The organism is Pseudomonas sp. MHK4, assembly GCF_054600775.1.
The window spans coordinates 1-54834 of the sequence record NZ_BAAIAK010000003.1 but is presented as its reverse complement, the minus strand read 5'-3'; the positions used below and the strand labels follow the sequence as shown (position 1 = coordinate 54834).

Annotated in this window: 59 protein-coding genes (1 of these 59 only partly in view); 23 read left to right on the top strand and 36 right to left on the bottom strand. The window is 59.9% G+C overall.

Annotation, left to right across the window (positions count from 1 at the left end; genetic code table 11):
• From ACYP2Q_RS08890 to ACYP2Q_RS08880, 3 genes are all read right to left on the bottom strand, one after another.
• Positions 1–495, bottom strand: the 5' portion of a protein-coding gene (locus ACYP2Q_RS08890; protein WP_459730143.1) for a thiol:disulfide interchange protein DsbA/DsbL. The gene continues 147 nt to the left of window position 1, outside the view; 495 of the gene's 642 nt are visible here — the first part of the coding sequence; it begins with the start codon at positions 493–495; its stop codon lies beyond the left edge, outside the window.
• A gap of 200 nt (positions 496–695) precedes the next feature.
• Positions 696–1325, bottom strand: coding sequence for a c-type cytochrome (locus tag ACYP2Q_RS08885; RefSeq protein ID WP_459730142.1), 630 nt, complete (start codon positions 1323–1325; stop codon positions 696–698).
• 43 nt (positions 1326–1368) lie between these two features.
• Positions 1369–1659: a c-type cytochrome gene (locus ACYP2Q_RS08880; protein ID WP_274073825.1), complete on the bottom strand. Its 291-nt coding sequence runs from the start codon at positions 1657–1659 to the stop codon at positions 1369–1371.
• 191 nt (positions 1660–1850) lie between these two features.
• Between ACYP2Q_RS08880 and yihA the strand changes: the two genes are divergently transcribed.
• Entirely contained in the window at positions 1851–2495 is a 645-nt protein-coding gene (gene yihA, locus ACYP2Q_RS08875; protein ID WP_459730141.1) for a ribosome biogenesis GTP-binding protein YihA/YsxC, read from the top strand.
• A gap of 346 nt (positions 2496–2841) precedes the next feature.
• Here the strand turns inward: yihA and polA are convergent, their stop codons facing one another.
• On the bottom strand, positions 2842–5649 hold the full coding sequence (gene polA / locus ACYP2Q_RS08870; protein ID WP_459730140.1) for a DNA polymerase I: 2808 nt from the start codon (positions 5647–5649) through the stop codon (positions 2842–2844).
• 74 nt (positions 5650–5723) lie between these two features.
• Between polA and ACYP2Q_RS08865 the strand changes: the two genes are divergently transcribed.
• Entirely contained in the window at positions 5724–6014 is a 291-nt protein-coding gene (locus ACYP2Q_RS08865; protein ID WP_046818667.1) for a DUF2782 domain-containing protein, read from the top strand.
• A 59-nt stretch (positions 6015–6073) separates the two neighbouring features.
• Entirely contained in the window at positions 6074–7024 is a 951-nt protein-coding gene (locus ACYP2Q_RS08860; RefSeq protein WP_459730139.1) for a homoserine kinase, read from the top strand.
• A gap of 103 nt (positions 7025–7127) precedes the next feature.
• On the opposite strand, the gene ACYP2Q_RS08855 is transcribed toward ACYP2Q_RS08860, so the two are convergent.
• Positions 7128–8048 (bottom strand): zinc ABC transporter substrate-binding protein, encoded by a 921-nt coding sequence (locus ACYP2Q_RS08855; RefSeq protein ID WP_459730138.1) that lies wholly within the window; start codon positions 8046–8048, stop codon positions 7128–7130.
• Positions 8049–8114: 66 nt separating this feature from the next.
• Here ACYP2Q_RS08855 and zur point away from each other — a divergent pair, with 66 nt between their 5' ends.
• Genes zur through ACYP2Q_RS08835 form a run of 4 tightly spaced genes read left to right on the top strand, consistent with a single transcriptional unit; the run spans position 8115 to position 10914 of the window.
• On the top strand, positions 8115–8597 hold the full coding sequence (gene zur, locus ACYP2Q_RS08850; RefSeq protein WP_046818670.1) for a zinc uptake transcriptional repressor Zur: 483 nt from the start codon (positions 8115–8117) through the stop codon (positions 8595–8597).
• Complete coding sequence (gene znuC, locus ACYP2Q_RS08845) at positions 8597–9382, top strand: zinc ABC transporter ATP-binding protein ZnuC (protein ID WP_459730137.1); 786 nt, start codon at positions 8597–8599, stop codon at positions 9380–9382. Before zur ends, znuC begins: the two co-directional genes overlap by 1 nt.
• Positions 9375–10163 carry a zinc ABC transporter permease subunit ZnuB gene (gene znuB, locus ACYP2Q_RS08840; protein WP_459730136.1) on the top strand — a complete coding sequence of 263 codons (789 nt, stop codon included), beginning with the start codon at positions 9375–9377 and terminating at the stop codon, positions 10161–10163. Before znuC ends, znuB begins: the two co-directional genes overlap by 8 nt.
• 37 nt (positions 10164–10200) lie before the next feature.
• Positions 10201–10914, top strand: a complete 714-nt coding sequence (locus ACYP2Q_RS08835) for a PA5502 family lipoprotein (RefSeq protein ID WP_459730135.1) — start codon at positions 10201–10203, stop codon at positions 10912–10914.
• 53 nt (positions 10915–10967) lie between these two features.
• Here the strand turns inward: ACYP2Q_RS08835 and katE are convergent, their stop codons facing one another.
• Positions 10968–13130: a catalase HPII gene (gene katE / locus ACYP2Q_RS08830; protein WP_459730617.1), complete on the bottom strand. Its 2163-nt coding sequence runs from the start codon at positions 13128–13130 to the stop codon at positions 10968–10970.
• A 188-nt stretch (positions 13131–13318) separates the two neighbouring features.
• On the opposite strand from katE, the gene ACYP2Q_RS08825 reads away from it, so the two are divergent.
• The 3 genes from ACYP2Q_RS08825 to ACYP2Q_RS08815 all read left to right on the top strand — a co-directional run bounded on the left by ACYP2Q_RS08825 (position 13319) and on the right by ACYP2Q_RS08815 (position 15847).
• Positions 13319–14326, top strand: coding sequence for a methionine ABC transporter ATP-binding protein (locus ACYP2Q_RS08825; protein ID WP_459730134.1), 1008 nt, complete (start codon positions 13319–13321; stop codon positions 14324–14326).
• Positions 14326–15000, top strand: a complete 675-nt coding sequence (locus ACYP2Q_RS08820) for a methionine ABC transporter permease (protein ID WP_459730133.1) — start codon at positions 14326–14328, stop codon at positions 14998–15000. Before ACYP2Q_RS08825 ends, ACYP2Q_RS08820 begins: the two co-directional genes overlap by 1 nt.
• A gap of 73 nt (positions 15001–15073) precedes the next feature.
• Positions 15074–15847 (top strand): MetQ/NlpA family ABC transporter substrate-binding protein, encoded by a 774-nt coding sequence (locus tag ACYP2Q_RS08815; protein WP_459730132.1) that lies wholly within the window; start codon positions 15074–15076, stop codon positions 15845–15847.
• 151 nt (positions 15848–15998) lie between these two features.
• On the opposite strand, the gene ACYP2Q_RS08810 is transcribed toward ACYP2Q_RS08815, so the two are convergent.
• The 5 genes from ACYP2Q_RS08810 to ACYP2Q_RS08790 are packed head-to-tail and all read right to left on the bottom strand — an operon-like array spanning position 15999 to position 19901.
• A complete protein-coding gene (locus tag ACYP2Q_RS08810; protein WP_459730131.1) occupies positions 15999–16634 on the bottom strand; it encodes an SCO family protein in 636 nt (211 codons plus the stop codon).
• Positions 16631–17530, bottom strand: a complete 900-nt coding sequence (cyoE, locus tag ACYP2Q_RS08805) for a heme o synthase (protein WP_459730130.1) — start codon at positions 17528–17530, stop codon at positions 16631–16633. The genes ACYP2Q_RS08810 and cyoE overlap by 4 nt, the downstream gene beginning before the upstream one ends.
• Positions 17518–18591 carry a COX15/CtaA family protein gene (locus tag ACYP2Q_RS08800; protein WP_459730129.1) on the bottom strand — a complete coding sequence of 358 codons (1074 nt, stop codon included), beginning with the start codon at positions 18589–18591 and terminating at the stop codon, positions 17518–17520. Before ACYP2Q_RS08800 ends, cyoE begins: the two co-directional genes overlap by 13 nt.
• A 10-nt stretch (positions 18592–18601) precedes the next feature.
• The gene (locus tag ACYP2Q_RS08795; RefSeq protein WP_459730128.1) at positions 18602–19195 is read right to left on the bottom strand and encodes a hypothetical protein; all 594 of its coding nucleotides are present in this window, start codon (positions 19193–19195) and stop codon (positions 18602–18604) included.
• Positions 19161–19901, bottom strand: coding sequence for an SURF1 family protein (locus tag ACYP2Q_RS08790; protein ID WP_459730127.1), 741 nt, complete (start codon positions 19899–19901; stop codon positions 19161–19163). Before ACYP2Q_RS08790 ends, ACYP2Q_RS08795 begins: the two co-directional genes overlap by 35 nt.
• A gap of 70 nt (positions 19902–19971) precedes the next feature.
• On the opposite strand from ACYP2Q_RS08790, the gene ACYP2Q_RS08785 reads away from it, so the two are divergent.
• Entirely contained in the window at positions 19972–20175 is a 204-nt protein-coding gene (locus tag ACYP2Q_RS08785) for a twin transmembrane helix small protein (protein ID WP_008064738.1), read from the top strand.
• Positions 20176–20178: 3 nt separating this feature from the next.
• On the opposite strand, the gene ACYP2Q_RS08780 is transcribed toward ACYP2Q_RS08785, so the two are convergent.
• The 4 genes from ACYP2Q_RS08780 to coxB all read right to left on the bottom strand — a co-directional run bounded on the left by ACYP2Q_RS08780 (position 20179) and on the right by coxB (position 24575).
• Entirely contained in the window at positions 20179–21066 is an 888-nt protein-coding gene (locus ACYP2Q_RS08780) for a cytochrome c oxidase subunit 3 (protein WP_459730126.1), read from the bottom strand.
• A 25-nt stretch (positions 21067–21091) separates the two neighbouring features.
• Positions 21092–21643 (bottom strand): cytochrome c oxidase assembly protein, encoded by a 552-nt coding sequence (locus ACYP2Q_RS08775; protein ID WP_034149469.1) that lies wholly within the window; start codon positions 21641–21643, stop codon positions 21092–21094.
• 123 nt (positions 21644–21766) lie between these two features.
• Positions 21767–23365, bottom strand: coding sequence for a cytochrome c oxidase subunit I (gene ctaD, locus ACYP2Q_RS08770; protein ID WP_459730125.1), 1599 nt, complete (start codon positions 23363–23365; stop codon positions 21767–21769).
• A gap of 82 nt (positions 23366–23447) precedes the next feature.
• Positions 23448–24575 (bottom strand): cytochrome c oxidase subunit II, encoded by a 1128-nt coding sequence (gene coxB / locus ACYP2Q_RS08765; RefSeq protein WP_459730124.1) that lies wholly within the window; start codon positions 24573–24575, stop codon positions 23448–23450.
• Positions 24576–24945: 370 nt separating this feature from the next.
• Between coxB and ACYP2Q_RS08760 the strand changes: the two genes are divergently transcribed.
• Positions 24946–25596 (top strand): hypothetical protein, encoded by a 651-nt coding sequence (locus ACYP2Q_RS08760; RefSeq protein WP_459730123.1) that lies wholly within the window; start codon positions 24946–24948, stop codon positions 25594–25596.
• 101 nt (positions 25597–25697) lie between these two features.
• Here ACYP2Q_RS08760 and ACYP2Q_RS08755 read toward each other — a convergent pair whose 3' ends face one another.
• From ACYP2Q_RS08755 to prlC, 5 genes are all read right to left on the bottom strand, one after another.
• On the bottom strand, positions 25698–27224 hold the full coding sequence (locus ACYP2Q_RS08755; protein WP_459730122.1) for a SulP family inorganic anion transporter: 1527 nt from the start codon (positions 27222–27224) through the stop codon (positions 25698–25700).
• Between the two features lie 90 nt (positions 27225–27314).
• Entirely contained in the window at positions 27315–28046 is a 732-nt protein-coding gene (locus ACYP2Q_RS08750; RefSeq protein WP_046818688.1) for a carbonic anhydrase, read from the bottom strand.
• A 241-nt stretch (positions 28047–28287) separates the two neighbouring features.
• A complete protein-coding gene (locus ACYP2Q_RS08745) occupies positions 28288–29346 on the bottom strand; it encodes a PA0069 family radical SAM protein (protein WP_459730616.1) in 1059 nt (352 codons plus the stop codon).
• Between the two features lie 112 nt (positions 29347–29458).
• The gene (locus ACYP2Q_RS08740) at positions 29459–29746 is read right to left on the bottom strand and encodes a YheV family putative zinc ribbon protein (protein ID WP_046818691.1); all 288 of its coding nucleotides are present in this window, start codon (positions 29744–29746) and stop codon (positions 29459–29461) included.
• Positions 29743–31821: an oligopeptidase A gene (gene prlC / locus ACYP2Q_RS08735; RefSeq protein ID WP_459730121.1), complete on the bottom strand. Its 2079-nt coding sequence runs from the start codon at positions 31819–31821 to the stop codon at positions 29743–29745. Before prlC ends, ACYP2Q_RS08740 begins: the two co-directional genes overlap by 4 nt.
• A gap of 62 nt (positions 31822–31883) precedes the next feature.
• Here prlC and ACYP2Q_RS08730 point away from each other — a divergent pair, with 62 nt between their 5' ends.
• A complete protein-coding gene (locus tag ACYP2Q_RS08730) occupies positions 31884–32429 on the top strand; it encodes a gamma carbonic anhydrase family protein (RefSeq protein ID WP_459730120.1) in 546 nt (181 codons plus the stop codon).
• A gap of 28 nt (positions 32430–32457) precedes the next feature.
• Complete coding sequence (locus ACYP2Q_RS08725) at positions 32458–33108, top strand: HAD family hydrolase (RefSeq protein WP_459730119.1); 651 nt, start codon at positions 32458–32460, stop codon at positions 33106–33108.
• A 54-nt stretch (positions 33109–33162) separates the two neighbouring features.
• Here the strand turns inward: ACYP2Q_RS08725 and ACYP2Q_RS08720 are convergent, their stop codons facing one another.
• Positions 33163–34239 carry an aminopeptidase gene (locus ACYP2Q_RS08720; RefSeq protein WP_459730118.1) on the bottom strand — a complete coding sequence of 359 codons (1077 nt, stop codon included), beginning with the start codon at positions 34237–34239 and terminating at the stop codon, positions 33163–33165.
• A 59-nt stretch (positions 34240–34298) separates the two neighbouring features.
• Here ACYP2Q_RS08720 and ACYP2Q_RS08715 point away from each other — a divergent pair, with 59 nt between their 5' ends.
• Both ACYP2Q_RS08715 and ACYP2Q_RS08710 read left to right on the top strand, forming a co-directional pair.
• A complete protein-coding gene (locus ACYP2Q_RS08715) occupies positions 34299–34721 on the top strand; it encodes a PA0061/PA0062 family lipoprotein (RefSeq protein ID WP_459730117.1) in 423 nt (140 codons plus the stop codon).
• Positions 34722–34761: 40 nt separating this feature from the next.
• Positions 34762–35181: a PA0061/PA0062 family lipoprotein gene (locus ACYP2Q_RS08710; protein ID WP_459730116.1), complete on the top strand. Its 420-nt coding sequence runs from the start codon at positions 34762–34764 to the stop codon at positions 35179–35181.
• 6 nt (positions 35182–35187) lie between these two features.
• On the opposite strand, the gene ACYP2Q_RS08705 is transcribed toward ACYP2Q_RS08710, so the two are convergent.
• Entirely contained in the window at positions 35188–35421 is a 234-nt protein-coding gene (locus ACYP2Q_RS08705) for a DUF1161 domain-containing protein (protein WP_459730115.1), read from the bottom strand.
• Between the two features lie 146 nt (positions 35422–35567).
• The gene (locus ACYP2Q_RS08700; RefSeq protein ID WP_459730114.1) at positions 35568–35999 is read right to left on the bottom strand and encodes an OsmC family protein; all 432 of its coding nucleotides are present in this window, start codon (positions 35997–35999) and stop codon (positions 35568–35570) included.
• A 240-nt stretch (positions 36000–36239) separates the two neighbouring features.
• On the opposite strand from ACYP2Q_RS08700, the gene ACYP2Q_RS08695 reads away from it, so the two are divergent.
• Positions 36240–37241 carry an LLM class flavin-dependent oxidoreductase gene (locus ACYP2Q_RS08695; RefSeq protein ID WP_274073854.1) on the top strand — a complete coding sequence of 334 codons (1002 nt, stop codon included), beginning with the start codon at positions 36240–36242 and terminating at the stop codon, positions 37239–37241.
• A gap of 77 nt (positions 37242–37318) precedes the next feature.
• Here ACYP2Q_RS08695 and ACYP2Q_RS08690 read toward each other — a convergent pair whose 3' ends face one another.
• The gene (locus tag ACYP2Q_RS08690; RefSeq protein ID WP_459730113.1) at positions 37319–37543 is read right to left on the bottom strand and encodes a DUF1161 domain-containing protein; all 225 of its coding nucleotides are present in this window, start codon (positions 37541–37543) and stop codon (positions 37319–37321) included.
• Between the two features lie 123 nt (positions 37544–37666).
• Entirely contained in the window at positions 37667–37882 is a 216-nt protein-coding gene (locus tag ACYP2Q_RS08685; protein WP_010465710.1) for a dodecin, read from the bottom strand.
• 157 nt (positions 37883–38039) lie between these two features.
• Between ACYP2Q_RS08685 and ACYP2Q_RS08680 the strand changes: the two genes are divergently transcribed.
• Positions 38040–38366: an ElaB/YgaM/YqjD family protein gene (locus ACYP2Q_RS08680; RefSeq protein ID WP_020798079.1), complete on the top strand. Its 327-nt coding sequence runs from the start codon at positions 38040–38042 to the stop codon at positions 38364–38366.
• Here ACYP2Q_RS08680 and ACYP2Q_RS08675 read toward each other — a convergent pair.
• Positions 38339–39256, bottom strand: coding sequence for a LysR family transcriptional regulator (locus ACYP2Q_RS08675; protein WP_459730112.1), 918 nt, complete (start codon positions 39254–39256; stop codon positions 38339–38341). The genes ACYP2Q_RS08680 and ACYP2Q_RS08675 overlap by 28 nt on opposite strands.
• A gap of 113 nt (positions 39257–39369) precedes the next feature.
• On the opposite strand from ACYP2Q_RS08675, the gene trpB reads away from it, so the two are divergent.
• From trpB to ACYP2Q_RS08660, 3 genes are all read left to right on the top strand, one after another.
• On the top strand, positions 39370–40605 hold the full coding sequence (trpB, locus tag ACYP2Q_RS08670; RefSeq protein WP_459730111.1) for a tryptophan synthase subunit beta: 1236 nt from the start codon (positions 39370–39372) through the stop codon (positions 40603–40605).
• Positions 40605–41417 carry a tryptophan synthase subunit alpha gene (gene trpA / locus ACYP2Q_RS08665; protein WP_459730110.1) on the top strand — a complete coding sequence of 271 codons (813 nt, stop codon included), beginning with the start codon at positions 40605–40607 and terminating at the stop codon, positions 41415–41417. Before trpB ends, trpA begins: the two co-directional genes overlap by 1 nt.
• Before the next feature lie 121 nt (positions 41418–41538).
• Positions 41539–41985, top strand: coding sequence for an anti-virulence regulator CigR family protein (locus ACYP2Q_RS08660; protein WP_459730109.1), 447 nt, complete (start codon positions 41539–41541; stop codon positions 41983–41985).
• 61 nt (positions 41986–42046) lie between these two features.
• On the opposite strand, the gene ACYP2Q_RS08655 is transcribed toward ACYP2Q_RS08660, so the two are convergent.
• From ACYP2Q_RS08655 to ACYP2Q_RS08610, 10 genes are all read right to left on the bottom strand, one after another.
• The gene (locus tag ACYP2Q_RS08655) at positions 42047–43972 is read right to left on the bottom strand and encodes a DUF7844 domain-containing protein (protein WP_459730108.1); all 1926 of its coding nucleotides are present in this window, start codon (positions 43970–43972) and stop codon (positions 42047–42049) included.
• A 32-nt stretch (positions 43973–44004) separates the two neighbouring features.
• Entirely contained in the window at positions 44005–44325 is a 321-nt protein-coding gene (locus ACYP2Q_RS08650; protein ID WP_046818707.1) for a DUF2388 domain-containing protein, read from the bottom strand.
• A 28-nt stretch (positions 44326–44353) separates the two neighbouring features.
• The gene (locus tag ACYP2Q_RS08645) at positions 44354–44671 is read right to left on the bottom strand and encodes a DUF2388 domain-containing protein (RefSeq protein WP_274073861.1); all 318 of its coding nucleotides are present in this window, start codon (positions 44669–44671) and stop codon (positions 44354–44356) included.
• A gap of 109 nt (positions 44672–44780) precedes the next feature.
• Complete coding sequence (locus ACYP2Q_RS08640; protein WP_459730107.1) at positions 44781–45098, bottom strand: DUF2388 domain-containing protein; 318 nt, start codon at positions 45096–45098, stop codon at positions 44781–44783.
• A 337-nt stretch (positions 45099–45435) separates the two neighbouring features.
• Positions 45436–45651, bottom strand: coding sequence for a DUF1127 domain-containing protein (locus ACYP2Q_RS08635; RefSeq protein ID WP_007902752.1), 216 nt, complete (start codon positions 45649–45651; stop codon positions 45436–45438).
• Between the two features lie 319 nt (positions 45652–45970).
• Positions 45971–47464 (bottom strand): acetyl-CoA hydrolase/transferase family protein, encoded by a 1494-nt coding sequence (locus ACYP2Q_RS08630; RefSeq protein ID WP_459730106.1) that lies wholly within the window; start codon positions 47462–47464, stop codon positions 45971–45973.
• Positions 47465–47680: 216 nt separating this feature from the next.
• Positions 47681–49114, bottom strand: a complete 1434-nt coding sequence (locus ACYP2Q_RS08625; RefSeq protein WP_459730105.1) for an NAD(P)(+) transhydrogenase (Re/Si-specific) subunit beta — start codon at positions 49112–49114, stop codon at positions 47681–47683.
• Positions 49111–49467 (bottom strand): NAD(P) transhydrogenase subunit alpha part 2, encoded by a 357-nt coding sequence (locus tag ACYP2Q_RS08620; RefSeq protein WP_459730104.1) that lies wholly within the window; start codon positions 49465–49467, stop codon positions 49111–49113. The genes ACYP2Q_RS08625 and ACYP2Q_RS08620 overlap by 4 nt, the downstream gene beginning before the upstream one ends.
• Positions 49468–49478: 11 nt before the next feature.
• Positions 49479–50600, bottom strand: coding sequence for a Re/Si-specific NAD(P)(+) transhydrogenase subunit alpha (locus tag ACYP2Q_RS08615; protein WP_459730103.1), 1122 nt, complete (start codon positions 50598–50600; stop codon positions 49479–49481).
• A gap of 435 nt (positions 50601–51035) precedes the next feature.
• Positions 51036–51935, bottom strand: coding sequence for a LysR family transcriptional regulator (locus ACYP2Q_RS08610; protein ID WP_459730102.1), 900 nt, complete (start codon positions 51933–51935; stop codon positions 51036–51038).
• Positions 51936–52092: 157 nt separating this feature from the next.
• On the opposite strand from ACYP2Q_RS08610, the gene ACYP2Q_RS08605 reads away from it, so the two are divergent.
• Entirely contained in the window at positions 52093–53274 is a 1182-nt protein-coding gene (locus ACYP2Q_RS08605) for an acyl-CoA dehydrogenase (protein WP_459730101.1), read from the top strand.
• Between the two features lie 12 nt (positions 53275–53286).
• The gene (locus tag ACYP2Q_RS08600; RefSeq protein WP_459730100.1) at positions 53287–54507 is read left to right on the top strand and encodes a CaiB/BaiF CoA transferase family protein; all 1221 of its coding nucleotides are present in this window, start codon (positions 53287–53289) and stop codon (positions 54505–54507) included.
• Positions 54508–54834 lie beyond the last annotated feature (327 nt).

Genomic DNA, 54834 nt, shown 5'->3' with positions numbered 1-54834 from the left:
TTTCTTTGCAAGCTCTTTGGCTTTGTTGATCTGGCCCTTGATGGCGAAGGAGTCGAAGGTGGCCAGGAACTTGTCCTTGTCGACACCCTGGGTGGCCAGGAAGTCCGCCATGTCGTTCTTGTCGGTCAGCTTCTTGTGTTCCTTCTGGATGGCTTCGAATACTGCAGCGTGGACCTTGTGCTCGACGCCCATGGCTTCGAGGGTCAGGAACATCTGGCCGTGTGCATCCCATGGACCGCCAAACATGGCAGGAATACGTACGAAATTCACGTCGGAAGGCAGCTTTTCAACCCATGGGTTGATCACCGGTTCAAAGGCGTAGCAGTGCGGGCAACCGTACCAGAACAGCTCCACCACTTCGATCTTGCCAGGCACGGCGACCGGCACCGGATTGCTCAGCTCGACATAAGGTGCGGCGGGGGCTTCAGCGGCTTGGGCAGTCATGCCGAACAGGCTGGCAGCGGCAAAAACGGCGCTGATGATCAGATTACGCATGCTTTACTCCTGGACAAATTTTATCGCCTCGCGGGACCTGAATTAAGACAGGTCTTGGCGGGCCTGAGTTCTGTAGTGTAACGGCAGCGGCCACAAAAAAGGGCGGCCAAAGCCACCCTTTTTATACTTGCTGTGACGGATTAATAGAGCGTTAACGTCGCAAGAGTTGTATGCCTTGCGCAACGCCCGATCAGTCGGTCTTAGTGCAGGCCCTGGATGTAGCTGGACACTGCGGCGATGTCTTCATCGCTCAGGCGCTTGGCAATGGTCTGCATGGTCTTGGTGTCGCCATCGTTGGTACGGCCGCCTTCTTCCTTGCGGAAGTCGGTCAGTTGCTTGGCGACGTATTGAGCGTGCTGGCCACCCAGGTGCGGGAAGCCGGCGGCTGCGTTGCCTGCGCCGTTTGGCGAGTGGCAGCCGGTACAGGCTGGCAGGCCCTTGGCCAGGTCGCCGCCACGGAACAGGTTTTCACCGCGCTTGACGAGTTTTTCATCGGCGGCGCCGACGCTGCCCTTCTGGCTGGCGAAGTAGGCCGCGATGTCTGCCAGATCCTGGTCGCTCAGGTTGGTCAGCAGCCCAGTCATTTCCAGAACGGTGCGCTTGCCCGACTTGATGTCGTGCAATTGCTTGGTCAGGTAGCGTTCGCCCTGGCCTGCCAGTTTTGGAAAGTTAGGCGCCATGCTGTTGCCATCCGGGCCATGACAGGCGCCACATACGGCGGCTTTTGCCTGGCCTGCGGCGGCGTCACCAGGTTTGACTGGCTCACCTGCAGCATGGGCAATGCCGGAGATCCCCACGGTCAACAGCAGACTCACGATCAATTTGTTCATCAGCTAATCCAACTACGGCTAAGGGTTAAGTTATGGACCGGGTTTACTCGCTCATCCAGTGGATGATGGCTTGGTAATCCTCGGCACTGCAGTCCATGCACAAACCACGCGGCGGCATCGCCTTGAAACCCTGGGTCACGTGTTGCACCAGCGTCTCCATACCTTTCGCCAACCTCGGCGTCCAAGCTTCCTGATCGCCCTTGCGGGGCGCCATGGGTAGTTGGCCGGAATGACAGGCACCACAAACACGGTTGTACACAGCTTCCGGATCCTGTGTAGCCTGCGCGCTGTAAAGCGGCATCAAGATTGCGGCAGCTAGCAGCCATTTCGTCATAAAACGACCTTTTCAGGGTTGAGAGCGATCTGCGTTCTAGTGCGCAATCAAGGTCTGTCGCTCTCGTGAACTTCATCCTGCGTCGGGACAAAGCGCACACAAAATCTGCGGCATTATATACTGGCGTCACTGAAACGGAAGCGACACTGCTTGCCGCACCTATTCCTGGCGCCGCCCACATCGGAAATCCCATGCAATTCAAGAATCCCATCCTCGGTCTGTGCCAACAGTCCACCTTCATGCTCAGCGCCGCCAAAGTCGACCAATGTCCGGATGACGAGGGCTTTGAAGTCGCCTTCGCCGGGCGTTCCAACGCCGGCAAGTCCAGTGCTCTGAACACCCTGACGCATGCGAGCCTGGCGCGTACCTCGAAAACGCCGGGGCGCACACAACTCTTGAACTTCTTCAAGCTAGACGATGAACGCCGTCTGGTCGACCTGCCGGGCTACGGTTATGCAAAAGTACCGATCCCGCTCAAGCAACACTGGCAGCGTCACCTCGAGGCCTACCTGGGTGGTCGCGAGAGTTTGAAAGGCCTGATCCTGATGATGGACATCCGTCACCCGATGACCGATTTCGACCTGCTGATGCTCGATTGGGCCGTCGCAGCCGGCATGCCGATGCACATCCTGCTGACCAAGGCGGACAAGCTGACCTACGGCGCGGCCAAGAACACGCTGCTCAAGGTGCAGTCGGAAATCCGCAAGGGCTGGGGCGATGCCGTGACGATCCAGTTGTTTTCGGCGCCCAAACGCATGGGCCTGGAAGACGCCTACACTGTATTGGCAGGCTGGATGGAACTGGCGGACAAGGGCGCCGAAGAAATAACCGGATGAGACCGGATGAGTGAGTAAGAAACTGTCTGAAATGCGGTCAGGCCAGTGCGGCATGATCGCAGCAGGCAGTTTTCTACAGGCAAAAAAAACCCCGGACTTCTATGGGGAGGGGGAAGTTCCGGGGTTCAAGTTCTAGACCGCTAGGGCGGGGTCCAGATATCTGCCAACACTTAACACAACATAGGAGCATCGAAGGGCTTCACCAGCCATTCAGTAAATCTGAGTGGCTGGAAGCAGAATTAGTTCAATTTTTTTTCGCAAGCTTTGGAATAACCCCAAGCGCCTTTTGGACTAAGCAGCATTTGCGCGGTCTGCCGCGGCATCATGCCGCAGCAGCATCGACGACTCAGTGAGCCTCATCCCAGTTATTGCCCACCCCGACCTCGACCAGCAACGGCACATCCAGTTTTGCCGCGCCGCTCATGTGCACGCGGATCTCTTCGCTGACCTGCTCGACCAGGTCCTCACGTACCTCGAGCACCAGTTCATCGTGCACTTGCAGGATGACCCTGGCGTCGAGGCCGGAAGAGGTCAGCCAGTTATCCACCGCCACCATGGCTTTCTTGATGATGTCGGCCGCCGTGCCTTGCATCGGTGCGTTGATGGCCGTGCGTTCTGCGGCGGCACGCTCCTGCGGCTTGTTGGAGTTGATCTCCGGCAGGTACAGCCGCCGCCCGAAGAACGTTTCCACATAGCCTTGATCCGCGGCCTGGGCGCGGGTGCGGTCCATGTACTCGCGAACGCCGGGGTAACGGGCGAAGTAGGTATCGATATAGGCCTTGGCCGTCTTGGTATCGACACCGATGTCCTTGCCGAGTTTCTGCGCACCCATGCCGTAGATCAGGCCGAAGTTGATCGCCTTGGCGCTGCGGCGCTGGTCGGAGGTCACGTCAGTGAGTCCGACCTTGAACACTTCGGCGGCAGTTGCGGTGTGCACGTCCAGGTTGTGGCGGAAGGCATTCATCAGGCCTTCGTCGCGGGACAGGTGCGCCATGATCCGCAGTTCGATCTGCGAATAGTCCGCAGCCAGCAGCTTGTAACCGGTCGGGGCGACGAAGGCCTGGCGGATGCGCCGCCCTTCAGCCGTGCGCACCGGGATGTTCTGCAGGTTTGGATCGCTGGAGGACAGGCGACCGGTGGACGCCACGGCTTGGTGGTACGAGGTGTGGATGCGCCCGGTGCGCGGATTGATCTGTTCCGGCAGACGGTCGGTGTAGGTGCTCTTGAGCTTGCTCATGGAGCGGTATTCCATGAGCACTTTCGGCAGCCGGTAGTCGTCCTCGGCCAGTTTGGCCAGCACCTCTTCGGCGGTGGACGGCTGGCCCTTGGCAGTCTTCTTCAGCACGGGCAGGCCGAGCTTTTCGTAGAGGATGACGCCGAGCTGCTTGGGCGAACCCAGGTTGAATTCCTCACCGGCGATCTCGAAGGCTTCACGCTCCAGCGCCACCATCTTGTCGCCCAGTTCGATGCTTTGCACGCCGAGCAGGGCGGCGTCCACGAACGCGCCTTGGCGTTCAATACGCGCCAGCACCGGCACCAACGGGATTTCTATGTCGGTCAGGACGCTGGCCAGGCTTGGAATGGCGTTGAGCTTCTCGAACAGCGCCTGATGCAGGCGCAGGGTGATGTCGGCATCCTCGGCGGCGTACGGCCCGGCCTGCTCCAGGGCAATCTGGTCGAACGTCAGCTGCTTGGCACCTTTGCCGGCAATGTCCTGGAAGCTCACGGTCGTGTGATCCAGGTACTTCAACGCCAGGCTGTCCATGTCATGGCGGGTGGCCGTGGAGTTGAGCACGTAGGACTCAAGCATGGTATCGAAGGCAATGCCGCGCACGGTGATGCCGTTGGCCTGATCGCCACCGATGGCGCAGTTGGCCAGGATGTTCATGTCGAACTTGGCGTGCTGGCCGACCTTGAGCTTGTTCGGGTCTTCCAGGATTGGCTTGAGGGCGCGAAGCACGGTGTCGCGATCCAGTTGCTCGGGCACGCCGATGTAGGAGTGGGTCAGCGGGATGTAGGCGGCTTCGTTGGCTTGCACGGCGAACGACAGGCCTACCAGCTGCGCCTGTTGTGCGTCGATGCCGGTGGTTTCGGTGTCGAAGGCGAACAGCTTGGCGCTGTTGAGTTTTTCCAGCCAGGTGTCGAAACGTGCCTGATCGAGGATGGTTTCGTACTGGGCTTGAGCGGTCACCGCAGGTACTTGTGCCTCGGCGGCACCGAACAAATCGGCTGCCGGCTCAGGCTCGGAGGCAGCGCTGCTCAGCTCGAGTCGTTTGGCGTCCCGATCGAGATCGTTCAGCCAGCTCTTGAATTCCAGCAGGGTATAGAGCTCGTAGAGTTTGGCCAGATCTTCCGGGCCCATCTGCAGGTCATCGAGACCGATGTCCAGCGGCACGTCGACCTTGATGGTCGCCAGTTGATAGGAGAGGAATGCCATCTCCTTGTGCTCTTCGAGCTTGGCCGGCAGGGTCTTGGCACCGCGGATCGGCAGGGTCGGCACGATGTCGAGCTGCGAGTAGAGCTCGGTCAGGCCGCCATTCACGCCTACCAACAGGCCGGAAGCGGTCTTTGGACCTATGCCGGGAACGCCCGGAATGTTGTCGGAAGAATCGCCCATGAGCGCCAGGTAGTCGATGATCTGCTCGGGAGCGACGCCGAATTTCTCCTTCACGCCCTCCACGTCCATGCTGCTACCGGTCATGGTATTGACCAAGGTAATGTGCCCGTCGACCAGTTGCGCCATGTCCTTGTCGCCGGTGGAAATGACCACCGGGCGATCGGCCGCCGCGCTACTGCGGGCCAGCGTGCCGATCACGTCATCGGCCTCGACGCCTTCGACGCACAACAGCGGGAAGCCCAGGGCGATCACGCTTTGATGCAGGGGCTCGATCTGCACGCGCATGTCGTCGGGCATGCTCGGCCGGTTGGCTTTGTATTCGGCGTACATGTCATCGCGAAACGTCCCGCCCTTGGCGTCGAACACCACGGCGAAGGGGCTGTCCGGGTACTGCTTGCGCAGACTCTTGAGCATGTTCAACACGCCCTTGACGGCGCCGGTCGGCAGGCCTTTGGACGTGGTCAAAGGTGGCAGCGCGTGAAAGGCGCGGTACAGGTAAGAAGAACCGTCCACCAGGACGAGGGGGGCTTGGCTCATGAGCAGGATCAACCTTTTCGGCGGGTCCGGCGCTAGAATAGCGGGACCGTTGACGACAAAGGGACAAGGTTATCATGCGCACACTAAATCGCCTGTTGCTGGCTGGCTTGTTTGCAATCACACCGTTGGCCGTCATGGCGGCGGACGATGCACCGACTCCAGAGCCGGAAGTTACGATCCGCACGGAAGGCGACAAGGTCATCCAGGAGTACCGCCAGAACGGTTTCCTGTATGCGATCAAGGTCACGCCCAAGGGCGCACCGCCTTATTTCCTGGTGCGCGCAGACGGGACCGATGCAAACTTCATCCGCTCGGATCAGCCGGATATGCTGATACCGTCGTGGAAGATCTTCGAGTGGAAGTAGTTTCTTAATTTCAACCGGCGTTGGCTCAAGAGCGGCGCCTCGTACTGGCAGTTTTAACCATGTCTGTGTTTACCCCCCTGGCTCGGCCCGAGCTGGAAGCTTTTCTCGCCCCTTATGGCCTCGGCCGCCTGCTTGATTTCCAGGGGATTGCCGCCGGTAGCGAAAACACCAATTTCTTTATCAGCCTGGAGCAGGGCGAATTCGTCCTGACCCTGGTCGAGCGTGGCCCGGTGCAGGAGATGCCGTTCTTCATCGAATTGCTCGACGTGCTGCACCAGGCCGACCTGCCGGTGCCTTACGCCCTGCGTACCACCGACGGCGTGGCCCTGCGCGAGCTGGCCGGCAAACCTGCGCTGTTGCAACCGCGACTTGCCGGCAAGCACATCAAGCAGGCCAACGCGCAGCATTGCGCCCAGGTGGGTGAGTTGCTGGCGCACCTGCACCTGGCAACCCAGGCCAACATGATCAAGCGCAAGACCGATCGTGGCCTGGACTGGATGCTGGAAGAAGGCACGCAGTTTCTCTCGCACCTCAAACCGCAGCAGAAAGATCTGTTGCAGCGGGCGCTGGAAGAAATCACCGAGCAGAAAGAGAAAATTCTCGCATTGCCACGGGCCAACATCCACGCCGATCTGTTCCGCGATAACGCGATGTTCGAAGGCACGCACCTGACCGGGCTGATCGATTTCTACAACGCCTGTTCGGGGCCGATGCTCTACGACGTGGCGATTGCCTTGAACGACTGGTGCTCCGACGATGACGGCTTGATTGACGGGCCGCGGGCGCGGGCGTTGCTGGGTGCCTACGCCGCATTGCGTCCTTTCACCGCAGCCGAAGCCGAGCTGTGGCCGACCATGCTGCGGGTGGCGTGCGTGCGTTTCTGGTTGTCACGCTTGATCGCGGCGGAGTCTTTTGCCGGGCAGGACGTGCTGATTCACGATCCGATGGAGTTCGAACTGCGGTTGGCACAGCGGCAGAAGATCAATACACCGTTGCCTTTCGCCCTGTAGGAGCGAGCTTGCTCGCGATGGTCGTTAACGATGACGCGGGGTTTCAGAAACCCCGCGGCGCGGCGGATTTCTTCGCGAGCAAGCTCGCTCCTACAGATATCTGTTACAACGACTCCAGGCATCCCGCCAAATCATTCCCCAACTTCTCCAGTACCTGCTCATAGCCCTGGGCAGTCGCCGGCGTGTACCCACCCAGCGCATCCAGTTCCGCGAGTTTTACCGGCAGGCCCGCCACCAGGGTTTCCGCCAGGCGAGGACGCAGCGGCGGTTCGCTGAAGACGCAGGTCTTGCCCACTTCCTGCAATCGCGCGCGCATCGCTGCAACGTGCTGGGCGCCAGGCTGCACTTCGGCCGCGACACTGAACACGCCAGTGTGCTTCAGCCCGTAGGCGTCTTCGAAGTAATCGAACGCTTCGTGGAATACGAAGTAGGGTTTGCCTTCAATCCCCACCAAACGTTTCTTCAAGCGCCCATCCAGCGCATCCAGACGCTCATCGAAAGCCTTGAGGTTGCTCTGGTAGCGCGCCGCGTTCGCGGTATCCGCTGCACTCAGATCCGCAGCCATTTTCGCCGCAATTACCCGAGCATTGGTCGGCGATAGCCACAAATGTGCATCCAGAGTGCCCGGGCGATGGTCGTGGTCATGTTCGTCGGCTTCTTCGGCGTGGGAGTGGTTATCTTCGGCAAAATGTCGCAATTTCAGGCCAGGAAGGTCCTGCACGGCAACGCTCGGCAAGGTACGACCATTGAGCACCCGCGGCATGAACCCTTCCATGTCCGGCCCGATCCAGTACAGCAGATCTACCGATTGCACCTTCCGTACGTCGGAAGGGCGCAGGGCATAGTTATGGGGCGAGGCGCCGGGTGGCAGCAAGACCTCCGCAATCGCCACGCCGTCCTGCACGGCAGCTGCAATCAGCTGTAGCGGCTTGATGCTTGTGAGAACCTTGACTTCGGCTTGCGCCGAACCGATCAGCAGAAAACTTGCGAAAAAAGCGACAAAGATGGAAAAAAGTCGGGACACGATGACCACTCGAAGAGGCGAGAACGGGTAATATAATAACGTCTCTCACAAAATCCGTCGCCGCTCATGCCTAAAACACCGATAGCAAGTCGTCCCCACGACCACTCTCATTGCGTTCACAGTGCTCTGTCTGAGGCCGATGCCTTGTGCGCGCGCCAAGGCTTGCGCCTGACCGCGTTGCGTCGGCGGGTTCTGGAACTGGTGTGGCAAAGCCATAAGCCGCTGGGGGCCTACGACATTCTTGCAGTCCTCAGTGAGCAGGACGGGCGCCGGGCCGCACCACCCACGGTCTACCGCGCGCTGGACTTCCTGCTGGAAAACGGCCTGGTCCACCGCATCTCCTCGCTCAATGCCTTCATCGGCTGCAATCACCCGGCGCATGCGCACCAGGGACAGTTCCTGATCTGCCGTGAATGCCACGCCGCCATCGAACTCGAACAGAAATCCATCAGCGACGCGATCATCGCCAGCGCCAAGGACGTCGGGTTTGTCGTCGAAGGCCAGACCGTTGAAGTGATCGGTCTCTGTTCGGGTTGCCAGGGGGCTTGATGAGCAACGCGCTGATCCGCCTCGAGCAGGTTGCCGTCACCTTTGCCGGTCAGTCTGTGCTGGATAACATCGAACTGAGTGTCGAGCCGGGGCAGATCGTGACCTTGATCGGCCCCAATGGCGCCGGCAAGACCACCCTGGTGCGCGCCGTGCTCGGCCTGTTGAAACCCGACAGCGGCAGCGTCTGGCGCAAGCCGAAACTGCGGGTGGGCTACATGCCGCAAAAGCTGCATGTCGATCCGACGCTGCCGCTCTCGGTGCTGCGCTTCCTGCGCCTGGTGCCGGGTGTGGACCGGGCGATGGCCTTGGCCGCGCTCAAGGAAGTCGGCGCCGAGCAGGTGATCGATAGCCCCGTGCAAAGTGTCTCCGGCGGTGAAATGCAGCGAGTCCTGCTGGCCCGGGCCTTGTTGCGCGAGCCCCAATTGCTGGTGCTCGACGAACCGGTGCAAGGCGTCGACGTGGCCGGTCAGGCCGAACTCTATAGCCTGATCACCCGCCTGCGAGACCGTCACGGCTGCGGTGTGTTGATGGTTTCCCACGATCTGCACCTGGTGATGAGCACCACCGACCAGGTGGTTTGCCTGAATCGCCATGTTTGTTGCTCCGGCCACCCCGAGCAGGTCAGCGGCGATCCGGCATTCGTCGAACTGTTTGGAAAAAACGCACAAAGCCTGGCGATTTATCACCACCACCACGACCACGCCCACGATTTGCACGGCTCGGTGGTCAAGGCGCCTGCCTCGGGCCATACCCATGTTCACGGAGATAGCTGCAAGCATGGCTGATTTTCTGCTCTACGCCCTGCTTGCAGGTCTGGCTTTGGCCGTTGTGGCGGGCCCCTTGGGCTCCTTCGTGGTCTGGCGGCGCATGGCCTATTTCGGCGACACCCTGTCTCACGCGGCATTGCTCGGCGTGGCGCTAGGCTTTTTGCTGGATGTCAGCCCGACAGTTGCCGTGACCGTTGGCTGTTTGCTGTTGGCGGTGTTGCTGGTGACCTTGCAACAACGGCAGCCGCTGGCCTCCGACACGCTTTTGGGAATTCTCGCACCCAGCACCCTCTCTTTAGGCCTGGTGGTACTAAGCTTCATGCACGAAGTGCGGATCGACCTGATGGCCTATCTGTTCGGCGACTTGCTGGCGATCAGTCCGACCGATCTGGCCTGGATCCTCGGCGGTAGCGCGGCGGTGCTGGCGTTGCTGGTGACGTTATGGCGGCCATTGCTGGCAATCACTGTGCACGAAGAGCTGGCGAGGGTCGAAGGGCTGCCGGTGGCGGGGTTGCGCCTGGCGCTGATGCTGTTGATCGCCGTAGTGATCGCCGTGGCGATGAAAATTGTCGGCGTTTTGCTGATCACCTCGTTGTTGATCATTCCGGCGGCTGCGGCCCAACGTCACGCGCGCTCACCGGAGCAGATGGCACTGGGTGCGAGCTTGCTGGGGGTACTCGCCGTATGTGGCGGACTGGCATTGTCCTGGTTCAAGGACACCCCGGCGGGCCCATCGATTGTAGTGACGGCCGCCGCGCTGTTTCTGCTGAGTTTTGTTCTGCCCCGTCGAGGGGTGTAGACTTGCTCGTTTTTTGCGCAAATAGAGAGTCGCAGGAATGAAGTCGTTCGCCTCCCGTTATCTGCTCCTTGTCGCATTTTCTTTGCTGCTGGGCGCTTGCCAAAGCACGCCACCAGCCCCCGAGGCCCCGGATGCGCGGGCCACGGCCATTGCACAGCTGGAACAAAGCCTGGCCAGCAGCGAACTGGCCACGGCCGAGGGTCAACTGGCGGCGTTGCAGGCCGAGTCACCTAACGATCAATCCCTTGAGCAATATCAGCGTCAGCTGGCCGAAGCCTATCTGCTGCGAAGCCAGATCGTGCTGCAAAAAGGCGATGTGAACGCTGCCGCCACCGCCCTGAGCCGAGCCCGTGTGCTGATGCCCAAGGCGCCGGCGCTGACCGGTGGAGTCAATGGCGCCATCGCCGAGGCGCGCAAGGCTGAACTGGAAAAGGCCGAAGCAGCCCTGAAAGCCGCCGAAGCCCAGCCAAAAGCCAAGGTCATCGACCTGACGGCGCAAAGCACCACGGTTGCGCTGAATATCAACGATATGGCCAAGCTACGTCGTCAACTGGATGCTATCGCCGCCGATGTAGTGAATTTTCAGTGTGATGTGAGCATTCAAGCACCGCGTACCGATGATTACCCATGGCTGGCCAACTTGCTGACCAAGCGGGTAAAGAAGCTCGATCCGCAGTTTGAGCTGAATCTGGAGCGGCAGATTATTCGCAGCGTGCCAGCGCAGATGGTTTTGAGCCCACGCAAGCATTAAGGAAAGAGATCGCAGCCCTGTAGGAGCTGCCCAAGGCTGCGATCTTTTGCTTTTTAGGCCGGAATCGCCTTGGCCTTAGGCTCCCTATCCCAAACCCGATGCTGCCCGATCGCCGCAAAGAACGGCTTGGCCAACTTGCTATCCGCGCCCACGATCAATCCCGCATCGACTTCCAGTTTCAACACATCCAGCAACTGCTTGGCCTCGCCGTGCAGCGCAATCGCCTTCAAGTGTTTGTAGGCTTCGAGCAGGTAGTGCAACGCCACGCCGTCGGTGCTCAGCGCCTTGATCGACGCCGCGCCTCCGGGTACGAATACTGCGTCGAACGCAATGGACGGCAAGCCCTCCATCGAAGCATCCACCGGTAGCATCTTGCCGTCAGCGGTGGTGACCGGCGCCGAGGTGGGGCCGAGCAACTTGGCGTGCGCGCCTTCGGCTTCCAGGGCTTTTTTCATCGCATCGATCGCACCGCCATCGACGCCATTGGCCGCGAGAATCGCTACTTTACGGGTCTTGATATCGCCTGGCAGCAAGTTGGCCTGGCTCAGGGCGGGTGAACGATCCAGCGAGATCTTCGGTACGTCGACCGTTCCGGCTTTAGGTGCCGGCAGGCCGAGGTTTTGCGCCACGCGCTTGGCCAGTTCCAGATCGATGTTGGCCAGGATCTCGTTCACTTCGCGCGCACGGATGTGCTCCCTTTCGACCTTGCCCAGCTCAAAGCTGTAGGCGGAAATGATGTGCTCCTGCTCGTGCTTGCTCATGCTGTGGAAAAACAGCCGGGCCTGGGAGAAGTGGTCGCCGAATGACTCGCTGCGCTGACGGATCTTGTTGGCGTCGATGCGCTCCTGATAACTTTCGAACCCGCCGTCCTGGGCTGCGGCAGGGGTCTCTTTCGGCCAGCCGCCGTCGATGGAATTCGGTTCGTAGGACGCGCGCCCCTTGTCGATGGTGGTGCGATGCAACGCATCACGCTGGCCGTTGTGGAACGGGGCTACCGGACGGTTAATCGGGATTTCGTGAAAGTTCGGCCCACCGAGTCGGCTGATCTGCGTGTCGGTGTAGGAAAACAGCCGACCTTGCAGCAACGGATCGTTGGAGAAGTCGATCCCGGGCACGATGTGCCCCGGGCAGAAAGCCACCTGCTCGGTTTCAGCGAAGAAGTTGTCCGGGTTGCGGTTGAGCGTCATTTTCCCCAACGGCGTAATGGGCACGAGTTCTTCAGGAATCAGCTTGGTGGGGTCGAGGATGTCGAAATCGAAGGCGTGTTCGTTTTCCTCCTCGATGACCTGTACGCCGAGCTCCCATTCCGGGTAGTCGCCCATCTCGATGGCTTCCCAGAGGTCGCGGCGGTGATAGTCGGTGTCCTTGCCCGCCAGTTTCTGCGCTTCATCCCACACCAGCGAGCAAGTCCCGGCCGCAGGACGCCAGTGGAATTTGACGAAGCGCGATTTTCCTTCGGCATTGATCAGGCGGAAAGTGTGGACACCGAAGCCTTGCATGCTGCGCAGGCTTTTCGGGATGGCCCGGTCGGACATCGCCCAGATCACCATGTGGGCTGATTCGGGTTGCAGTGAGACAAAGTCCCAGAACGTATCGTGGGCCGAGCCGCCTGTGGGGATTTCGTTGTGCGGCTCGGGTTTTACCGCGTGGACGAAGTCCGGAAACTTGATGGCGTCCTGGATGAAAAACACTGGCATGTTGTTGCCCACCAGATCGAAGTTGCCTTCATCGGTGAAAAACTTCACGGCGAAACCGCGTACGTCCCGTACGGTATCGCCTGAGCCACGGGGGCCCTGCACTGTGGAAAAACGCACAAATACCGGCGTTTTCTTCGCAGGATCCTGCAGGAAGCCGGCCTTGGTCAGACCCGAGTGGTTCTCGTAGGACTGGAAGAAACCATGGGCGCCCGTACCGCGGGCATGCACGATGCGCTCGGGAATGCGCTCATGGTCAAAGTGCGTGATTTTTTCACGCATGATGAAATCTTCCAGCAGCGACGGCCCACGGGCACCTGCTTTCAAGGTGTTCTGGTTGTCTGCCACCTTCACGCCTTGATTGGTACGCAGGGCCTGGCCGGTGGCGTCGGAGCGGAATTTTTCCAGGCTATCGAGTTTGGTGTTGGTGTTGTTGCGGTCCGGGGTTTCGGTTCCGGCCATTGCGCTCTTGGGGGCGGCAGGCTTCTTGGTACTCATCAGGCATGACTCCTCGTCGGGGATTTTTTCGAGTGCTTAATAAGTGACTGACGAGGTTTTGCGCCGTTCCTTTTATCTGACCTTTGATCGCGTTATTGCCAAATGACTGGTCGAATGCGAAATAAATGCTAAGAACTACTATACGGACAGGCTAAAATGCGCGCCCGGCTAACCGCTGATCCTATTCCAACGCGCCCCACAAGGTTCGCTACGTGATCGAGTTTCAAAACGTCCATAAAACCTACCGCGTCGCCGGTAAGGATATCCCCGCCCTGCATCCGACCAGTCTGACGATAGAGAATGGTCAGGTTTTTGGTCTGATCGGCCATTCCGGTGCGGGAAAAAGTACCCTGCTGCGTCTGATCAATCGCCTGGAAAACTCCAGCGGTGGGAAGATCATCGTGGACGGCGAAGAAGTCACGGCGCTCGACGCCAACGGGCTGCGCCGATTCCGTCAGCAGGTCGGCATGATTTTCCAGCACTTCAACCTGCTGGCATCCAAGACCGTTGCCGACAACGTGGCCCTGCCGCTGACGCTGGCGGGTGAAATGTCCCGCGCCGAGATCAACCTGCGTGTCGCCGAGTTGCTGGCTCGGGTCGGCTTGTCCGACCACGCCAACAAGTACCCGGCGCAATTGTCCGGCGGCCAGAAACAGCGCGTCGGTATTGCCCGCGCCCTGGCGACCAAGCCGAAAATCCTGCTGTGCGATGAAGCTACCAGCGCCCTCGACCCGCAAACCACGGCGTCGGTCCTGCAGTTGCTGGCCGAAATCAATCGCGAGCTGAAGCTGACCATCGTGCTGATCACCCATGAAATGGACGTGATCCGCCGGGTCTGCGACCAGGTTGGGGTAATGGACGCTGGCGTGATCGTCGAGCAAGGCACGGTGGCCGAGGTATTCCTGCATCCAAAACACCCGACGACCAAACGTTTCGTGCAAGAAGACGAGCAGATCGACGAAGGCGAACAGCGTGACGACTTCGCTCATGTGCCAGGCCGCATTGTGCGTCTGACCTTCCAGGGCGAAGCGACCTACGCGCCCCTGCTGGGTACCGTCGCTCGGGAAACCGGTGTGGACTACAGCATCCTGGCCGGTCGTATCGACCGCATCAAAGACATCCCTTACGGGCAACTGACCCTGGCCGTGACCGGCGGTGACATGGAAGCGGCCTTTGCCCGCTTCACCGCGGCCGACGTCCACATGGAGGTGCTGCGCTAATGGAAGCCATGACAAGTTTCTTCGCCAATATCGACTGGTTCGAAATCTGGCTGGCCACCGGCGACACCCTGCTGATGCTCGGTGGTTCGCTGTTGTTCACCGTGCTGCTGGGCCTGCCCCTGGGCGTGCTGCTGTTCCTCTGCAGCCCGCGTCAATTGCTGGAAGCCAAAGGTGTGTATGCGATGTTGTCGCTGGTGGTGAACATTCTGCGTTCGCTGCCGTTCATCATTCTGCTGATCGTGATGATTCCGTTCACCGTATTGATTACTGGCACTTCCCTCGGCGTCGCCGGTGCAATCCCGCCGCTGGTGGTAGGTGCCACGCCATTCTTCGCGCGACTGGTGGAAACCGCATTGCGTGAAGTGGATCGCGGCATCATCGAAGCGACCCAGGCCATGGGCGCGACGACTCGGCAGATCATCACCAATGCCTTGCTGCCCGAAGCCCGTCCGGGCATCTTCGCGGCAATAACGGTGACCGCCATTACACTGGTTTCCTACACGGCAATGGCCGGTGTGGTCGGTGCCGGTGGGCTGGGTGACCTGGCGATCCGGTTCGGTTACCAGCGTTTCCAGACTGACGTGATGGTGGTCACGGTGGTGCTGCTGCTGGTGCTGGTGCAGGTCCTGCAAACCGTTGGCGACAAGCTGGTTGTGCACTTCTCTCGTAAATGAAAAATGAGCCGGCCATTCGCTGGCAGGCGCCAAAACGGGCGCCGCAAGCGGGTACCCACATGGAGTTAGCTGAATGAAAAAACTACTCGTCGCGTTCGCTGCCGTTGCAGCCTTTTCCGCCCACGCCGCCGACACCCTGACTGTTGCGGCTACCCCGGTTCCGCACGCGGAAATCCTCGAGTTCGTCAAACCGGCACTGGCCCAGCAAGGCGTCGACCTCAAGGTCAAAGTCTTCACCGACTACATCCAGCCGAACGTGCAGGTCGCGGAAAAACGCCTGGACGCCAACTTCTTCCAGCACCAGCCGTACCTGGATGAGTTCAACAAGGCCAAGGGCACCAACCTGATTTCGGTGGCCGGCGTGCACCTGGAACCCCTGGGCGCCTACTCCAGCAAGTACAAGACCCTGGAGGAGCTGCCAAGCACCGCCACCGTGGTGATCCCGAACGACGCCACCAACGGCGGTCGTGCGCTGCTGCTGCTTGCCAAGGCTGGTGTGATCAAGTTGCAGGATTCGAAGAACATCCTGTCGACGGTCAAGGACATTACCGAGAACCCGAAGAACCTGAAGTTCCGTGAACTGGAAGCCGCGACCATCCCGCGCGTGCTGACCCAGGTTGACCTGGCGCTGATCAACACCAACTACGCGCTGGAAGCCAAGCTCGATCCGTCCAAGGACGCGCTGGTCATCGAAGGCAGCGACTCGCCTTACGTGAACATCCTGGTTGCCCGTCCGGACGACAAGGACAGCGAAGCGATGAAGAAGCTGGTCGCTGCCCTGCACAGCCCGGAAGTGAAGGCCTTCATTCTCGAGAAGTACAAAGGCGCGGTCGTGCCGGCGTTCTGATTTGTAGCTATGACGAAAAAAAGGGGTGCATTGAATGCGCCCCTTTTTTTCGCCTGAAACACTGCCCTTGTAGGAGCCCGGCTTGCCGGCGAAGGCGATCTCACGGGCCCCTTCGCCGGCAAGCCGGGCTCCTACAGGTTGCGTGGTGTTCTCACTGACGGTTAAGCATCACCGGCAACTGCGCCACCAGCTTCACATTGTTCAACGGCGCCCGAATAAACCCGCGTTGCGTCCCGTCCGGCCCGATCACCGCAAGATTGCCGCTATGGTCAACGGTGTAGTTCGGCTTGCTGGTATCCGCCGGAATGAACGGAATACTCACGGCGTTGGCCACTTTCTGCAGGTCTTCCACAGAGGTCGGCGTCAGGCCTACAAACTGTGGATCGAAGTAACCCAGGTACTGCTTGAGCTGTTTCGGCGTATCGCGGTTCGGATCGACGCTGACCAGCACGATCTGCAACTTGTCCACCGCCTCGGGCGGCAGTTCACTCTTGATCTGGCGCAGTTGGGCGAGTGTGGTCGGGCAGATGTCCGGGCAGAAGGTGTAGCCGAAGAACAGCAGCGACCACTTGCCTTTGAGTTCATTGACCGCCACTGGCTTGCCGTCCTGATCGGTCATCGTCACATCCGGCAGATTGCGGCTTTGGGGCAGCAGGATGATCCCCGCGTCGATCAGCGCCGTCGGGTCGCCCTGGCCTTTGCCGGACAGCACTTTATTGATGGTCAGGCCCAGGACCAGCGCGATCAGGGCGACAAGGATGAAGACGGTTTTCTGGGTTCGGGTCATAGATTCAACAATAAGTAGTGGTCAACGAGCAGGGCGATGAACAGCAGGAACAAGTAGTAGATAGAGTACTTGAAGGTGTTGATCGCCGCGTGCGGCCGAGTGCCACGGTACAGCACCACGGCCCATTGCAGGAACCTCGCGCCAAGCGCGATAGCGCAGACCAGGTAGAGCAGGCCGCTCATGTGGATTACGTAGGGCATCAGGCTGACGGCCAGCAGCGCGCAGGTATAAAGCAGGATGTGGATCTTGGTGTAGTGCTCGCCGTGGGTCACCGGCAGCATCGGGATGTCGGCCTTGGCATATTCCTCCTTGCGATGGATCGCCAGCGCCCAGAAATGCGGCGGGGTCCAGGCGAAGATGATCAGCACCAGCAGCAGCGGTTCGGCGCTGACGTGGCCGGTGGCGGCGGTCCAGCCGAGCAGCGGCGGAGCGGCACCGGCCAGGCCACCGATGACGATATTCTGTGGCGTCGCTCGTTTGAGAAAACCGGTGTAGACCACCGCATAGCCGAGCAAGGAGGCCAGGGTCAGCCACGCGGTCAGTGGATTGGTGAAGGCCAGCAACAACGCCTGGCCGAGCAAGGCCAGCGTCAGGGCAAAGGTCAGCGCGGCGGCCGGTGAGACCCGGCCTTCGGCCAGCGGCCGCTTGTGGGTGCGCGCCATGACTGCATCGATGCGCCGGTCCACCACATGGTTGACCGCTGCGGCCCCGCCAGCACAGAGCGCGATGCCCAGGTTACCGAATACCAGCACGGTCCATGGCACCCCGGCGCGGGTTGCGAGGAACATCCCCACCAGCGAAGTGATGAGCATCAGCACCACCACTTTCGGTTTGGTCAGCTCCAGGTAGTCACGCCAGATCGCCTGGCTGTGACGCGCGCCGATCAGAATCGCCATGGCATCTCTCCTTTTATGGTTATGGGCCCGGCTGAATGTTTACGCGGGCTGAAGCGCCAGCGTGTTGGCTGCTTGACCCGAACCAGGCTGGTCCGGGCGTGATAATTGACCAGCACCATCGTCAGCAGCAGCGCCGCGCCACCCGCGTTGTGGGCGACGGCCACCGGCAGCGGCAGATGAAACAGCACGTTGCTGATGCCTAGGGTGATTTGCGCGGCGAGGGCGATTAGCACCAGCCCCGCCAGGCGCGTCATACCCACGACTTTTAGTTGCCACGCCAGGCCGAGCAGCACCAGCGTGACCAGCAGCGCGCCGATACGGTGAGTCAGGTGAATGGCGGTGCGGGCATCGCTGTCCAGTTGTCCGCCGAGGTAGTTCGGGCCGATGTGTTGGGTCAGGTGAAAACCATTGGCAAAGTCGGCAGGCGGCAGCCATTGGCCGTGGCAGGTCGGGAAGTCGATGCAGGCCACGGCGGCGTAGTTGGAGCTGACCCAACCGCCGAGGGCAATTTGCCCAATTACCAGCAACAGTCCAGCCGTCGCCCAGTATTGCAAGCGTCGCGGCACGGTCAGCGCCGGCAGCACGCCGGACAGGCGCAAGGTCAGCAGGAACAGCAGACTCAAAGTCGCAAAGCCCCCCAGCAGATGCCCGGTAACCACCTGCGGCCAGAGTTTGAGTGTCACCGTCCACATGCCGAACGCCGCCTGGGCGAACACGACTCCCAGCAGGAACAACGGCAGTTTCACCGGTTGCCCCGGATGCCGACGATGGACCCAGGCCCGACCGGCCAACACCGAGATCAGCAGCCCCAGCGTGCCGGCGAAGTAGCGGTGGATCATCTCGTTCCAGCCTTTATGGACTTCGACAGGCGTGTCGGGAAAATGCAATTGGGCATGGGCCAGTTGCGCTTCGCTTTTGGGCACGCTGATAAAGCCGTAGCAGCCGGGCCAGTCCGGGCAGCCCAAGCCTGCGTGGGTCAGGCGGGTGTAGGCGCCGAGCAACACCACAATCAGTGCCAGCAAGGTGGCAAACAGCGCGAGGCGAAATCCAGGCTTGGCCATGACGATGCCCTTATCCGATGTTGGACAGTTTCAACAGGTGACGCAGGTCGTTCAGCAAGTCCTTGCCCTTCACCGACGGGTCATAGCGCAACACCAGGTTGCCGTGGGGGTCGATGATCCACAATTGCGGCGCGGTCTTGTCGCCATGGGTCTTGGTAAAGGTGGAGAGGTCCAGCGGGTAGCGTTGCAGCTGCGGGTATTCGCGGGTCAGCTTGGCGTCGTAGTCACTGCTAAGCGGCTGTGCCACGGCGATGGCATGGCTGGCCCGCCCGGCATCGCGCCCCAGGCCGATCTGCACCTGCCGCGCCAGATACACCAATTGCTGACAGTCCACCGCACACGCTTTGGGCGCGGTAACCAGCAGCTGCCAGCGTTGCTCGTCGGCCTGCACGCCAAGGTCGGCGCGGGACTGGCCGTTGCCTATCAGCTCGCCGTGGTAACTGCGACCCTCCGGCACCCAGAACTGCAATTTGTACATGCCGGTGGCGAGGATCATCGGACCGATCACCCCGAGCAGAATCAGCAGCAGTTGCAGGCGACCCTTGCGCCGGCTCGCCGGCGTTTTGGCCTCAGACATGCTGGGTGGATTCATGGCCGCTCCCATGGTGTTTCTCCTTTGCGTTGTGCCAGCCGAGGTAGAGATAAAGGCCGAACAGGGCGATCGCCAGGGCGAACCACTGCACGGCGTAAGCGAGGTGTTTTTCCGGGCCCATGGCAACGACTGGCCAATCGGCCTGGTACGTCGCGGGGCCGGTTTCTGCGCGTAGTTCGTAGGCAAAACCTTCGCGGCCCAGGGCTTTCCAGAGCGCGTTCGGGTCAATCGCCGTCAGCAGTTTTGGCCAGGTACTGGTGTTGGGGTCCGCGTGGAGCTGGAAGGTGGCGCCGGGAGGAACGTAGACCCAGGCGTCAAGACTCAAGGGCGCGTCGGGCGTCGTGAATTGCGGCGGTGTACGCCGGTCCGGCCACGGCAGCCAGCCGCGATTGACCAGCAGCCACAGTCCGGTGGCCTGATCCTGAAAGGGCTGCAACAATTCGACCCCGACCTTGCCGCCGCGCTGACGGTTATCCAGCAAAAGACTGTGGGCGGCATCGAACTGGCCGTGCAGGCGAACCGGGCGGAAGGCCGGATCTGCGGTGTGTTGCAGTTCGGTGCTGGCCATTGGTTCGGCGGTCCGGCGCTCGGTGTAGCTTTGCAGCAGCGCGCTTTTCTCCGCGCCCCGGCTCAATTGCCAGAACCCGAGCGACACCAGCAGCGGCAGCAGCAGCGCCACCACCAAGGTCGGAATGATGCCCGGCCGAAAGCGCTTCATGGCATCGCCAGAAAGTCGGTCGTCGCGATAGCTATACTCAAGTGCATCGCTTGTCCCCCGGAGTTCCACCATGCTCAAAGCAGCTATCGTCCTGATGCTGATTGCCACGGTTGTCAGCCTGTTCAGCGGCCTGTTTTTTCTGGTCAAGGACGACAGCAGCTCGAACCGCCTCGTCATTGCCTTGAGTGTTCGTGTAGCGCTGGCCGCCATCACCGTCGGCTTGATCGCCTGGGGTTTTTTCAGCGGTCAGCTGGTCTCCCATGCCCCTTGGTAAGGGTTAGAGCACATAGACGAAGACGAACAACCCGATCCACACCACATCCACGAAGTGCCAGTACCAACTCGCTGCCTCGAAGCCGAACTGGTGCTCGTTGTCGAAGTGTCCACGCATGATCCGCATCAGCATCACGAACAGGATGATGGTGCCGATCGTCACGTGGGCGCCGTGGAACCCTGTGAGCATGAAGAACGTGGCGCCGTAGATGCCCGAACCGAGGGTCAGGCCAAGTTCGTGGTAAGCGTGCATGTACTCTTCGGCCTGGAAACCGAGGAATGCGCAGCCCAGCAGCACGGTGAGCGCCAGCCAGATTTTCAGCGCGCCGCGATGACCCTTTTTCAAGGCATGGTGGGCGATGGTCACGGTCACGCTGGAGCTCACCAGCAACACGGTGTTGAGCAGCGGCAGCCCCCAGGGACTGATGACTTCCTTGGGCGGCGGAAAGAGTTTGGAATCCGGGTTGTTGAGCAGCGGCCAGGTGAACTCGAAGTTCGGCCACAACATATGGGCGATGCCTTTGGCGCCTTCACCGCCCAGTGCCGGGCCGGACACGTGGCGCACATAAAACAGCGCCCCGAAGAAGGCGATGAAGAACATCACTTCCGAAAAAATGAACCAGCTCATGCCCCAGCGGAACGAGCGATCCATCTGCGCGCTGTACAAGCCGCCGCGACTTTCCTTGATTACCGTGCCGAACCAACCGAACAGCATGTAGGCCAGCAGCAGGCCGCCAACGAAAAAGATCAGCGGGCCGTGGGATTCCGGCCGCGCCGCTTTCAGATCGTTGAACCAGGTGGCCAGGCCGAACACCGTGACGAACATCCCGACCGTGGCGATGATCGGCCATTTGCTCTGGGCCGGAACGTAATAATGTTCATGAGTTGCCATTTATTGTTCTCCTTATCGGGCACGCTCAACCGCCAGTATTGACTGCGACCGGTGGATGTCGGGCGGTGATATCGAACAGCGTGTAGGACAGCGTCAGGTGCTTCACATCCTTGGGCATGTCGCGGTCAACGATGAAACGTACCGGCATCTCGATCCGTTGACCGGGCTGCAGCACTTGTTGGGTAAAGCAGAAGCATTCGGTCTTGTGGAAGTACGCCGCCGCCGCGCTGGGCGCGATGCTCGGTACCGCCTGGGCGCTCATCGGTTTGTCGGTGGGATTGTGTGCGATGAAGATCATCTCGTTCACCGCCCCGGGGTTGGCCGTCAGCTCATCGTGCTTGGGATAGAAATCCCAGGACATGTCGGCGGAGTTGGTCGACAGGAACTGCACGCGCACCTGCCGCGAGGTATCGACCGTTTGCTCGCCCTCGTACTGCCCGGCGGTCTTGCCGTTGATGCCGAATGCCTTGCACATCACGTCGTAGATCGGCACCAGGGCAAAGCCGAAGACAAACATCGCTACCACCACGAGCAATAGGCGAGTGACGAGCTTCTTCATCGAAATCGAATCAGCCATGATTCCAAACCTCCGCCGAAACTCCTGTAGGAGCCGGCTTGCCGGCGATGCAGACACCGCGGTCTGTCAGATAAACCGCGTTATCGTTCATCGCCAGCAAGCCGGCTCCTACAAGGACCGTGTTCATTTGACTTCCGGCGGCGTGGTGAAGGTGTGATACGGCGCCGGCGACGGGATGCTCCATTCCAGGCCCTCAGCCCCATCCCACGGTTTGGCCGGTGCTGGCGGGCCACCACGAATGGTCTTGATCACGATGAACAGGAAGAACAGCTGCGTGGTGCCGAACATGAATGCGCCGATCGACGACACCATGTTGAAATCGGCGAACTGCAGGTTGTAGTCCGGAATCCGCCGCGGCATGCCTGCCAGCCCCACGAAGTGCATCGGGAAGAAGGCCATGTTCATGCCGATGAACGACAGCCAGAAATGCAGCTTGCCGAGGGTTTCGTCGTACATGTGGCCGGTCCACTTTGGCATCCAGTAGTAGGCCGAGGCGAAGATCCCGAAGATGGCGCCGGGCACCAGCACGTAGTGGAAATGCGCGACCACGAAGTAGGTGTCCTGGTACTGGAAGTCCGCCGGGGCGATGGCCAGCATCAATCCGGAAAAACCGCCGATGGAGAACAGGATCACGAACGCCACGGCAAACAGCATCGGCGTCTCGAAGGTCAGCGAGCCCTGCCACATGGTACTGGCCCAGTTGAATACCTTGACCCCGGTGGGCACCGCGATCAGCAACGTGGCGTACATGAAGAACAGCTCACCCACCAGCGGAATGCCGACCACGAACATGTGGTGCGCCCAGACGATGAACGACAGGAACGCAATACTTGCCGTGGCATAGACCATCGAGGTGTAGCCGAACAGTGGCTTGCGCGAGAAGGTCGGGATGATCGAGCTGACGGCACCGAAGGCCGGCAGGATCATGATGTACACCTCGGGGTGGCCGAAGAACCAGAACACATGCTGGAACAGCACCGGGTCACCGCCACCGGCGGCACTGAAGAAGCTGGTGCCGAAGTGGATGTCCATCAGCATCATCGTCACGCAACCGGCCAGTACCGGCATCACCGCGATCAGCAGGAATGCGGTGATCAGCCAGGTCCAGACGAACAGCGGCATTTTCATCAGCGTCATGCCGGGGGCGCGCAGATTGAGAATGGTCGCGATCACGTTGATCGCACCCATGATCGAACTGATCCCCATCAAGTGGATGGCGAAGATGAAGAACGTCACGCTTTCCGGCGCATAGGTCGTCGACAGCGGCGCATAGAACGTCCAACCGAAGTTGGGTCCACCTCCTGGGGTGAACAAGGTCGAAACCAGCAGAATGAACGCCGCTGGCAACAGCCAGAAGCTGAAGTTGTTCATCCTTGGCAGCGCCATGTCGGGTGCGCCGATCATCAGTGGGACCATCCAGTTGGCGAGGCCGACAAAGGCCGGCATCACCGCACCGAAGACCATCACCAGACCGTGCATGGTGGTCATCTGGTTGAAGAATTCCGGCTGGACGATCTGCAGCCCTGGCTGGAACAGTTCGGCGCGAATCACCATCGCGAACGAGCCGCCGAGCAGGAACATGGAGAACGCAAACCACAGGTACAGCGTACCGATGTCCTTGTGGTTGGTGGTCAGCACCCAGCGCATCAGGCCTTTGGCGGGGCCGTGGGCGTGATCGTGGGCCGCGCCGGTATGAACATGGTCATCGACTACAACAGTCATGTCCTGTCTCCTGCAAACAGATGGGCTGGGCAGGCCGGGGCGCGATGCCCCGACGAGTTCCTTGGGTGCGCAATAGACCGGGTCATTTGCTTTCCGCCTGTTTCAGCTCCAGCACTTCTTTAGGGGTGACCATGTCGCCCTTGTTGTTGCCCCAGGCGTTACGCTCGTAGGTCACGACCGCTGCGATATCGACTTCCGACAGTTGCTTGCCGAACGCCGCCATGGCGGTGCCGGGCTTGCCATGGAAGACAATACTCAGGTGGCCTTCTTTCGGTCCGGTAGCGATTTTCGAGCCCTTGAGCGCCGGGAACATCGGCGGCAGGCCCTGGCCCTCGGCCTGGTGACAGGCCACGCAGGTGGTGTGATAGATCTTGTCACCGCGCTCTTTGAGCTCGTCGAGGGTCCATTCCTTGCTGGTCAGCTCCTTCATCTGGGCGGCTTCAGCCTTGCGTTCACCCAGCCACTTTTCGTAGTCGGCCTTTTCCTTGACCTCGACCACGATCGGCATGAAGCCGTGGTCCTTGCCGCACAACTCGGCGCATTGGCCACGGTAGATGCCGGGCTTTTCGATGCGGGTCCAGGCTTCGTTGACGAACCCCGGGATCGCATCGCGCTTGACCGCGAAGGCCGGCACCCACCAGGAGTGAATCACGTCGGCGGAGGTCACCAGGAATCGCACCTTGGCGCCGATCGGTAGCACCAGGGGCTTGTCCACCTCGAGCAGGTAATGCTCGTTCTTGGCTTCCTTGTTATGGATCTGATCGGCGGGAGTGGCCAGGTTGCTGAAGAACTCGACGTCCTGGCCCAGGTACTTGTAGTGCCATTTCCATTGATAGCCGGTGACCTGAATATCGATGTCCGGCTCACTGGCGTCGTACATCTTGATCAGGGTGGCAGTCGCCGGAACCGCCATGGCCACCAGGATCAGGAACGGCACGATGGTCCAGAGGATTTCGACGGTGGTGCTTTCATGAAATTTTGCCGCCACCTGCCCGGTAGAGCGGCGATGGAGGATCATCGACCAGAACATGGCGCCAAAGACGATGATGCCGATCACTACACAGATCCAGAAAATGGTCATGTGCAGGTCAAACACAGCGTGACTGATTTCAGTCGCTCCAGGCGCCATATTCACAGTCCAGGCCGCTTGCGCCTGACTGAAAATCGACCACAACAGGAGGCCCATCCAGACATGTGGATGTCGCATCATTGCGGGTTCCCCTTATCGTTCTTGTTATCCCGCCGGCTTTCACCTGCGGCAAGGGAGCGGCTGCATCAGACTACGAACTTGAATCGCCGGGCCTTGCTGCAGTTGCAGTCGGGCGTCATCAGCTAACTCCATTCCAACCCGAGTATAGACAGCGACTCTCACCTCGCAATGTGCGGGCGTAAATCAACTGAAACAGCATTAACTTGCGTTGCAGGGCACGAATGGAGAAGGATGCAGACGAGTGGTGGCCATTCGATATAACTTTGATGTCTCAAGGATGAAATAATTATGACAAATGCGTCTTAGCATTTTTCGTAAGCCAGCTAAGTTATGTCTTCCCTATTTCATTGCCTTGTTTCCTGGAGTTTTCATGAACACCGCCGCATTGCGCGAGCAGATCCAAAAAGCCCAACAACATGAAGCCGAGACCGGCCTGCTGACGCGTCAGCTGGAAAGCCAACTACCGCACCTGCACCCGTCGATCCAGCTACCGGAGACGGATGCCAAAGGCGTGCTGACGCGTTTTGTCGCCGCCTATATCGAAGAAGTACCTGATCTGCTGGATGCAGCCAATGAAGTTGCCAGGGAAGCGGGTATCGAGTCACAGATCAAACCGGTGCTGAAAATCGCCGAACAGTACTTCCTCCAGCCGCCGACCATCATGAACGGTCACGTCGGGCTCGACAGCCTGCTGGATGAAGCCTACCTGGCGCATCGGTTCGTCGAAGAGGTCAACGACCTGTACATCAAGCATTTCGGCCAGCCACTGATCCCCTTGGACATGACTGTCGCCAATCTGATCGCCCACCAATTGATCGGTGAGGCGTTCGCCAACCAACTGGATGAGGTGGTGCATCACGCTGTGGACGAGATGCTCAACGACGAAAGCTTTGCGCTGGAGTCGGTGGAGGCCTACCGCGAGAAACTCAGCAGCCCGGACACTGGCGCTGCATGGAAGCGCTGGCCGTGCATGTCGCGCCGCCTGGGCGTGGGCCTGGAGCTGGATCAAACCATCGCCTGACTCCACCCCCTGTAGGAGCCGGCTTGCTGGCGATCCAGACGACACGGTCCGCCTGACACACCGCGTCGCCTGGATCGCCAGCAAGCCGGCTCCTACAAGGTTCAGGCCGTGGAGCCTATACCGGTGTTGGTCCGCACCCGCCCCTCCAACCTGCGTTTCAACCCCCGCGCCTCAATCAACAGCTTCGAACCCTTGGCCGCATTCGCCCGACCCCATTCCTCCAGCAACTCCAGGCACGAGTGATCGATGTAGCTCAAGTTATTGAGCGGCACATGCACCGTCGCACCCGCTGGAATGCTGCCCAGAACCTGCGTCAACGCCGGCACCTTGAGAAAGGTCGCCGCACCCACCAGACGCAGTTCCATTTCGCCGTCCTGCGCCAGGTCGATCAGGCTTATTTTCAGCCGTGAAGCTTTCAGCGCCAATTTCACCAAGGTCAGGCCGAAGCCGACCAGCACGCCGGTCAGCAGGTCAGTGAAGATGATCGCCAGCGCTGTCGCAGCGTACGTGAACATCGGCATCCGCCCGTAGCGGCCCAAACCGCGAAAGGCCTTGAGATCGACCAGTTTGAAACCCGTGTAGACCAACACACCGGCCAGGCTCGCTACCGGAATGCTTTGCAGCACGCTCGACAGCAACATCACGAACGCCAGCAGCCACAAGCCGTGGAAAATCGTCGAATAGCGCGTGGTGGCACCGGCTTGGACGTTGGCCGAGCTGCGTACGATCACCCCGGTCATCGGCAAAGCGCCGAGCAATCCGCAAAGCATGTTGCCGACGCCTTGGGCAGACAGTTCGCGGTCGAAGTCCGATCGCTGGCCATTGTGCATACGATCGACCGCGGCGGCGGACAGCAGGGTTTCGGCGCTGGCGATAAAGGCTACCGCGAACGCCGCGATGAGCAGCGTGGGGTCAGCCAGGTTGAGCAAGTCCGCCGGTTTCAGCCAGTCGATGGCTTCAGCCAGGTTGGCCGGCACTTCTACCCGTTTGACTTGCAGCGCCAGGACCAGGCTGGCGATGGTGGCAAGTCCTACTCCGAGCAGTGCGCCGGGCACGAAGCGCAGGGAATGGGGGCGCAGCTTTTCCCACAGCCACATCACCCCGATCGTTCCCAGCCCGAGCAAACCGGCCTGCCAGCCAAAGGATGGCAACGCCTGGGCCACGGCGGCCGGGAAGGCTGCCAGGTTATCCAGCCCCGAGGGCTTGGGCGTGGCGTCCAGCATCACGTGTATCTGTGACAGGACGATCAACACCCCGATCCCGGCGAGCATGCCATAGACAACGGCGGGTGCCGTTACGCGAAACCAGCAGCCCAGTTTCAACCGACCGGCGACCAGTTGCAGAAAGCCCGCCAACAGCAGGATCGGCCCGAGCATGGCCACGCCATGCTGACGTACCAGTTCGAACACCAATACCGCCAGTCCTGCCGCCGGGCCGCTGACTTGCAATGGCGAGCCAGCCAGCCAACCGACCACCAGTCCACCGATGATCCCGGTAATCAGGCCTTTGGCCGGTGGCAGTCCCGAAGCAATGGCAATGCCCATGCACAGGGGCAGGGCGACCAGAAACACAACCACCGAAGCCAACAGCTCCCGTGGCAGCACAGCTTTAAGTTGCGCAGCACGCATGATGATTCTCCCGAAGTTTTCTTCAGGCGTGGCGAAGCCAGGCTGCCTGATCGGCAGCCTCGGCTGAACCACACGGGTATTTAGGAGGATTTAGAAGCGCGCTTTGGGCGTCGCGACCGGAATAGGCAGGCTGCCATTGAGCGGCAGGAAACAACCCTTGTCGGCGTCGTAGGCTTTTATTTCGCTGGTTTCGATGTTGTACACCCACCCGTGGATGAACAACTGACCATTGGCCATGCGCGAGGCTACCGAGGGGTGCGTGCGCAAATGCTGCAACTGCGCAATCACATTTTCCTCGGTGAGGATGTGCATGCTTTCGTTTTCATCGGCGCAGTTGCAGTTTTCCTGGACCATGGTCTTGGCCACTTCCGCATGCCGCAGCCAGGCTTTGACCGTGGGCATCTTTTCCAGGCTCTGCGGGTTAAGAACTGCACGCATGGCGCCGCAATCGGAGTGCCCGCAAATGATTATGTGGTGCACACCCAGGGCCAGCACGGCGTACTCGATGGCCGTGGAAACGCCGCCGTTCATTTGCCCGTAAGGTGGCACGACGTTGCCGACGTTGCGGGTCACGAACAGGTCGCCGGGGGCGCTGTGGGTGATCAGTTCGGGAACGATGCGCGAATCGGCGCACGCAATGAACATGGCGCGCGGACGCTGGGCCGTGGCGAGTTTCTTGAAGAGTTCTTCCTGTTGCGGAAAGATCTCATGATGAAAATGCAAAAAGCCGTCAACAATATGCTGCAGCGCTGCATCGGCGGTTTCCGCCTCGGGTTGGGCAGAAGCCGACGCAGCCAACGGCTGTTTATCCTTGTCACTCATGATTCATCCTCTTTGGCGGAGTCAGGGATATTCCCGTTTTGTCCGGTGTGAAGCCAGTGGCTGTTTAAAAAACATCCAGGTCGTGAAGCTCGACCCGTCAGTCACTCGATGAACAAGGTAGCCCTCGAATCTTAACTCAAACTGAAAAAACCGCTCTAGAACCTGTGTTCCAGGTCACAAAAAACGTGACTGGCCCAAAGTTTGAGCGCGTTCCCCAGTAGTCAACATAGGCCAATTGTCCTCAAATCAGTGACATTTGGCGACCCGGCGGACAAAAGGCTTCGCAATCCAGGTTGAAACCCTCCCGATGGTTGAGCCCCAGTCGCTTGATGGCCTTGGCAAATCGTTGGGCCAACAGATCGGCAAAGGGACCTTCACCGCGCATGCGTGCGCCGAAGCGACTGTCGTATAGCTCGCCGCCCCGGCTCTGGCGAATCAGGCTCAGGACATGCGCCGCACGTTGTGGATAGTGGGCAGCCAGCCATTCCTCGAATAGCGGCGCGACTTCCAGGGGCAGGCGCAACATCATGTAAGCGGCGCTGTGTGCTCCGGCAGCATGGGCCTCTGTGAGCAGGTTTTCGATTTCGCTGTCGTTGATCATCGGTATCATCGGTGAACACAGCACGCCCACCGGAACCCCCGCTTCGCGCAACACCCTGATCGCCCGTAATCGGGCCTTGGGGGCCGCCGCGCGGGGTTCGAGGATACGCTTGAGCTCGTCGTCCAGCGTGGTCAGGCTGATCATCACCGCCACCAGCCTTTGTCGGGCCAGTTCCGCCAGCAGGTCCAGGTCGCGCAGGATCAAAGAACCTTTGGTCACGATTGTTACTGGATGACGGTAACGCAGCAGCACTTCGAGGGTTTGGCGGGTGATCTTGTAATCACGCTCGATGGGCTGGTAAGGATCGGTGTTGGAACCCAGGTTGATGGGCGCGCATTGGTAACCACGCCTTGAAAGCTGTTCCTCCAATATATCTGCGGCATTGGTCTTGGCGATCAGCTTCGTTTCGAAATCCAGGCCTGGCGACATGTCCCAATAGGCGTGGCTGGGCCGCGCATAACAGTAGATGCAACCGTGCTCGCAGCCGCGATAAGGATTGATCGATCGATCGAAGGGCAGGTCTGGTGAGTTGTTGCGGGTGATGATGGTTTTCGCGGTCTCGATGGACACCTCGGTGCCTTGGGTCATCGGCGCTTCCTGAAACCAGCCGTCGTCCTCGGCCACCGAGCGATGGGGGGCGAAGCGATTGTGCGGGTTGGTCGCAGTGCCGCGACCGCGAGGGGGCAATGGCGTGTTCATGGGGATAGCTCGCATGCTGTATGTCCATACAGTATACTGCGAGGGGGCGAGTGACCAGTGCCGTTTGGCAGCTTCTCCCACGGCATTGCGCCGTGGAAGATGTCGGTTCTACTCAGTGCTGTTCGTCCGGCTTTTTCTTCAGTTTCGGGTTCGGAAAAAACTGCACCGCCTGAACCTTGGTGTCCGCCGGCTTGAGCGCGGACGTGTTGACCCGGGTGCCCAGTTCCTTGGGAACGGACAGACCTTGTTCATTCAGCGTATCGGAGTAACCGCAGGCCACGCACTCGCGATGCGGCACATCGTCCTCGCTCCACATCATCAACTTGTCCGGTTCGCTGCAGGCCGGGCAAACCGCGCCGGCGATAAAGCGTCGTTTGGTAATCACAGGACCCTCACTCATGCTGCCGCGCCCTCACTCAGGCCGCTGTGGCGCAAGAGTGCGTCAATCGACGGCTCGCGACCACGGAAGTCGACGAACAGCACCATCGGCTCCTGAGAACCGCCGCGCGCCAGGATCGCTTCACGAAACGCACGGCCGGTGTCGGCATTGAGTACGCCTTCTTCCTCGAACTTCGAGAAAGCATCGGCCGAGAGCACTTCAGCCCATTTGTAGCTGTAGTAACCCGCCGCGTAACCGCCGGCGAAAATGTGCGCGAAGCTGTTAGGGAAACGGTTGTAGACCGGAGGACGCATCACCGACACCTCGTCGCGCACGCCTTCAAGCACTTGCAGCACGCTGCGACCGTCGCCGTGGGTGGCGTGCAGTTCGAAGTCGAACAGCGAGAATTCCAGTTGGCGGACCATCATCAAGCCGGACTGGAAGTTTTTTGCCGCGAGCATTTTCTGCAGCAGATCCTGGGGCAGTGGTTCGCCGGTTTCGTAGTGACCGGAGATCAGCGCCAGCCCCTCTGGCTCCCAGCACCAGTTTTCCATGAATTGGCTTGGCAGCTCGACCGCGTCCCAGGCCACGCCGTTGATGCCAGACACGCCGGCGTGTTCGACGCGGGTCAGCAGGTGATGCAGACCATGGCCGAACTCGTGGAACAGGGTGGTGACTTCATCGTGGGTCAGCAGCGCAGGCTTGCCGCTGTCGGCCGGAGTGAAGTTGCACACCAGGTTGGCCACGGGGCTCTGCAGCACACCCTCGGCGGTGCGACGACGATCACGGGCGCCGTCCATCCAGGCACCGCCGCGTTTGTTGGCGCGGGCGTACAGATCGAAGAAGAAGCGGCCGACGTGCTGGCCGTTTTCCTTGATCTCGAACAGGCGCACATCGGGGTGCCAAGTGTCGAAGCCTTTCTGCTCGGCGATCTCGATGCCGTACAGACGCTGAACGATGGCGAACAGGCCACTGAGCACCTTGTCGATCGGGAAGTAGGCGCGCAGGGCTTCCTGGGCAACGCTGTAACGCTGCTCGCGAAGTTTTTCGCCATGGAAACCGCTGTCCCAGCTTTGCAGGTCCGGGCAGCCTTGTTCGGCGGCGTACGCCTTGAGTTGTTCCAGGTCCTGGGCGGCGAACGGTTTGCTGCGCTTGGCCAGGTCGCGCAGGAAATTCAGCACCTGATCGCTGGATTCGGCCATTTTGGTGGCCAGGCTCAGTTCGGAGAAACTGGCGAAGCCCAGCAGTTTTGCCAATTCCTGACGCAGGTCGAGGATTTCCTGCATTACCGGACCGTTATCATTCTGGCCGGCATTCGGGCCCTGGTCCGACGCGCGGGTGCAGTAGGCGGCGTAGACTTCTTCGCGCAGGGTGCGGTCGTGGGCGTAGGTCATCACCGCGTAGTAGCTCGGGAATTCCAGGGTGATCAGCCAGCCATCGAGGTCCTTGGCTTGCGCGGCGGCGGCCATTTGCGCCTTGGCCGAATCGGTCAGGCCGGCGAGGGCGGCCTCGTCGGTGATGTGCTTGGTCCAGGCCTGGGTAGCGTCCAGCAGCTGGTTGGAGAAGCGGCTACCCAGCTCTGACAGTTTGCTTTGCACTTGGGCGTAGCGCTTCTGCTCGGCTTCCGGCAGGTCGATACCCGACAGACGGAAATCGCGCAGGGCGTGTTCCAGGATAGTTTTCTGCGCTACGTCGAAACCGCCGGCTTCCAGGCTGTTGGCCAGGGCTTCATAGGCCTGGAACAGTTCACGGTTCTGCCCCATTTCGGTGGAGTAGGCGCTCAAGGCCGGCAGGCAAGCCTCATAGGCTTCGCGCAGTTCGGCGCTGTTGCACACGGCATTCAAGTGGCTGACCGGACTCCAGGCCGCACCCAGGCGGTCGTTGAGCTCGTCCATTGCCAGCACCAGGCCGGCCCAGGTCGGTTGTTTGCCCTGGGTCTTGAGGATCTCGATAATGGCGGCGCGGTTGTCAGCCAGGATCTGTTCAATGGCCGGTTGCACGTGCTCGGCACGGATCGCGGAGAACGGCGGCAGGTCGTAGGACTGCAAAAGAGGGTTGTTCACGCTCACGATTGGCACCTTGGCTGGAAGAAACATGCAGCCATCTTAATTACAATCGACGCTCACCGCAGCTATCAGCAACAGAGAGAAACCCTATCGTGAACCTTCGCAAGTATCAGAATCACACGCCATTGCTCGGCAAGGGCGCTTTTGTCGACGGCTCGGCGGTGGTGATCGGCGATGTCGAGATCGGTGAAGACAGCTCCGTCTGGCCATTGACGGTGATCCGCGGCGACATGCACCGCATCCGCATCGGTGCGCGAACCAGTGTGCAGGACGGCTGCGTGCTGCACATCACCCATGCTGGCCCGTTCAATCCCGATGGCTTTCCGTTGCTGATCGGCGACGACGTGACCATCGCCCACAAAGTCATGCTGCATGGCTGCACCGTGGGCAGCCGGGTGTTGATCGGCATGGGCAGCATTGTCATGGACGGTGCGGTGGTCGCCGACGACGTCATTATCGGTGCCGGTAGCCTGGTACCGCCGGGTAAATGCCTGGACAGCGGTTTCCTGTATGTGGGCAGCCCGGTAAAGCAGATCCGGCCGCTGACTGACAAGGAACAAGCCTTTTTCACCTACAGCGCGGCGAACTACGTGAAGCTCAAGGATCTGCATCTGGCCGAAGGCTACGACCAGATCTGAAACGTCTCGCTATCGCCCAGGAATTTTCATGCATTACCAAACCGTACTGTTCGACCTTGATGGCACCCTGACCGACCCGCGCGAAGGGATTACCCGTTCGATTCAGTTTGCCCTGGGCAAGCTGGGCATCGATGAACCCGACCTGAGCAAGCTCGAGCACTTCATCGGCCCGCCCTTGTTGCAGGCCTTCATGCAGTTCTATGACTTCGACGAGGCCAGGGCCTGGGAGGCGGTGAACTTCTATCGTGAACGCTTCAAGGTCACCGGGCTGTACGAAAATCGCGTATTCGACGGGGTCACGCCGTTGTTGGAAATGCTTGGCGGACAAGGGCGACAGCTGTACATCGCGACCTCCAAGCCCTGGGTTTTCGCCCGGGAAATCGCTCGGCATTTCGACTTCGCCAGACACTTCAAGGTGATCTATGGCAGCGAGCTGGATGGCACCCGGACCAACAAAGTCGAACTGATCGCCCATCTGGTGGCCGAAGAGGGCCTGGATCCGGCCAAGACCCTGATGATCGGGGACCGTAAGCACGACCTGATCGGTGCGCGCAACAACGGGCTGGACGCGGCGGCGGTGGGGTATGGGTTTGGCAGTCGGGAAGAGTTGAGCGCAGAAGCGCCGGCCTATCATTTTGAAACGCTGGACGAGATGCATCAGGCGTTTTTGCAGCGTTGATCAGAACGCCTTCGCGGGCTTGCCCGCGAAGAGGACCTCACCGCCACCGAAGATTCAGGATCCAGCCAACTCCTTCAACGCCGTCTTGCGCTCATCAAGCGGCAGCGCACCCAACTTCTCGACCTGCGCATAAAACCTCACCCAATCTCCACCCGCTTGCCTGAACAATGCCGTAAACGCCGGCACCCACTGGTCGTACAGGCCAAACGGCAACAATCGGGCATTGTTCATCGGCGCATTGATCCAAGCGTCATAACGTTTGTCTCCGGCCCATTGGCTATCACGCAGCTGACGGTATTCGATGCGCAACTGTTCGAACGCCTTGGCTTTACGCTGGCGCATTTGCTCAGGCGGCAGCGGCTGGCTGTAGAGTTTTTCCAGGCGGGTGCGGGTATCCAGGACCAGCTCAATGAACTGATCCCGTTGTTGCGACAGCAAGGTGCTGTCCGGCGGCAAGCTGCGAAACGCCCGCCATTGGCGGGTACCTTCCTGTTCGACGAAGGTGGCGAATGACTCGTTGAACTCAGTGTCATCCTTCACATAAATGCGTTGGTGCGCGAGCTCGTGAAAGATCAGCGCGGCCAGGCGTTCATCGCCCCAGCCCATCATGGAGTTCATGATCGGATCGTTGAACCAGCCCAGGGTCGAATAGGCCTCCACCCCACCGATGGACACGTCCATGCCTTGCAGGCGTTGCAGCGCCGCCTCGCCGCGAGCCGCGCTCTGGCTGTAATAGCCGCGATAGGCCACGCAACCGGCGATGGGGAAGCAGTGGTTTTGTGGCTTCAGGGAAAATTCCGGGGTGACAAACACGTTCCAGACGACATAGGGGCGGCCAATGTCGGCATACAAGCGGTAACTCTGATTATCCGGCAGGTGCAGTTGCTGGCTGGCGAAAGTCCGGGCCCTTTGTGATTGGGCCAGGTGAGCACGCAGTTTCTGATCGCGCTGTGGGTCGGCAATCACCCGGGCAACGGGCTCCCGTGCCCGCAGCAATTGCAGCTGACCACTGGCCAACTGACTGTAGTAGCTGATGCTGGAACAACCGTTGAGTAACAAAAACAACACACCCGGAAACAAAATGCGTAAAACGCGATCAAGTAACCCATGGCTTCGACGCGGCCTGATCAAAATAAAAAATCCCTGGAGAGTCTGCTCGCAAGACTATCCCGCTTGACTGGAGCTCCGCTATGCGCAAGTTGATGCTGACGGGAGGCCTGCTGACGCTGGCCGGTTGTGCTGGATTCGGATTACCTCACCATGATCCGACGCAAGCATGGATCGATCTGGAATCGCATCAGGAAGATACCGCCCTGCTGGCGCTGGAGGTGGATAACAAAGCGGCCGCCGACAAGCGCTATTTCGAGGTTCAACCCGGCAGCCATGAGCTGACAGTGCGCTACCAGTTTCCGGTCCAGCCCACCAATATCGGACCCAATGCCGAACCGCTGTGGCGTGACTGCCAGATGAATGTGAAATTCAACGACTTCAATGCGGGAGAGCGCTACCAGCTGCAAGCGGGAAATATCGGCTTCCGGCCATGGGCCAAGCTGTATGATCAACAACGAAAAGTGATTGGCCAGGGCACACCGGCGGGCTGCCAACGGACCTGATCGGCGCTATTCTGAATATCCCGACATTGGGACATTCATCATGCGCAGGTTGATGCTGTTACTGACCGCAAGTGCAGTGGCCGGCTGTTCTACGCCGATGCCAGCGGCCAATCCGCACATGGCGTGGGTCGACTTCTCTACGCCATTCCCCAACGATAAATTGCTGATGGCCGAGCGATTGGATAATCAACGCTTGCGCGACGGACGTTTTTTCCAGGTGACTCCCGGTGGCCACTTGCTGACCGTGCGCTTCGATTTCGAGGTGCCAGGCGGGGGCTCGGACTTGTTCGGCGGCTCCACCGAGCGGTTGTGCTACATGATCATCAAATACGATCATTTCGAAGCCGGTCAGCGCTATCTGCTACAAGCCCGCTCCATGGCGTTCACCCCTGAAGCTCGCCTCTATAACGCCAGGCACGAAATCGTCGCGCAAGACAGTCAGGTCAACTGTGTGCCGTAGGGCCGGTCAGCGGTTGTTTTTCTGGTAGATGATCTTCTTTGTGCCGTTTTCGCACGAGCCAACGACCATGTTCTGATCGTGCACTTCGTCATTGGTAACGATTTCCAGGGTATAGGACGTCACCCCGCTGGCCTGGATCTTGGCTTCGATTTCGGCCTTGAGTTCTTCACAAGGTTTAGGTGCCGCCAGGGCCGAAGTGGCCAGGGCGCAACAGATAACCGCCAAGGCAAAACGTTTCATGGTTGAAGCTCCTTGAGGCAGCGCGCACAGGTCATGCGTTTTTGCTGCTGTCATTTATTCGACCACAGTTTTGCCGGGCAAATCTGACGTGGCGCAAAAAAAGATCGCAGCCTTCGGCAACTCCTACAGGGCTGCGATCTTTTGATTCAACTGACCAAAGTCGCCTCCAGGCTGATTTTCGCATTCAGCACCTTGGATACCGGACAGCCCTCCTTGGCCTTGTTGCTCAACTCATCGAATTGCGCCTGGCTCGCGCCGGGGATTTTTGCCTTGAGAATCAATTTCACCGCCGTGATCGCAAAACCACCCTCAACCTGATCCAGGGTCACTTCGGCGTTGGTATCGATGCTGTCGGCCTTGAGGCCGGCATCGCCGAGAATCATGGAAAACGCCATTGAGAAACAGCCCGCGTGGGCGGCACCGATCAGCTCTTCCGGATTGGTGCCCTTGCCGCCTTCAAAGCGGGCCTTGAAGCCGTACGGCGCGTCCCGGAGTACACCGGTTTCGGTGGAAATCGAGCCGATGCCGGTTTTCAGATCACCTTCCCAGTGGGCCGATGCTTTCTTTGTGATAGCCATGCCTGTCTCCTCAAGATCCGGCGCGAAGCGTCGCGCCGTTGTGGTTTCGCTCGCTTGGGTTCTGAGGATAGACCGGGCAGCAAAGTTCAGCGCATCTGATCGCTGCGCCATTTTGTCAGTAAATTTCACCGTGCTATTGAAACTCGGGTATATGCCCTCATTGCATGAAACACGCTTATGGATTCGGCAGGTTTTCGTTTGTAACAAGAAACCTGCGCCCTCAATTGGAGAAGCAGGTTTATGAAACGTCTGTCCGATATCAAGTTCTCGACCCTCGACCTGGTGCCCGTGCGGGAGAATGGCAGCGCCGCCCAGTCATTGCGCAACTCGCTGGACCTGGCGCAGCACGTCGAAAAATTCGGCTATAACCGCTTTTGGGTGGCCGAACACCACAACATGGACGGCATTGCCAGTTCCGCGACCTCCGTGCTGCTCGGCTACCTGGCCGGTGGTACGTCGACCATTCGTGTCGGCTCCGGCGGGATAATGCTGCCCAACCACGCGCCGCTGGTGATCGCCGAACAATTCGGCACGCTGGAAAGTCTGTATCCGGGGCGTATCGACCTGGGGCTGGGCCGAGCACCCGGCTCGGACCAGATGACTGCCCGTGCACTGCGCCGGGAACGCTCTGGCAGCGCCGACGACTTCCCGGAAGATGTGGCCGAACTGGTGCGTTATCTCGGCCCACGCACGCCGGACCAACGCATCATCGCGATGCCGGGCACCGGTACCAATGTCCCGATCTGGCTGCTGGGCTCAAGCCTGTTCAGTGCGCAGCTGGCCGGTGAGCGCGGTTTGCCCTACGCCTTCGCCTCGCATTTCGCTCCGCGCTTCATGCATGAGGCGATTCGCGTCTACCGCAATCATTTCAAGCCTTCGGCAGTGCTGGACAAGCCTTACGTGATGCTCGGCGTGCCGCTGGTGGCCGCTGACACGGACGAGCAGGCCGACTATCTGGCGACCTCGGTCTTCCAGCGCATTCTCGCCCTGATGCGTGGCCAGAGCCTGGTGCAACGTCCGCCGGTGAAAACCATGGACGGGCTGTGGTTGCCCCATGAGAAAGAAGCCGTCAGTGATTTCCTGGGGCTGGCGATGATCGGCAGCCCGCAAAAAATCCGCGCCAGGCTGGAAGTGCTGATCGAGCAGACTCAGGCCGACGAGCTGATTTTCACCTGCGACCTGTACGAACACGCGGACCGCCTGCATTCCTATGAACTGCTGGCACAGGTCATGAAGGGCTGAGCAGGCTAACCGCAAAAAGCCGACACGTTGGCGTCGGCTTTTCGCTTGCAATCGGTTGGGGCTACCGTCTATTAGGACTACCGCTTGTAGACTATTTCCTTGCTGCCCTTCTCGCAGGTGCCGACGATTTTTCCGCCAGACGCATTGCCTTTATCGACAATTTCCAGCGAATAACCGGAAACGCCCTTGGCATCGAGCTTTGCCGCGATCTCGGCTTTCAATTCTTCGCAGGACTTGCCGCCATCAGCGAAGGCAGTACCCGCCAGGCTCAACAAGCCTACCGCCAAAATAAACTTCTTCATCGGTCGCATTCTCTGGTCGGATCAAAAAAAAGGCACCCAGCCATTGGCCGGAAACGCATCTAGCGCATTGCCATTTCCCTATGGCACTCGGCCAGCGCGCAAGTTCAGAAGACTAGACCAACCTCAGCTACTGGCAATCCGGAAGCCGACCTTGAGCGTCACCTGGAAGTGCGCAGCCTTGCCGTCCTTGATGTGTCCGCGGGTTTCGGTCACTTCAAACCATTCCAGGTGCTTGATACTTTTGTTGGCTTCGGCCAGGGCGTTGTTGATCGCGTCTTCGATACTGCTGGTGGATGAGCCGACGAGTTCGACTTTCTTATAGGTGTGATGGTCAGTCATGGCGTTCTCCTTAGGGTGTGAATTACAGCCTAGCAGTGATTTTCCGTCTTACTGCCTTCGGTCGCTGTGACATGGACGTTCACATTTACTGCACTTTCTCGAGTCCCTGAAGTCCCAACCAACACACGCCACTCATCAACAATGCAGGAGAGCCACCATGGCCAACAGCTCGTTACGTAAAGCCTCATTGCAAAGCATGGAAGCGGAGATCGAGAGTCTGCTCAAATCCTTGGAAAGCCTGAAGGACGACGCCTCGGACGAGTCGCGTAAAACCCTCAAGGTGTTGAAAGGCAATGCCGAGAACGCTTTGAGGCATTCGCGCCATCTGCTCAGCGATGCCTATGAAGAGGTCAAGGTCAAAACCCGTGAAACCGGGATTGCCACTCGGGATTATGCGCAGGAGCACCCTTGGACCACCGCCGGGGTTGCAGTCGGTGCACTGGGACTGCTGGCGGCCTACCTGCTGTTTAAACGCGGGGAATGATCTGTCTGGCGTAGCTCATTCTTGAGCCATAACGCCAGCTGCCTGGCGCGCCCGTCCGCGGCGCGCTTGGGTAGCCACAGGGCCAGGTGGGCGGGGGTTTCACAAAATCCCCAAGGGGCGACCAGGCGACCCGCCTTCAAGTCCTCAGCCACCAATGGCTCGGGGGCAATCGCCACCCCCAACCCGGCCACGGCCGCTTCCAGCAAGTAATACAGATGTTCGAAACCCTGACCGTACTTCAACGCCTTGGCGTCGAGGCCACTTTGCTGCGCCCAACTGGGCCAGGCTTGCGGGCGGGAAGTGGTGTGCAGCAACGATTCAGTGAGCAGCGCATTGGCAGGCGCCATTTGCAGGCGCTCATGACCGACGAACCGTGGGCTCATGACCGGGCCGATCCGTTCGCTGGCCAGTTCGAAGACCTGCATATCCGCGGGCCAGGGCGGTTCGGCAAACACCAACAGGGCATCCAGGCCCGGGCGACGGGGATCCAGATCGCCTTCGCCGGCAGACAAGTGCAGGCGCAGGTCGGGCAGGTCAGCGTTCAGCCGCCCCAGGCGCGGTATGAACCAGCGCGCCAGCAGGCTTCCTGAGCAGCCAAGGACGAACGGCGCATCAGCGGTACTTTGCGTGAGCTCGGCGCATACCGTGCGCAAGCGCTCGAACGCTTCGGCGCTGGCGTCACGCAGACGCATGCCGGCATCTGTGAGTTTCAGGCCGCGCCCGTCCTTGATGAACAAACTCACGCCGAGGTGTTCTTCAAGCACTTTCAACTGCCGGCTGACCGCACCATGAGTGACGTGCAGCTGTTCGGCAGCCTGACTTACGCTGTTCAGGCGGGCCGTGGCTTCGAAGGCGCGCAGGGCGTTCAACGGTGGGAGGTCGTGGCTCATGTGATCTGTGAGTTTTCCTGACAGGTTGCAGCGATCTTATCGGTTTTCAGCTCAGGGCGTCAGGGGTAGAGTGAAGCCCATCGTATTCCCAAGCAATTCAACTGGAGCGCCCCATGACCCAGACTAATCTGCGCAACGGCCCTGACGCCAACGGCCTGTTTGGCGCGTTCGGCGGCCGTTATGTTGCCGAAACCCTGATGCCGTTGATCCTCGACCTGGCCCGTGAATACGAAGCGGCCAAGGAAGATCCGGCCTTCAAGGAAGAGTTGGCCTACTTTCAGCGCGACTACGTCGGTCGTCCGAGCCCGCTTTATTTCGCCGAGCGTCTGACTGAATTCTGTGGCGGCGCAAAGATTTATCTCAAGCGTGAAGAGCTCAACCACACCGGCGCGCACAAGATCAACAACTGCATCGGCCAGATTCTGCTGGCGCGGCGCATGGGCAAGAAACGCATCATCGCCGAAACCGGCGCCGGCATGCACGGCGTGGCAACCGCCACCGTGGCCGCGCGTTTCGGCCTGGACTGCGTGATCTACATGGGCACCACTGACATCGAACGCCAGCAGGCCAACGTGTTCCGCATGAAGCTGCTGGGCGCTGAAGTGATCCCGGTCGTAGCGGGTACCGGTACCCTGAAGGATGCGATGAACGAAGCCCTGCGCGACTGGGTGACCAACGTCGACAGTACCTTCTACCTGATTGGCACCGTGGCCGGGCCGCACCCTTACCCGGCGATGGTTCGCGACTTCCAGGCCGTTATCGGCAAGGAAACCCGTGACCAACTGCAAGCCCAGGAAGGTCGCCTGCCGGACAGCCTGGTGGCGTGCATCGGCGGTGGTTCCAACGCCATGGGGTTGTTCCACCCGTTCCTGGACGACAAGAGCGTCGAGATCATCGGCGTGGAAGCGGCCGGCTACGGCATTGAGACCGGCAAACACGCGGCCAGCCTGAACGGCGGCGTACCGGGTGTACTGCACGGCAACCGCACCTTCCTGTTGCAGGACGACGATGGCCAGATCATCGACGCCCACTCGATCTCCGCTGGCCTCGACTACCCGGGCATCGGCCCGGAACACGCCTGGTTGCATGACATCGGCCGTGTCCAGTACACCTCGGTGACTGACGACGAAGCGCTCGCGGCTTTCCACCAGTGCTGCCGCCTGGAAGGGATCATTCCTGCCCTGGAAAGCGCCCACGCCCTGGCTGAAGTATTCAAGCGCGCGCCGACGCTGCCCAAGGATCACCTGATGGTGGTCAACCTGTCCGGCCGTGGCGACAAAGACATGCAGACAGTGATGCACCACATGGAACACGCTCAACAAGAGCCATCCAAGCAGGAGAAACATTGATGAGCCGCCTGCAAACGCGTTTTACCGAACTCAAGGAACAGAACCGCGCCGCCCTGGTGACCTTTGTCACCGCTGGCGACCCGGGTTATGACACCTCCCTGGCGATCCTCAAGGGCCTGCCAGCAGCGGGCGCCGACGTGATCGAGCTGGGCATGCCCTTCACCGATCCGATGGCTGACGGCCCGGCTATCCAGCTGGCCAACATCCGTGCCCTGGAGGCCAAGCAGAACCTGGCGAAAACCCTGGAAATGGTTCGTGAGTTCCGCAAGGACAACAACGAAACGCCCCTGGTGCTGATGGGTTACTTCAACCCGATCCATAAATACGGCGTGCCGCGGTTCATTGCCGAGGCGAAAGAAGCCGGTGTCGATGGCCTGATCGTGGTCGACATGCCGCCCGAGCATAACGGTGAACTGTGCGACCCGGCCCAGGCTGCGGGCATCGATTTCATCCGCCTGACCACACCAACCACCGATGATGTGCGTTTGCCAACCGTCCTCAACGGTAGCTCCGGGTTTGTCTACTACGTATCGGTGGCCGGTGTAACCGGTGCCGGCGCGGCAACCCTGGAGCACGTGGAAGAAGCGGTGGCGCGTCTGCGTCGTCATACCGACCTGCCGATCAGCATCGGTTTCGGTATTCGCACACCGGAGCAAGCGGCGAACATCGCGCGTCTGGCGGATGGCGTGGTAGTGGGGTCGGCGTTGATCGATCAGATCGCCAATGCCACGACACCGGAGCAAGCGGTCGATGGTGTGCTGAGCCTGTGCTCGGCGTTGGCCGATGGCGTGCGTAAGGCCCGCGTCAGCTGAAGGTAAAGTTCCTGATACAGAGGAATTAGAGCCTCGCAACACAGACTAACCAGCAAGACCGAGGGCTTCAGGACTACGTTCTGAAGCCCTTTTTGCTGCAGGTGTTGTGAGGAAAACCCAAATGAAAATGCCGAAACGTCTGATAGCCAGCCTGGGTGTGCTGATGCTCAGTGCCACCCCGTTGCTGCACGCCAGCGCCGATCAGCGCGACGATCATGACCACGGCGGCCCGCAACAGGGCCATTACGATAACCGCGACAATGACCATCGTGGCGGGCAGGACAACCATCGCGGTGCGCCGCCTCCTCGAGACTTTGCCCCGGTGCGCCAGGCGATTCACGACCATCATGACTATTTCGTCCGTGGTGCGCCGCTGCCTCCAGGCATTTATCTGGAGCGCGGCCGGCCACTGCCCCGTGGCTATTACGGCGAACGCCTGGATAACAGGGCGTTGGAGCGACTGCCGAATTACCCGGGTTACGAATGGCGTCGTGCGGGTGCGGACGTTGTGCTGATTGCTGCGGGTACGGGCATTGTTTACGAGGTATTGCAGGGCGTTTTGTATTGATAAAAAAGATCGCAGCCTCCGGCGACTCCTACAGGAGGCTGCGATCTTTGCTTTTACAACCTCAAGGCAACTCTAATCCGCCCGAAGCCTTGTGCAACTTGCGCAGGTGTTCGCCAATCTGCTTCACGTTGGCTTCGTTGGCCGCCATTTCCGCAGCACGGTCTGGATCGAGTAGCGCCCTGACTTCCTTGTCCAGATCCCCGGCCAATACCTGAAGCTGCTTCTGCCGCAGGCTGGTTTCCGATTCCAGGTGTTGCGATTCGGCAGGTTGCGGCAAGCCATAGCCGCCGCTGCCAAGCAATTCCGCCGGACGACTGAGAAAACCGCTGTTGTCGAGAATTTGCCTCAGTGTCTCGTTGGCTTTGTCCATGCCGCCGTTTTTCAACTCACGGGCACCCAGGTAACGTTGTTTAACCTCGTCCTGAGCCAGGAGCAGCTGCTGGCGATAGCTTGCCTGTTCCAGCAAGAGCAAGGCCGCGCTGGTACGCAAATCCGCCTGATCGAACCATTGGCGGCGCTCTGCTGCGGTCAGGGACAACCAGTCTTCGACCTTTTCCTGTTTGATCGGCAGGTGCTTTCGCAATACCTCGAACATCGCTTGATAGCGATCGCGGAAAGAGTCAAAGCGATACCCCAGGCGAAGGGCTTCACGCGGATCGTCCAGCACGCTGGTATCCGCCAGCCCACGGCCCTTCAGCACTTCCAGCAAGCCATTGGGCATGATGTTGTCCAGGGCGACCAACTTTGAGTTGTTGGTGCCGCCACGCAGCAACTTCAGCTCTTCCACGGCGCAGTTGTTCGACAGGAAGAAGTAGTTGCCGTCGTAACTCCAGTGCATCTCGGCGGCACGCTCCACCACGTTTTCAATCTCGTCACGCGAGAGGTTGAGCGGCACGGAGGCGAGGCTGCGTAACTCGGTCTTGGTGTATTCGTCGATCACCTGGGCCAGCGGCAGCACGAACAGGCGTGACGGGTATTTACCCACCAAGCCATCCCAACTCGATAACTGTACGTCGCCCACGAACGCGCGGTAGGACAGTACCAGGTGCTGGTCCAGGTCCAGGCGGCAATCCGGCCCGCGGGGCCTACCCGGGGCGCAGATCACCAGGCGCAACATGCTGTGGCCCCAACGACTGACCCAGTTCTGGTTGGCCTCTGCCAGCAGATAGTCGACGGCGTAGACCCGCTCCGGATCAACCTGGCCCAGCGGCGTCTTGGCGAAGTCATTGCCGGCGTTGAGGAATGCAAACGTCTTGGCGCAATCGCCTTTGGCGGCGGGTGCCCAGCCGAAGTGCTCCTTGTAGTAGCGGTAAAGCGCAGGGCGACGACAGGCGTAGCTCGGGTCGAGGAGGAAATACTCCATGTTGACCGCGACGAATTCCTTCGGGCTGCTGATCTCGTAGATGTCCGGGCTGCGGGCGATCTGGCGGTTGTGCTGTTCGCGCTCGCCACGCCGGCCAACGTATTGCTGCCAACCGGCGAGGTCGAGCAGGCGTGGGTCGTCGCTGAGGGTGAAGCGCCGGCCCGATTGGCCACGGCATTGGTCGGGAATGCCCACCAGTCCCGAGCTGCTCTCCTGTCGGGTGCAGCGTTGAATCAGCGTGCGCTGCGCATTCGGCCAAAGGCGTGAGCGGTCATAAATGTGGGTCAGCTCGTGCAGCACCGTTGCAAGTAATTCCCGGCGCACAGTGCCATGGGGGCGATTGGTTTTCTTGCTCGCGGCGCTGCCGTCGGTGAGGCTGGCCAGCAGCTTGCGATTCAGGTCGAGTTCGGATACTGGCGACGCCTGGCCATAGGCATCGCTGCGCATGTCATCGATCCAGCCGACGTCGATGCGCCGGTCGAGTTGCTCGATGAACTGCGGCGGCAGAGCCCGCATTGCTTCATCAAGCAACGCCTGGCTGGCCTGCTGTTGGGCGGGGCTCAGGCCTTCAGTCTTGAGGTGCAGTTCGAGGTCGGCGTGGGCCGTGCTGCCAAACAGCAGCATGACCCCGGCCAACAGCAAGGCAGCTGGAGACCTCACAGTGCGAGGATGGCTTCGGCGAGATCCTGGTCACTGGCATCGCGGGCTTGCGGAACGCGCGTGCGCAACAAATTGAGAGCGGACTCCAGGTGCGCGCCACGAATATCGCCGTTGCTGGCGACGAAGCTGGCCGCATCGTCCTGGGCTTCGCGGACGATTTTCGAGTCGCGGATCGACGTCGTCGTGTCGGAAGTGAAATCCAGTGTGCGCTGGGTGGCACGAATGAGGATGTTGCTGGTGGCAACCAGGGTTTGGGCCTGGGCCACATCAGCCAACAACAGCAGGCCAAGGGTGGCAACAATCAGCGGGTTACGCATGGAACGACTCCGGAGGAACTTGGGATAACTATTGGACGAGAATTGCCTGTGCCAGTTCAAGGTCGCTGGCATGAAGTTTTGGCTGGGCGTGGCGCAGGTAAGACAAGGCCGATTCCAGTCGTACGCCTCTCATTTGACCATCACTGGCGACGAATGCCGCGGCATCATCCCTGGCGGCGAGCAGCAGTTTATGGTCGAAGGGGGCAGAGGTCACCAGGCTTGAGGCATAACTGCTGGCCACTATACCTTGGGTAGACAGGTTGAACGCGTCGAAGGCATGGGCCGCCCCCGAGTAGCTGGCAGCAAGAAAGACTGGAGTGATCAATAGATTTGAAAGAAAACGCATGAGACTCGACAGTTGAAAGTGAGTCCCAAGGCTAGCGCAAGGCCCGGGCTAGAGCCAGCGCGGAAACATGGGGACACGGCAAGCGTGTCCCACATCAGGCAAACGCTTATTAGATGGTCAGGATGGCTTGGGCCAACTGTGCGTCTGTTGCGTTCAGCTGAGGAGCCTGATGGCGAATGTGATCGAGTGCGCTTTCCAGTTTCACGCCACGGATGCTGCCTTCGCTGGCAACGAAGCTGGCGGCGTCGTCACGGGCTGCGAGCACGATCTTGTCGTCCTTGAACGAAGAGGTGACGTCGGAGGTCGCGTCGGACGAGGATTTGAGTGCACCGACGACCGCATCGGTGGTCACGATGAAGCTGGTGGCGTGGGCATTGGCCGCCACGGCAAGCAGGGCTGCAGCGCTGAGCAGACGAAGACGGGACATGGTGTAACTCCTTTGGATAAGACGATAAAGAGGTGGCGCAGTGTCTGATGATCAGACGCCAGACAATCGAGGGGCGCCACGTTCTGGCTTGATATTAGGCCTGGGCAGGCCGTTTCGAACAGCCTGTATGAGAAAAGGTTGCTGGAAATCAGTTTGAACAGATGAAAAGCCATCGTATAACTGTATTGGTCGAATCGCAAATTGACGAAACTGTACTTGTTTCGCGCTGACAGTCTCTGAAACGACAAAGCCCGTCGTGGCTTCCCACGACGGGCTTTGTTTGTTCAATTCGGGTTGCTGGCGGTGGACCCTGCAGGTCGTCGCCAGCGACGCTAACTTAGCGCCAGAACGGCTTGCTCAGCTCTTCGTAGCGTTGTGCTTCGCTAATCCCGGCGTCAGCCAGCAGACGCGAATCCAGGCGAGCCAGTTGGTGGCGGCTGGAGATGCGGCGCTGCCACAGCATCAGGTTGGCGATAACGCGCAGAGGCATGGAAGCCTGGGTTTTTGCAGCGGTGTCTTCGAAGAACAGTTCGGAACTGAGTGTACGTTCCATGGTTTACATCCTTCCGCTTATGGCGGGATTAGGTAGTGGCTTGACTGGTGGCCATGATCCTCTCGTTTGCCTAGTCTCTGTAGATACAGTTCATCTGTATTGTGAGAGCTCAGTTAACTGTTTATAGGGGGTGTACTGGTCGAAAATGAGGCAACTGTACTTGTCTGCACTGATTTGGTGCGATATCGGGGTTTTGATGTGTGGGCGTAGGTATTTTCCGTAGGAAATGACCAGTACAGCAGTACAGTTTTTTGCAGATTTAAGCGTGGCAATAGCAAGCTGACGAAACTGTGTTTGCGTCAGCTGCTATTTGTACCCATTACGACTTCAGCATTTTCCCGGTTTCTTCCAGGTTGATGTGCCAGCTCAGCGCGTCACGCAGGATGTGCGGGGTATGGCCGCCGATGGCGCACGCGGCAGTGAAGTAGTCATTCAGTGCCTGGCGGTAGTCCGGGTGCACACATTTGTCGATGATGACCCGGGCGCGCTCCCGGGGCGCCAGGCCGCGCAAGTCCGCCAGGCCGACTTCGGTCACGAGGATGTCGACATCGTGCTCGGTGTGGTCAACATGGCTGACCATTGGCACCACGCTGGAAATCGAGCCGCCCTTGGCGATCGACTTGGTCACGAACACGGACAGGTGCGCATTTCGCGCAAAGTCGCCCGAGCCGCCGATGCCGTTCATCATCCGCGTACCGCACACATGGGTGGAGTTGACGTTGCCGTAGATGTCGAACTCCAGCGCCGTGTTGATGCCAATGATGCCCAGGCGACGGACCACTTCAGGGTGGTTGGAAATCTCCTGCGGGCGCAGCACCAGTTTGTCCTTGTAGCGCTCCAGGTTGCCAAACACGTCGGCATTGCGCCGGCTCGACAAGGTGATCGAGCTGCCCGAAGCAAAGCTCAGCTTGCCGGCGTCGATCAGGTCGAAGGTCGAATCCTGAAGTACCTCGGAGTACATGGTCAGGTCTTCGAATGGCGAATCGATCAAGCCGCACATCACCGAGTTGGCGATGGTGCCGATCCCGGCCTGCAGCGGGCCGAGCTTGTTGGTCATGCGCCCGGCCGCGACTTCCTGTTTGAAGAAGTCGATCAGGTGGTCGGCGATGGACTGGGTTTCTGCATCTGGCGCCAGCACAGTGGAGGGCGAATCCGACTGATTGGTGATTACGATCGCGACGATTTTCTCCGGCGGGATCGGAATGGCGGTGCTACCGATGCGATCATCGACCTTCACCAGGGGAATCGGTGTACGGGTCGGGCGGTACGTCGGGATATAGATGTCGTGCAGACCTTCGAGATTCGGGTTGTGCGCCAGGTTGATCTCGACGATGACGTGTTTGGCGAAAATCGCGAAGCTGGCCGAGTTACCCACCGAAGTGGTTGGCACAATGTGCCCTTGCTCGGTGATCGCCACGGCTTCAATCACGGCGATGTCCGGTAGTTTCAGTTGCTGGTTGCGCAATTGCTCTACGGTTTCCGAAAGGTGCTGATCGATAAACATGACTTCGCCGGCATTGATCGCCTTGCGCAGAGTGCTATCAACCTGGAACGGCATACGCCGCGACAGCACGCCGGCTTCGGTGAGCTGTTTGTCGAGGTCGTTGCCCAGGCTGGCACCGGTCATCAGGCTGATCTTCAGCGGTGTGACCTTGGCGCGCTCGGCCAGCGCTTGAGGTACTGCCTTGGCTTCGCCGGCGCGGGTGAAGCCGCTCATGCCGACGGTCATGCCGTCCTCAATCAAAGCGGCGGCGTCGGCAGCGCTCATCACTTTATCCAACAACGAAGGCAGGCGAATACGGTCACGGTACATGGATTGTTATCTCGGGCAACGGGTAGCAGGACGTGCAGTCTAGTGAATTACGCCGGCTCCTGTCCCGCTACCAAGGTCGCAATAAAGGCGTCTATTCCGGGCCTTTCGAGCAAAACACCATTACCGGATCGGTAATAAAGGCGTAGTTTTGTCCGACGATTTGCGCAAACAAAAACGCCCCGACGAGTCGGGGCGTTGTGTTACTGCGAAGCGGTCTTACTCGACGGCTTTAACCATGTCCTCGATGACTTTCTTGGCGTCGCCGAACACCATCATGGTCTTGTCCAGGTAGAACAGTTCGTTGTCCAGGCCGGCGTAGCCGCTGGCCATCGAACGCTTGTTGACGATGATGGTCTTGGCCTTGAACGCTTCGAGGATCGGCATGCCGGCAATCGGCGATTTCGGATCGTTCTTCGCGGCCGGGTTGACCACGTCGTTGGCGCCCAGCACCAGCACCACGTCGGCCTGGCCGAACTCGGAGTTGATGTCGTCCATCTCGAACACCTGGTCGTAAGGCACTTCGGCCTCGGCCAGCAGAACGTTCATGTGCCCTGGCATACGACCGGCAACCGGGTGGATCGCGTACTTCACGGTCACGCCGCGATGGGTCAGCTTCTCCGTCAATTCTTTCAGTGCATGCTGGGCCCGCGCTACCGCCAGGCCGTAGCCCGGCACGATGATCACGGTGTCGGCGTTGGTCAGCAGGAAGGTTGCGTCATCAGCCGAACCGGATTTCACCGGGCGAGCTTCCTTGGCGCCTGCAGGACCTGCGTCGACGGTATTGCCGAAGCCGCCAAGCAGTACGTTGAAGAAGGAACGGTTCATCGCCTTGCACATGATGTACGAGAGGATGGCGCCGGAGGAACCTACCAGGGAACCTGCAATGATCAGCATCGAGTTGTTCAGCGAGAAGCCGATACCCGCCGCCGCCCAGCCGGAGTAGCTGTTGAGCATGGACACGACGACCGGCATGTCGGCACCGCCAATCGGGATGATGATCAGCACGCCGAGCACGAAGGCCAGGGCCAGCATCACGCCGAAAGCGGTGTAGTCGCCGGTGAGCATGAAGGTCACGCCCAGGGCCAGTGTGGCCAGGCCCAGCAGCAGGTTCAGCTTGTGCTGACCGCCAAACTGCACCGGCGCGCCCTGGAACAGGCGGAACTTGTACTTGCCCGCCAGCTTGCCGAAGGCAATGACCGAGCCGGAGAAGGTGATCGCACCGATGGCTGCGCCGAGGAACAGTTCCAGGCGGTTACCGGCCGGGATCGCATCACCGAGGTTCTGCACGATGCCCAGCGACTGCGGTTCGACCACGGCGGCCACGGCGATGAACACCGCTGCCAGGCCGATCATGCTGTGCATGAAGGCGACCAGCTCGGGCATCTTGGTCATTTCAACGCGTTTGGCCATGATCGTGCCGACAGTGCCGCCGATCAGCAGGCCGACGATCACGTAGACGATGCCGTCATGGGCCAGCTCAGCACCGAGCTTGTAGATCAGGCCGACCGTGGTGAGGATCGCCAGGCCCATGCCGAGCATACCGAACAGGTTGCCGCGACGCGACGTGGTGGGGTGCGAGAGTCCCTTGAGCGCCTGGATGAAGCAGACCGAGGCGATCAAATACAGGGAAGTAACCAGATTCATGCTCATGCCTGCTGCACCTCAGCCTTGATAGCGTCGGCCTTGGCTGCCGGCGCTTTTGCTGGGGCCGCTTTCTTCTTGAACATTTCCAGCATGCGCCGGGTGACCAGGAAACCCCCGAACACGTTGACCGCGGCCAGGGCCACGGCCAGGGTGCCCATGGTCTTGCCCAGCGGGGTCACGGTGAGGGCGGCAGCGAGCATGGCGCCCACAATGACGATGGCCGAGATGGCGTTGGTGACGGCCATCAGCGGGGTGTGCAGTGCAGGTGTCACGTTCCAGACCACGTGGTAGCCAACGTAGATGGCCAGCACGAAGATGATCAGGTTGTAGATACCGTGAGAGATCAGCATGTCTTCCATTGTTTTTATCCTCAGCCGTTCTTGCGCACGATCTGGCCGTCGCGGCACATCAGGCACGCGGCGACGATATCGTCTTCAAGGTTGATCACCAGTTGTCCTTCTTTATCGAACAACAGTTTCATGAAATCCAGCAGGTTGCGTGCATACAGTGCCGAGGCATCGGCGCCAACGGCGGCAGCCAGGTTGGTCGGGCCAACGATGGTCACGCCATTCTCGACAACCACCTGGTCGGCCACGGTCAGCGGGCAGTTGCCACCCTGGGCCGCAGCGAGGTCGATGACCACCGAGCCGGGTTTCATCTGTGCCACGGTCTCCGCGCTGAGCAGCGTCGGTGCCTTGCGACCCGGAATCAGTGCCGTGGTGATGACGATGTCAGCCTGTTTGGCGCGCTCGTGCACGGCCACAGCCTGACGCTGCATCCAGCTGGCCGGCATGGGGCGGGCGTAACCGCCGACACCGACGGCGCATTCACGCTCTTCATCGGTCTCGTAAGGTACGTCGACGAACTTGGCGCCGAGGGATTCGATCTGCTCCTTCACCGCAGGGCGAACGTCGGACGCTTCGATCACCGCACCCAGGCGTTTCGCCGTGGCGATGGCCTGCAATCCGGCAACACCGGCGCCGAGAATCAGCACCCGCGCCGCTTTCACGGTACCCGCAGCGGTCATCAGCATCGGCATGAAGCGCGGATAATGATGAGCGGCCAGCAACACGGCTTTATAGCCGGCGATGTTGGCTTGCGAGGACAGCACATCGAGGCTCTGTGCGCGGGAAGTGCGCGGCGCGGCCTCGAGGGCAAAGGCGGTAATGCCGCACTCGGCCATCTTGGCGATGGTTTCGTTATTGAACGGATTGAGCATCCCCACCACAACGGTGCCGCTCTTTATCAGCGCAAGCTCGCTGTCGCTGGGGGCGACGACCTTCAAAATCAGCTCTGCACCAAACGCCTCACTGGCGCTGCCAATGGCTGCGCCGGCGGCTTCATAAGCACTGTCGACAACGCTGGCATTGACGCCGGCGCCGCTTTGTACAGTGACCTTATGACCCTGGCCGATCAGCTTCTTGATGGTTTCGGGGGTTGCAGCAACCCGTGTTTCACCGGTCTGGGTTTCGAGAGGAACACCAATGTGCACGTCAAATCTCCTGCGTGATCTTATTGAGTAAACCCATGCACTACGGATGGTGCGGCTGGGGCGGCCGATCAGCACGACCCCACCAAAATCAGGCGGGGCGCGGCATTTTGCAGGCGAACTTTGTGCCCTTCAAGGGATTATGACGGGTGACGGAAAATTAACTACAAGTCACCCCGTGACCGAATGTCGCAACCAAACGGCTCAATCCCGTCTAGGCCGTGCCTTTCGTGGATTCTGGCGCAAATCAAACAATTTACACATCGGCCATATGAATGATGCGGCATGGCAATGAAATAGTGGCGCAAAGCCGCGTCGTCAGGCGCTTGTGGCACGTTTGTGCTGCTTTGGTTTACAGTTTTCCTCCAGGCGACAAATACTTATATCTGTAGGGTTTTAATTTTTCTGACTACGAGGTCAGGTAAGTGCCGGTGGCCTTTATCCCTCTAGGCTGTAGCCATGGGCCTGAGTTACCAACCAGTCCCGAAAAGCCCTCAAAGACGCCGATTCGACCTTTCTCTCGGGAATCATCAGGTAATACGCCTTGATGCTGGAGAGTGCCTGGGGGTTGGCGATCACCAGGCGTGCCTCGGCCAGTTCGCGCTGAATCAGGAACGGCGGGATCAGCGCGATACCCATGTCGTGCATCGCGGCCTGGGCCAGCATGGAGAATAGCTCGTAGCGTGGCCCTGTCATGTCCCGCGGCACGTTCAGGTGCTGCGAGGCGAACCATTGGCGCCAGGCGTAGGGGCGGGTGGTCTGTTGCAGGAGGGGCAGGTCGGCGATTTCGGCGGGTGTCAGGGCATTCTTGTTGCCCAGCAGGTTAGGGCTGCACACGGGCATCGGATTTTCACCCATCAACCTGTGGGATTCAGTACCCGACCAATCCGCATCACCGAAATAGATCGCCGCGTCGAAATCGGTGTCGGCAAACAGGAACGGCCGGGTGCGGTTGGTCAAGTTGACCGTCACTTCCGGGTGTTTCTGCTGAAAATCCTTAAGCCTGGGCAGCAGCCACTGGGTGCCAAACGTCGGAACCACGGCCAGTTCTACTACGTTGGCGCCCTGCTGGCCCATCACGGACAGGGTATCGCGCTCCACCGCATCGAGCTGGGTAGCCACCCGGCGGCTGTAGGAAAGGCCCGCCTCCGTCAGCTTGACCCCGCGCCGGGAGCGTCGGAACAGCTCCACGCTGAGGAACTCCTCGAGGCTGGCGATCTGTCGGCAAATGGCCCCTTGGGTCAGCGAAAGCTCCTGGGCGGCCTTGGTGAAGCTTTCATGGCGCGCGGCCGCCTCGAAGCTGATCAGGGCCGTGGTGCTGGGTATTTTCCTGCGCATGTACGTCAACCTCACTAATACATCGCCTTGAAAGGGTTTTGCGACGTCTCGGAGTGAGAAATTAGCACAACAGTATGCGAAATCCTCGTTTGCCCAAGCGTCTAACCCGGCCTAGGATCACTGCACGTTATTTGACCTGTTTCGAGAGGACACACTCATGGCCGGTAAAGCTAGCTTCAACTGGATCGATCCCCTGCTGCTGGATCAACAGCTCACCGAAGAAGAGCGCATGATCCGCGACACCGCTGCGCAGTTTGCCCAGCAAAGTCTCGCGCCGCGCGTGCTCGAAGCTTTCCGCCATGAAAAGACCGATCCGGCGATCTTCCGCGAAATGGGCGAAGTGGGCCTGTTGGGCGCCACCATCCCGGAACAGTACGGCGGCAGTGGCCTGAACTACGTCAGCTACGGCCTGATTGCCCGTGAAGTCGAGCGTGTCGACTCCGGCTACCGTTCGATGATGAGCGTTCAGTCCTCACTGGTGATGGTGCCGATCAATGAATTCGGTACCGAAGCGCAGAAACAGAAATACCTGCCAAAACTGGCCTCGGGCGAGTGGATCGGCTGCTTCGGCCTGACCGAGCCTAACCATGGCTCAGATCCGGGTGCGATGATCACCCGTGCACGCAAAGTGGAAGGCGGCTACAGCCTGACCGGCAACAAGATGTGGATCACCAACAGCCCGATCGCAGATGTGTTCGTGGTCTGGGGCAAGGACGATGCCGGCGACATCCGTGGCTTCGTTCTGGAAAAGGGCTGGAAAGGCCTGAGCGCCCCGGCGATTCATGGCAAGGTTGGCCTGCGTGCTTCGATCACCGGTGAGATCGTCATGGACAACGTGTTCGTTCCGGAAGAGAACATTCTCCCCGACGTCCGTGGTCTGAAAGGTCCTTTCACTTGCCTGAACTCGGCCCGTTACGGCATCTCGTGGGGCGCACTGGGCGCCGCCGAATTCTGCTGGCACACCGCGCGTCAATACACCCTGGACCGCCAGCAGTTCGGTCGCCCATTGGCCGCCACCCAGCTGATCCAGAAGAAGCTGGCCGACATGCAGACCGAAATCACCCTGGCGCTGCAAGGTTGCCTGCGTCTGGGTCGCATGAAGGACGAAGGTACTGCGGCGGTTGAAATCACCTCGATGATGAAGCGCAACTCCTGCGGCAAGTCCCTGGATATCGCGCGCATGGCCCGTGACATGCTGGGCGGCAACGGTATCTCGGACGAGTTCGGGGTTGCTCGACATCTGGTCAACCTGGAAGTGGTGAATACCTATGAGGGAACCCACGACGTCCACGCGCTGATCCTCGGTCGCGCGCAGACCGGCATCCAGGCGTTCTATTAACAGGAGAACGTCATGGGCGCGCTTTCGCATCTACGGGTACTGGATTTATCGCGGGTGCTGGCCGGGCCGTGGTCCGGGCAGATCCTCGCCGACCTTGGCGCCGAAGTGATCAAGGTCGAGCGTCCGGGCAATGGCGATGACACGCGCGCCTGGGGCCCGCCGTTCCTCAAGGACGCCTATGGCGAGAACACCAGCGAGGCCGCCTATTACCTGTCGGCCAACCGCAACAAGCAATCGGTCACCATCGACTTCACGCGTCCAGAGGGGCAGAAGTTGGTGCGTGAGCTGGCGGCCAAGTCAGACATCCTGATCGAGAATTTCAAGGTCGGTGGCTTGGCGGCCTACGGTCTGGACTATGCGTCGCTGAAGGCGATCAATCCCGACCTGATCTATTGCTCAATTACCGGGTTTGGGCAAACGGGCCCTTACGCCAAGCGTGCGGGTTATGACTTCATGATCCAGGGCCTGGGTGGCCTGATGAGCCTGACGGGTCGACCTGAAGGCGAAGAGGGGGCGGGACCGGTCAAGGTTGGCGTGGCGCTGACGGATATCCTCACCGGGCTTTATTCCACGGTGGCCATCCTGGCAGCGCTTGCGCATCGAGACCACGACGGTGGCGGCCAGCATATCGACATGGCATTGCTGGATGTGCAGGTTGCGTGCCTGGCCAATCAGGCGATGAACTACCTGACGACGGGCAATGCGCCAAAACGCCTGGGCAATGCGCATCCGAACATCGTGCCCTACCAGGACTTTCCTACGGCAGATGGCGATTTCATCCTGACTGTCGGCAACGATGGCCAGTTCCGCAAGTTTGCCGAAGTGGCGGGGCAGCCCCAGTGGGCCGACGATCCGCGTTTTGCCACCAACAAGCTGCGGGTGGCAAATCGGGCGGTGCTGATTCCGCTGATTCGCCAGGCTACGGTGTTCAAGACGACCGCTGAATGGGTCGCTCAGTTGGAGCAGGCCGGTGTGCCGTGCGGCCCTATCAATGATCTGGCGCAGATGTTTGAAGACCCCCAGGTCAAGGCGCGCGGGTTGGCGATCGAGCTGCCTCACGCGTTGGCTGGAATGGTGCCCCAGGTGGCCAGTCCGATTCGATTGTCCGAGACGCCGGTGGAGTACCGGTATGCGCCGCCTTTGTTAGGCGAGCATACGCTGGAGGTTTTGCAGCGTGTACTCGGCTTGGAGGCTGGAGCCGTGTCCGCGCTCAAGGCTTCGGGCGTTCTCTGATAGCGCTCTTCTATATAGAGGAGCGTTTTTCTCCTCTATATAGCTTCAATCAGGGCGTTTAGGCGCCTGCTGCAAGTTATTGATAGAAAACCGAATTCAGTGCTTGACGGCAGATTCTGGAAGCCTATAATTCGCCCCACTTCCGGCGCAGTCGAAACGGAAAACTCCTTGGTAAACAAAGAGTTACGCAGTTTTCGATGGCAGGTTGCTTCAGTTCATCGAAGCCCGAAGGAAGTTGAAAAAGAGGTGTTGACAGCAGCGTGTAACGCTGTAGAATTCGCCTCCCGCTGACGAGAGATCTGAAGCGCAAGTGGTTGAAGTTGTTAA

Excerpts from the sequence above, each read along its gene's own strand:
- ACYP2Q_RS08860 (WP_459730139.1), top strand. The coding sequence starts at position 6,074 with ATGTCTGTGTTTACCCCCCTGGCTCGGCCCGAGCTGGAAGCTTTTCTC.
- ACYP2Q_RS08705 (WP_459730115.1), bottom strand. The coding sequence starts at position 35,421 with ATGAAACGTTTTGCCTTGGCGGTTATCTGTTGCGCCCTGGCCACTTCG.
- trpA (WP_459730110.1), top strand. The coding sequence starts at position 40,605 with ATGAGCCGCCTGCAAACGCGTTTTACCGAACTCAAGGAACAGAACCGC.
- ACYP2Q_RS08725 (WP_459730119.1), top strand. The coding sequence starts at position 32,458 with ATGCATTACCAAACCGTACTGTTCGACCTTGATGGCACCCTGACCGAC.
- znuB (WP_459730136.1), top strand. The coding sequence starts at position 9,375 with ATGGCTGATTTTCTGCTCTACGCCCTGCTTGCAGGTCTGGCTTTGGCC.
- ACYP2Q_RS08815 (WP_459730132.1), top strand. The coding sequence starts at position 15,074 with ATGAAAAAACTACTCGTCGCGTTCGCTGCCGTTGCAGCCTTTTCCGCC.
- ACYP2Q_RS08710 (WP_459730116.1), top strand. The coding sequence starts at position 34,762 with ATGCGCAGGTTGATGCTGTTACTGACCGCAAGTGCAGTGGCCGGCTGT.
- ACYP2Q_RS08680 (WP_020798079.1), top strand. The coding sequence starts at position 38,040 with ATGGCCAACAGCTCGTTACGTAAAGCCTCATTGCAAAGCATGGAAGCG.
- ACYP2Q_RS08700 (WP_459730114.1), bottom strand. The coding sequence starts at position 35,999 with ATGGCTATCACAAAGAAAGCATCGGCCCACTGGGAAGGTGATCTGAAA.
- zur (WP_046818670.1), top strand. The coding sequence starts at position 8,115 with ATGCCTAAAACACCGATAGCAAGTCGTCCCCACGACCACTCTCATTGC.
- ACYP2Q_RS08865 (WP_046818667.1), top strand. The coding sequence starts at position 5,724 with ATGCGCACACTAAATCGCCTGTTGCTGGCTGGCTTGTTTGCAATCACA.
- ACYP2Q_RS08740 (WP_046818691.1), bottom strand. The coding sequence starts at position 29,746 with ATGAGTGAGGGTCCTGTGATTACCAAACGACGCTTTATCGCCGGCGCG.
- znuC (WP_459730137.1), top strand. The coding sequence starts at position 8,597 with ATGAGCAACGCGCTGATCCGCCTCGAGCAGGTTGCCGTCACCTTTGCC.
- ctaD (WP_459730125.1), bottom strand. The coding sequence starts at position 23,365 with ATGACTGTTGTAGTCGATGACCATGTTCATACCGGCGCGGCCCACGAT.
- ACYP2Q_RS08835 (WP_459730135.1), top strand. The coding sequence starts at position 10,201 with ATGAAGTCGTTCGCCTCCCGTTATCTGCTCCTTGTCGCATTTTCTTTG.
- coxB (WP_459730124.1), bottom strand. The coding sequence starts at position 24,575 with ATGATGCGACATCCACATGTCTGGATGGGCCTCCTGTTGTGGTCGATT.
- ACYP2Q_RS08790 (WP_459730127.1), bottom strand. The coding sequence starts at position 19,901 with ATGAAGCGCTTTCGGCCGGGCATCATTCCGACCTTGGTGGTGGCGCTG.
- ACYP2Q_RS08880 (WP_274073825.1), bottom strand. The coding sequence starts at position 1,659 with ATGACGAAATGGCTGCTAGCTGCCGCAATCTTGATGCCGCTTTACAGC.
- ACYP2Q_RS08675 (WP_459730112.1), bottom strand. The coding sequence starts at position 39,256 with ATGAGCCACGACCTCCCACCGTTGAACGCCCTGCGCGCCTTCGAAGCC.
- ACYP2Q_RS08610 (WP_459730102.1), bottom strand. The coding sequence starts at position 51,935 with ATGCGCAGGAAAATACCCAGCACCACGGCCCTGATCAGCTTCGAGGCG.
- polA (WP_459730140.1), bottom strand. The coding sequence starts at position 5,649 with ATGAGCCAAGCCCCCCTCGTCCTGGTGGACGGTTCTTCTTACCTGTAC.
- ACYP2Q_RS08795 (WP_459730128.1), bottom strand. The coding sequence starts at position 19,195 with ATGGGAGCGGCCATGAATCCACCCAGCATGTCTGAGGCCAAAACGCCG.
- ACYP2Q_RS08620 (WP_459730104.1), bottom strand. The coding sequence starts at position 49,467 with ATGGAAGACATGCTGATCTCTCACGGTATCTACAACCTGATCATCTTC.
- ACYP2Q_RS08820 (WP_459730133.1), top strand. The coding sequence starts at position 14,326 with ATGGAAGCCATGACAAGTTTCTTCGCCAATATCGACTGGTTCGAAATC.
- ACYP2Q_RS08750 (WP_046818688.1), bottom strand. The coding sequence starts at position 28,046 with ATGAGTGACAAGGATAAACAGCCGTTGGCTGCGTCGGCTTCTGCCCAA.
- ACYP2Q_RS08760 (WP_459730123.1), top strand. The coding sequence starts at position 24,946 with ATGAACACCGCCGCATTGCGCGAGCAGATCCAAAAAGCCCAACAACAT.
- cyoE (WP_459730130.1), bottom strand. The coding sequence starts at position 17,530 with ATGGCGATTCTGATCGGCGCGCGTCACAGCCAGGCGATCTGGCGTGAC.
- ACYP2Q_RS08645 (WP_274073861.1), bottom strand. The coding sequence starts at position 44,671 with ATGCGTTTTCTTTCAAATCTATTGATCACTCCAGTCTTTCTTGCTGCC.
- ACYP2Q_RS08810 (WP_459730131.1), bottom strand. The coding sequence starts at position 16,634 with ATGACCCGAACCCAGAAAACCGTCTTCATCCTTGTCGCCCTGATCGCG.
- ACYP2Q_RS08745 (WP_459730616.1), bottom strand. The coding sequence starts at position 29,346 with ATGAACACGCCATTGCCCCCTCGCGGTCGCGGCACTGCGACCAACCCG.
- ACYP2Q_RS08625 (WP_459730105.1), bottom strand. The coding sequence starts at position 49,114 with ATGAGCATGAATCTGGTTACTTCCCTGTATTTGATCGCCTCGGTCTGC.
- ACYP2Q_RS08785 (WP_008064738.1), top strand. The coding sequence starts at position 19,972 with ATGCTCAAAGCAGCTATCGTCCTGATGCTGATTGCCACGGTTGTCAGC.
- ACYP2Q_RS08690 (WP_459730113.1), bottom strand. The coding sequence starts at position 37,543 with ATGAAGAAGTTTATTTTGGCGGTAGGCTTGTTGAGCCTGGCGGGTACT.
- ACYP2Q_RS08780 (WP_459730126.1), bottom strand. The coding sequence starts at position 21,066 with ATGGCAACTCATGAACATTATTACGTTCCGGCCCAGAGCAAATGGCCG.
- ACYP2Q_RS08775 (WP_034149469.1), bottom strand. The coding sequence starts at position 21,643 with ATGGCTGATTCGATTTCGATGAAGAAGCTCGTCACTCGCCTATTGCTC.
- ACYP2Q_RS08655 (WP_459730108.1), bottom strand. The coding sequence starts at position 43,972 with ATGCTGCTGTTTGGCAGCACGGCCCACGCCGACCTCGAACTGCACCTC.
- ACYP2Q_RS08605 (WP_459730101.1), top strand. The coding sequence starts at position 52,093 with ATGGCCGGTAAAGCTAGCTTCAACTGGATCGATCCCCTGCTGCTGGAT.
- ACYP2Q_RS08755 (WP_459730122.1), bottom strand. The coding sequence starts at position 27,224 with ATGCGTGCTGCGCAACTTAAAGCTGTGCTGCCACGGGAGCTGTTGGCT.
- ACYP2Q_RS08630 (WP_459730106.1), bottom strand. The coding sequence starts at position 47,464 with ATGTACCGTGACCGTATTCGCCTGCCTTCGTTGTTGGATAAAGTGATG.
- ACYP2Q_RS08600 (WP_459730100.1), top strand. The coding sequence starts at position 53,287 with ATGGGCGCGCTTTCGCATCTACGGGTACTGGATTTATCGCGGGTGCTG.
- ACYP2Q_RS08695 (WP_274073854.1), top strand. The coding sequence starts at position 36,240 with ATGAAACGTCTGTCCGATATCAAGTTCTCGACCCTCGACCTGGTGCCC.
- ACYP2Q_RS08635 (WP_007902752.1), bottom strand. The coding sequence starts at position 45,651 with ATGGAACGTACACTCAGTTCCGAACTGTTCTTCGAAGACACCGCTGCA.
- ACYP2Q_RS08660 (WP_459730109.1), top strand. The coding sequence starts at position 41,539 with ATGAAAATGCCGAAACGTCTGATAGCCAGCCTGGGTGTGCTGATGCTC.
- trpB (WP_459730111.1), top strand. The coding sequence starts at position 39,370 with ATGACCCAGACTAATCTGCGCAACGGCCCTGACGCCAACGGCCTGTTT.
- yihA (WP_459730141.1), top strand. The coding sequence starts at position 1,851 with ATGCAATTCAAGAATCCCATCCTCGGTCTGTGCCAACAGTCCACCTTC.
- ACYP2Q_RS08685 (WP_010465710.1), bottom strand. The coding sequence starts at position 37,882 with ATGACTGACCATCACACCTATAAGAAAGTCGAACTCGTCGGCTCATCC.
- ACYP2Q_RS08885 (WP_459730142.1), bottom strand. The coding sequence starts at position 1,325 with ATGAACAAATTGATCGTGAGTCTGCTGTTGACCGTGGGGATCTCCGGC.
- ACYP2Q_RS08640 (WP_459730107.1), bottom strand. The coding sequence starts at position 45,098 with ATGTCCCGTCTTCGTCTGCTCAGCGCTGCAGCCCTGCTTGCCGTGGCG.
- ACYP2Q_RS08715 (WP_459730117.1), top strand. The coding sequence starts at position 34,299 with ATGCGCAAGTTGATGCTGACGGGAGGCCTGCTGACGCTGGCCGGTTGT.
- prlC (WP_459730121.1), bottom strand. The coding sequence starts at position 31,821 with ATGTTTCTTCCAGCCAAGGTGCCAATCGTGAGCGTGAACAACCCTCTT.
- ACYP2Q_RS08650 (WP_046818707.1), bottom strand. The coding sequence starts at position 44,325 with ATGCGTAACCCGCTGATTGTTGCCACCCTTGGCCTGCTGTTGTTGGCT.
- ACYP2Q_RS08800 (WP_459730129.1), bottom strand. The coding sequence starts at position 18,591 with ATGGCCAAGCCTGGATTTCGCCTCGCGCTGTTTGCCACCTTGCTGGCA.